The sequence below is a fragment of the Microbacterium sp. G2-16M genome (assembly GCF_055809115.1).
On record NZ_CM147897.1, the window covers coordinates 3008368 to 3064696 of the forward strand.

Annotated in this window: 55 protein-coding genes and 3 tRNA genes (2 of these 58 running past the window's edge); 42 read left to right on the forward strand and 16 right to left on the reverse strand. The window is 70.4% G+C overall.

Annotated elements, in window-relative coordinates; all coding sequences use genetic code 11:
- The 6 genes from menD to AC0L6F_RS14205 form a co-directional block, all read left to right on the forward strand.
- Positions 1–574: the final stretch of a 2-succinyl-5-enolpyruvyl-6-hydroxy-3-cyclohexene-1-carboxylic-acid synthase gene (gene menD, locus AC0L6F_RS14180; protein ID WP_473538380.1), read on the forward strand. 1283 nt of this gene lie to the left of the window's left edge; only the last 574 of its 1857 coding nucleotides appear in the window; the start codon falls outside the window, past its left edge; its stop codon occupies positions 572–574.
- A gap of 32 nt (positions 575–606) precedes the next feature.
- On the forward strand, positions 607–1470 hold the full coding sequence (locus AC0L6F_RS14185; protein ID WP_473538381.1) for a PPK2 family polyphosphate kinase: 864 nt from the start codon (positions 607–609) through the stop codon (positions 1468–1470).
- A 78-nt stretch (positions 1471–1548) separates the two neighbouring features.
- Entirely contained in the window at positions 1549–1917 is a 369-nt protein-coding gene (locus AC0L6F_RS14190; protein ID WP_259611354.1) for a PadR family transcriptional regulator, read from the forward strand.
- Positions 1914–2801 (forward strand): permease prefix domain 1-containing protein, encoded by an 888-nt coding sequence (locus AC0L6F_RS14195; RefSeq protein ID WP_259611355.1) that lies wholly within the window; start codon positions 1914–1916, stop codon positions 2799–2801. Before AC0L6F_RS14190 ends, AC0L6F_RS14195 begins: the two co-directional genes overlap by 4 nt.
- A gap of 66 nt (positions 2802–2867) precedes the next feature.
- Entirely contained in the window at positions 2868–3872 is a 1005-nt protein-coding gene (locus AC0L6F_RS14200; protein WP_274637228.1) for an ABC transporter ATP-binding protein, read from the forward strand.
- Positions 3869–4678 carry an ABC transporter permease gene (locus AC0L6F_RS14205; RefSeq protein WP_274637229.1) on the forward strand — a complete coding sequence of 270 codons (810 nt, stop codon included), beginning with the start codon at positions 3869–3871 and terminating at the stop codon, positions 4676–4678. Before AC0L6F_RS14200 ends, AC0L6F_RS14205 begins: the two co-directional genes overlap by 4 nt.
- A gap of 26 nt (positions 4679–4704) precedes the next feature.
- Here AC0L6F_RS14205 and AC0L6F_RS14210 read toward each other — a convergent pair whose 3' ends face one another.
- Positions 4705–5970, reverse strand: a complete 1266-nt coding sequence (locus tag AC0L6F_RS14210; protein ID WP_473538383.1) for an isochorismate synthase — start codon at positions 5968–5970, stop codon at positions 4705–4707.
- Between the two features lie 190 nt (positions 5971–6160).
- Here AC0L6F_RS14210 and AC0L6F_RS14215 point away from each other — a divergent pair, with 190 nt between their 5' ends.
- The 4 genes from AC0L6F_RS14215 to AC0L6F_RS14230 all read left to right on the forward strand — a co-directional run bounded on the left by AC0L6F_RS14215 (position 6161) and on the right by AC0L6F_RS14230 (position 9962).
- A complete protein-coding gene (locus AC0L6F_RS14215; protein ID WP_259611357.1) occupies positions 6161–6700 on the forward strand; it encodes a YgaC family protein in 540 nt (179 codons plus the stop codon).
- Positions 6701–6785: 85 nt separating this feature from the next.
- A complete protein-coding gene (locus AC0L6F_RS14220) occupies positions 6786–7475 on the forward strand; it encodes a class I SAM-dependent methyltransferase (protein WP_473540010.1) in 690 nt (229 codons plus the stop codon).
- Positions 7472–8533 (forward strand): polyprenyl synthetase family protein, encoded by a 1062-nt coding sequence (locus AC0L6F_RS14225; protein WP_274637232.1) that lies wholly within the window; start codon positions 7472–7474, stop codon positions 8531–8533. Before AC0L6F_RS14220 ends, AC0L6F_RS14225 begins: the two co-directional genes overlap by 4 nt.
- 55 nt (positions 8534–8588) lie before the next feature.
- Positions 8589–9962, forward strand: coding sequence for an FAD-dependent oxidoreductase (locus AC0L6F_RS14230; RefSeq protein ID WP_274637233.1), 1374 nt, complete (start codon positions 8589–8591; stop codon positions 9960–9962).
- A gap of 538 nt (positions 9963–10500) precedes the next feature.
- Here the strand turns inward: AC0L6F_RS14230 and AC0L6F_RS14235 are convergent.
- The gene (locus AC0L6F_RS14235; protein WP_259611362.1) at positions 10501–10989 is read right to left on the reverse strand and encodes a YajQ family cyclic di-GMP-binding protein; all 489 of its coding nucleotides are present in this window, start codon (positions 10987–10989) and stop codon (positions 10501–10503) included.
- A gap of 222 nt (positions 10990–11211) precedes the next feature.
- Between AC0L6F_RS14235 and AC0L6F_RS14240 the strand changes: the two genes are divergently transcribed.
- The 6 genes from AC0L6F_RS14240 (at position 11212) to AC0L6F_RS14265 (ending at position 18249) form a co-directional block, all read left to right on the forward strand.
- Positions 11212–12444 (forward strand): sugar ABC transporter substrate-binding protein, encoded by a 1233-nt coding sequence (locus AC0L6F_RS14240; protein WP_259611363.1) that lies wholly within the window; start codon positions 11212–11214, stop codon positions 12442–12444.
- A 78-nt stretch (positions 12445–12522) separates the two neighbouring features.
- Positions 12523–14127 carry an ABC transporter permease subunit gene (locus tag AC0L6F_RS14245; RefSeq protein ID WP_473538385.1) on the forward strand — a complete coding sequence of 535 codons (1605 nt, stop codon included), beginning with the start codon at positions 12523–12525 and terminating at the stop codon, positions 14125–14127.
- Position 14128: 1 nt separating this feature from the next.
- Positions 14129–15076 (forward strand): sugar ABC transporter permease, encoded by a 948-nt coding sequence (locus tag AC0L6F_RS14250; protein ID WP_473538386.1) that lies wholly within the window; start codon positions 14129–14131, stop codon positions 15074–15076.
- A gap of 21 nt (positions 15077–15097) precedes the next feature.
- Positions 15098–16951, forward strand: a complete 1854-nt coding sequence (locus AC0L6F_RS14255) for a glycoside hydrolase family 13 protein (protein ID WP_473538387.1) — start codon at positions 15098–15100, stop codon at positions 16949–16951.
- Positions 16952–17030: 79 nt separating this feature from the next.
- Positions 17031–17951, forward strand: coding sequence for a PfkB family carbohydrate kinase (locus AC0L6F_RS14260; RefSeq protein ID WP_473538388.1), 921 nt, complete (start codon positions 17031–17033; stop codon positions 17949–17951).
- A 216-nt stretch (positions 17952–18167) separates the two neighbouring features.
- A tRNA-Tyr gene (locus AC0L6F_RS14265) sits at positions 18168–18249 on the forward strand.
- 47 nt (positions 18250–18296) lie between these two features.
- Here the strand turns inward: AC0L6F_RS14265 and AC0L6F_RS14270 are convergent.
- Entirely contained in the window at positions 18297–18485 is a 189-nt protein-coding gene (locus AC0L6F_RS14270; protein WP_473538389.1) for a hypothetical protein, read from the reverse strand.
- Positions 18486–18658: 173 nt separating this feature from the next.
- On the opposite strand from AC0L6F_RS14270, the gene AC0L6F_RS14275 reads away from it, so the two are divergent.
- Positions 18659–19126, forward strand: a complete 468-nt coding sequence (locus AC0L6F_RS14275; protein WP_274637241.1) for a universal stress protein — start codon at positions 18659–18661, stop codon at positions 19124–19126.
- Here the strand turns inward: AC0L6F_RS14275 and AC0L6F_RS14280 are convergent.
- The gene (locus tag AC0L6F_RS14280) at positions 19068–20486 is read right to left on the reverse strand and encodes an HAD-IC family P-type ATPase (RefSeq protein WP_473538390.1); all 1419 of its coding nucleotides are present in this window, start codon (positions 20484–20486) and stop codon (positions 19068–19070) included. The two genes, AC0L6F_RS14275 and AC0L6F_RS14280, sit on opposite strands and share 59 nt — an antisense overlap.
- The gene (locus tag AC0L6F_RS14285) at positions 20474–21580 is read right to left on the reverse strand and encodes an HAD-IC family P-type ATPase (protein ID WP_473538392.1); all 1107 of its coding nucleotides are present in this window, start codon (positions 21578–21580) and stop codon (positions 20474–20476) included. Before AC0L6F_RS14285 ends, AC0L6F_RS14280 begins: the two co-directional genes overlap by 13 nt.
- Before the next feature lie 276 nt (positions 21581–21856).
- Here AC0L6F_RS14285 and AC0L6F_RS14290 point away from each other — a divergent pair, with 276 nt between their 5' ends.
- Entirely contained in the window at positions 21857–22333 is a 477-nt protein-coding gene (locus AC0L6F_RS14290) for a pyridoxamine 5'-phosphate oxidase family protein (protein ID WP_259611371.1), read from the forward strand.
- Here AC0L6F_RS14290 and AC0L6F_RS14295 read toward each other — a convergent pair.
- Together AC0L6F_RS14295 and AC0L6F_RS14300 are read right to left on the reverse strand one after the other, a co-directional pair.
- The gene (locus AC0L6F_RS14295) at positions 22310–24202 is read right to left on the reverse strand and encodes a heavy metal translocating P-type ATPase (RefSeq protein WP_473540011.1); all 1893 of its coding nucleotides are present in this window, start codon (positions 24200–24202) and stop codon (positions 22310–22312) included. The genes AC0L6F_RS14290 and AC0L6F_RS14295 overlap by 24 nt on opposite strands.
- Positions 24203–24261: 59 nt before the next feature.
- Positions 24262–24900 (reverse strand): response regulator, encoded by a 639-nt coding sequence (locus tag AC0L6F_RS14300; protein ID WP_259611372.1) that lies wholly within the window; start codon positions 24898–24900, stop codon positions 24262–24264.
- Positions 24901–24950: 50 nt separating this feature from the next.
- On the opposite strand from AC0L6F_RS14300, the gene AC0L6F_RS14305 reads away from it, so the two are divergent.
- Positions 24951–25817 (forward strand): SDR family NAD(P)-dependent oxidoreductase, encoded by an 867-nt coding sequence (locus tag AC0L6F_RS14305; protein ID WP_473538393.1) that lies wholly within the window; start codon positions 24951–24953, stop codon positions 25815–25817.
- Between the two features lie 68 nt (positions 25818–25885).
- Complete coding sequence (locus tag AC0L6F_RS14310; protein WP_473538394.1) at positions 25886–27586, forward strand: sensor histidine kinase; 1701 nt, start codon at positions 25886–25888, stop codon at positions 27584–27586.
- 23 nt (positions 27587–27609) lie between these two features.
- On the opposite strand, the gene AC0L6F_RS14315 is transcribed toward AC0L6F_RS14310, so the two are convergent.
- Positions 27610–28545, reverse strand: a complete 936-nt coding sequence (locus AC0L6F_RS14315) for a 1-phosphofructokinase family hexose kinase (protein WP_259611375.1) — start codon at positions 28543–28545, stop codon at positions 27610–27612.
- Positions 28546–28755: 210 nt separating this feature from the next.
- Between AC0L6F_RS14315 and AC0L6F_RS14320 the strand changes: the two genes are divergently transcribed.
- The 3 genes from AC0L6F_RS14320 to AC0L6F_RS14330 all read left to right on the forward strand — a co-directional run bounded on the left by AC0L6F_RS14320 (position 28756) and on the right by AC0L6F_RS14330 (position 31494).
- A complete protein-coding gene (locus tag AC0L6F_RS14320) occupies positions 28756–29787 on the forward strand; it encodes a zinc-dependent alcohol dehydrogenase (RefSeq protein ID WP_259611376.1) in 1032 nt (343 codons plus the stop codon).
- Between the two features lie 70 nt (positions 29788–29857).
- Entirely contained in the window at positions 29858–30538 is a 681-nt protein-coding gene (locus AC0L6F_RS14325) for a response regulator transcription factor (RefSeq protein ID WP_259611377.1), read from the forward strand.
- The gene (locus tag AC0L6F_RS14330) at positions 30535–31494 is read left to right on the forward strand and encodes a sensor histidine kinase (RefSeq protein WP_274637250.1); all 960 of its coding nucleotides are present in this window, start codon (positions 30535–30537) and stop codon (positions 31492–31494) included. Before AC0L6F_RS14325 ends, AC0L6F_RS14330 begins: the two co-directional genes overlap by 4 nt.
- Here the strand turns inward: AC0L6F_RS14330 and AC0L6F_RS14335 are convergent.
- From AC0L6F_RS14335 to AC0L6F_RS14345, 3 genes are read right to left on the reverse strand one after another with little or no spacing between them, the layout of a single operon-like run.
- A complete protein-coding gene (locus AC0L6F_RS14335; protein WP_259611378.1) occupies positions 31475–32239 on the reverse strand; it encodes an FAD:protein FMN transferase in 765 nt (254 codons plus the stop codon). The genes AC0L6F_RS14330 and AC0L6F_RS14335 overlap by 20 nt on opposite strands.
- 38 nt (positions 32240–32277) lie before the next feature.
- Positions 32278–32790 (reverse strand): FMN-binding protein, encoded by a 513-nt coding sequence (locus tag AC0L6F_RS14340; protein ID WP_274637251.1) that lies wholly within the window; start codon positions 32788–32790, stop codon positions 32278–32280.
- Between the two features lie 14 nt (positions 32791–32804).
- Complete coding sequence (locus AC0L6F_RS14345; protein WP_473538395.1) at positions 32805–34217, reverse strand: ferredoxin reductase family protein; 1413 nt, start codon at positions 34215–34217, stop codon at positions 32805–32807.
- 224 nt (positions 34218–34441) lie between these two features.
- On the opposite strand from AC0L6F_RS14345, the gene AC0L6F_RS14350 reads away from it, so the two are divergent.
- From AC0L6F_RS14350 to AC0L6F_RS14375, 6 genes are all read left to right on the forward strand, one after another.
- The gene (locus AC0L6F_RS14350) at positions 34442–35539 is read left to right on the forward strand and encodes a hypothetical protein (RefSeq protein ID WP_274637253.1); all 1098 of its coding nucleotides are present in this window, start codon (positions 34442–34444) and stop codon (positions 35537–35539) included.
- 2 nt (positions 35540–35541) lie between these two features.
- The gene (locus AC0L6F_RS14355; protein ID WP_259611381.1) at positions 35542–36375 is read left to right on the forward strand and encodes an inositol monophosphatase family protein; all 834 of its coding nucleotides are present in this window, start codon (positions 35542–35544) and stop codon (positions 36373–36375) included.
- A 171-nt stretch (positions 36376–36546) separates the two neighbouring features.
- Positions 36547–38136, forward strand: coding sequence for a M23 family metallopeptidase (locus AC0L6F_RS14360; protein ID WP_473538396.1), 1590 nt, complete (start codon positions 36547–36549; stop codon positions 38134–38136).
- Between the two features lie 88 nt (positions 38137–38224).
- Positions 38225–38296, forward strand: a tRNA-Thr gene (locus AC0L6F_RS14365).
- 34 nt (positions 38297–38330) lie between these two features.
- A tRNA-Met gene (locus tag AC0L6F_RS14370) sits at positions 38331–38404 on the forward strand.
- Between the two features lie 217 nt (positions 38405–38621).
- The gene (locus tag AC0L6F_RS14375; RefSeq protein ID WP_473538397.1) at positions 38622–39608 is read left to right on the forward strand and encodes an alpha/beta hydrolase; all 987 of its coding nucleotides are present in this window, start codon (positions 38622–38624) and stop codon (positions 39606–39608) included.
- A 15-nt stretch (positions 39609–39623) separates the two neighbouring features.
- Here AC0L6F_RS14375 and AC0L6F_RS14380 read toward each other — a convergent pair whose 3' ends face one another.
- Complete coding sequence (locus AC0L6F_RS14380) at positions 39624–40559, reverse strand: LysR family transcriptional regulator (RefSeq protein WP_473538398.1); 936 nt, start codon at positions 40557–40559, stop codon at positions 39624–39626.
- Between the two features lie 143 nt (positions 40560–40702).
- Here AC0L6F_RS14380 and AC0L6F_RS14385 point away from each other — a divergent pair, with 143 nt between their 5' ends.
- Positions 40703–42061 (forward strand): aminomethyl transferase family protein, encoded by a 1359-nt coding sequence (locus AC0L6F_RS14385; protein ID WP_473538400.1) that lies wholly within the window; start codon positions 40703–40705, stop codon positions 42059–42061.
- 89 nt (positions 42062–42150) lie between these two features.
- Here AC0L6F_RS14385 and AC0L6F_RS14390 read toward each other — a convergent pair whose 3' ends face one another.
- Both AC0L6F_RS14390 and AC0L6F_RS14395 read right to left on the reverse strand, forming a co-directional pair.
- Positions 42151–43152: a fatty acid desaturase family protein gene (locus tag AC0L6F_RS14390; RefSeq protein WP_473538401.1), complete on the reverse strand. Its 1002-nt coding sequence runs from the start codon at positions 43150–43152 to the stop codon at positions 42151–42153.
- A 294-nt stretch (positions 43153–43446) separates the two neighbouring features.
- The gene (locus AC0L6F_RS14395; protein WP_473538402.1) at positions 43447–44016 is read right to left on the reverse strand and encodes a cold-shock protein; all 570 of its coding nucleotides are present in this window, start codon (positions 44014–44016) and stop codon (positions 43447–43449) included.
- A gap of 196 nt (positions 44017–44212) precedes the next feature.
- On the opposite strand from AC0L6F_RS14395, the gene AC0L6F_RS14400 reads away from it, so the two are divergent.
- The 7 genes from AC0L6F_RS14400 to AC0L6F_RS14430 all read left to right on the forward strand — a co-directional run bounded on the left by AC0L6F_RS14400 (position 44213) and on the right by AC0L6F_RS14430 (position 51975).
- Positions 44213–45190, forward strand: coding sequence for an SGNH/GDSL hydrolase family protein (locus AC0L6F_RS14400; RefSeq protein WP_473538403.1), 978 nt, complete (start codon positions 44213–44215; stop codon positions 45188–45190).
- An 87-nt stretch (positions 45191–45277) separates the two neighbouring features.
- Positions 45278–46252, forward strand: a complete 975-nt coding sequence (gene mvk, locus AC0L6F_RS14405) for a mevalonate kinase (RefSeq protein WP_473538404.1) — start codon at positions 45278–45280, stop codon at positions 46250–46252.
- 241 nt (positions 46253–46493) lie between these two features.
- Positions 46494–47480, forward strand: coding sequence for a diphosphomevalonate decarboxylase (gene mvaD / locus AC0L6F_RS14410; RefSeq protein WP_473538405.1), 987 nt, complete (start codon positions 46494–46496; stop codon positions 47478–47480).
- On the forward strand, positions 47477–48586 hold the full coding sequence (locus tag AC0L6F_RS14415) for a phosphomevalonate kinase (RefSeq protein WP_473538407.1): 1110 nt from the start codon (positions 47477–47479) through the stop codon (positions 48584–48586). The genes mvaD and AC0L6F_RS14415 overlap by 4 nt, the downstream gene beginning before the upstream one ends.
- The gene (gene fni, locus AC0L6F_RS14420; protein WP_274637262.1) at positions 48555–49703 is read left to right on the forward strand and encodes a type 2 isopentenyl-diphosphate Delta-isomerase; all 1149 of its coding nucleotides are present in this window, start codon (positions 48555–48557) and stop codon (positions 49701–49703) included. Before AC0L6F_RS14415 ends, fni begins: the two co-directional genes overlap by 32 nt.
- Positions 49700–50749, forward strand: coding sequence for a hydroxymethylglutaryl-CoA reductase (locus AC0L6F_RS14425; protein WP_473538408.1), 1050 nt, complete (start codon positions 49700–49702; stop codon positions 50747–50749). Before fni ends, AC0L6F_RS14425 begins: the two co-directional genes overlap by 4 nt.
- Positions 50746–51975: a hydroxymethylglutaryl-CoA synthase gene (locus AC0L6F_RS14430; protein WP_259613341.1), complete on the forward strand. Its 1230-nt coding sequence runs from the start codon at positions 50746–50748 to the stop codon at positions 51973–51975. Before AC0L6F_RS14425 ends, AC0L6F_RS14430 begins: the two co-directional genes overlap by 4 nt.
- Before the next feature lie 8 nt (positions 51976–51983).
- Here the strand turns inward: AC0L6F_RS14430 and AC0L6F_RS14435 are convergent, their stop codons facing one another.
- Both AC0L6F_RS14435 and AC0L6F_RS14440 read right to left on the reverse strand, forming a co-directional pair.
- Positions 51984–52391 (reverse strand): SRPBCC family protein, encoded by a 408-nt coding sequence (locus AC0L6F_RS14435; protein ID WP_473538409.1) that lies wholly within the window; start codon positions 52389–52391, stop codon positions 51984–51986.
- Positions 52388–52672, reverse strand: coding sequence for an ArsR/SmtB family transcription factor (locus AC0L6F_RS14440; RefSeq protein ID WP_473538410.1), 285 nt, complete (start codon positions 52670–52672; stop codon positions 52388–52390). The genes AC0L6F_RS14435 and AC0L6F_RS14440 overlap by 4 nt, the downstream gene beginning before the upstream one ends.
- A 237-nt stretch (positions 52673–52909) precedes the next feature.
- On the opposite strand from AC0L6F_RS14440, the gene AC0L6F_RS14445 reads away from it, so the two are divergent.
- The 5 genes in view from AC0L6F_RS14445 to AC0L6F_RS14465 are tightly spaced (at most 12 nt apart) and all read left to right on the forward strand, a layout consistent with a single transcriptional unit that may run on beyond the window.
- A complete protein-coding gene (locus AC0L6F_RS14445) occupies positions 52910–54139 on the forward strand; it encodes an LCP family protein (RefSeq protein ID WP_473538411.1) in 1230 nt (409 codons plus the stop codon).
- Positions 54140–54151: 12 nt separating this feature from the next.
- A complete protein-coding gene (locus AC0L6F_RS14450) occupies positions 54152–54949 on the forward strand; it encodes a sulfite exporter TauE/SafE family protein (RefSeq protein ID WP_274637267.1) in 798 nt (265 codons plus the stop codon).
- Between the two features lie 9 nt (positions 54950–54958).
- Complete coding sequence (locus AC0L6F_RS14455; RefSeq protein WP_473538412.1) at positions 54959–55405, forward strand: FAS1-like dehydratase domain-containing protein; 447 nt, start codon at positions 54959–54961, stop codon at positions 55403–55405.
- Positions 55405–55809, forward strand: coding sequence for a MaoC/PaaZ C-terminal domain-containing protein (locus tag AC0L6F_RS14460; protein ID WP_259611397.1), 405 nt, complete (start codon positions 55405–55407; stop codon positions 55807–55809). The genes AC0L6F_RS14455 and AC0L6F_RS14460 overlap by 1 nt, the downstream gene beginning before the upstream one ends.
- A 1-nt stretch (position 55810) precedes the next feature.
- Positions 55811–56329, forward strand: partial view of a UDP-N-acetylmuramate dehydrogenase gene (locus AC0L6F_RS14465; protein WP_473538413.1) — the 5' portion only. Its footprint extends 618 nt past the window's final position; only the first 519 of its 1137 coding nucleotides appear in the window; the start codon lies at positions 55811–55813; the stop codon falls past the right edge of the window.

Consider the following 56329-nt stretch of genomic DNA (forward strand, 5'->3'; position numbering starts at 1 on the left):
CGCGATCTCGGCCGAGGTCGACATCCTGCGCACCCCGCTGTCGCGCGAACTGCTGGTGGATGCCGTGTGGCGCGCGACCTGGCCGCATGACCGGCTGATGTTCGGCTCGTCGCGTCTGGTGCGGGTGGCCGACGGCATCCTGCCGGGCAAGAAGGTGCCGGTGCACGCCAACCGGGGACTTGCCGGCATCGACGGCACCGTCTCGACCGCGATCGGAATCGCCGCGGCCCTCCGCGACGACGGGGGCGTCGGCGTCACCCGGGTGCTGCTGGGCGATCTGGCGCTGCTGCACGACGTGGGGGCCCTGCTCCTGCCCGAGCCCGAGCGCGACCTGCGCATCCAGGTCATCGTCGGCAACGACGGCGGGGGCACGATCTTCGACGGCCTCGAGGTCGCGGCGACCACGGACGCCGAGGCCATGGCCCGCGTGATGTACACGCCGCAGCAGGTCGACATCGCCGGGCTGGCGGCCGCGTACGGCTGGGAGCACGAGCGGGTCGCCACCCGCTCCGGGCTCGACCAGGCGCTGACCGCCGGCGGGCTCCGCATCATCGAGGTGCCGCTGCCGCGGTAGCGCCGCCGCCGGGCCGCGGCCATGATGGCCTCATGACCTCGAAGAGCCAGAAGCACTGGACCGGTGACGTCTCGACCCTCCTGCGCGTGGGGCGCGGATTCCGGCTGGACCGGGTGGATGCCGAGGCCACGCCCGGCTACGGCCGCCGCAAGCGCGACTCGATCGACGACCTCGTCGCCGGCGCGGACGAGATGAGCGAGCTGCAGGAGCGGTTGTTCGCCGAGAGCCGCGGCGGGGGGACGGATGCCTCGGTCCTGCTCGTGCTGCAGGCGATGGACACCGCGGGCAAGGGCGGCATCATCCGGCACGTGGTCGGGTCGGTCGACCCGCAGGGCGTGTCGCTGGCGGCGTTCAAGAAGCCGACCCCGGAGGAGCTGGCGCACGACTTCCTGTGGCGGGTGCGCTCCCGGCTGCCCGAGCCGGGCATGATCGGCGTGTTCGACCGCTCGCACTACGAGGACGTGCTGATCGGCAAGGTGCGCGAGCTCGCCGACCCCGCCGAGATCGAGCGGCGGTACGACGCCATCAACGCGTTCGAGGCCGAGTTGGCGGCATCCGGCACCCGCATCGTGAAGGTCATGCTGCACATCTCGTCGGGAGAGCAGCGCGACCGGCTGATGGAGCGGCTGGACCGCCCCGACAAGCACTGGAAGTACAACCCCGGCGATGTGGACGAGCGGATGCTGTGGCCCGCCTACATGAGCGCGTACCAGACGGTCTTCGACCGGACCTCGACCGACGCCGCACCCTGGTACGTCGTCCCGGCGAACCGCAAGTGGTACGCGCGGCTGGCGGTGCAGGGCCTCATGCTCGATGCGCTGGCCGACATCGGCCCGCACTGGCCGGCCGCGACCTATGACGTCGCCGCCGAGCGCGAGCGGCTGCGCGCGACCTGACTTCGACCGCGGCAGCGCTTCTCGCCGCCGGCAGTCTGTTCTTCCTCGTAGAGTAGTTGATGTGATACAGTACTTGACGTGAGTGAAGACAGCGCCTTCGCCGCCGACCTGATCCGCGGCCACACCGACACCATCGTGCTCGGCGTGCTCCGGCGCGGCGACAGCTACGGCTTCGAGATCTACAAGGCGATCCGCGAGGCCACCGGCGGCGACTACGAGATCAAAGAGGCCACCCTCTACGCCACGTATCGGCGCCTGGAGCGCGACGGCCTCGCCGAGTCGTACTGGGGCGACGAGACTCAGGGCGGCCGCCGCAAGTACTACCGCATCACCGACGCCGGCCGTGCGGTCTACACGTCCAACGTCGCCGCCTGGGTCGCGACCCGGCGCATCATCGACTCCCTCCTGACCCCCGGCGAGACCCCTCGGAAGGCCGCAGAGCAATGAACACCGACATCCATCGCCTCCTGGACGAGGCCTTCGCCGGTATCGAGATGACGCCGGACACGCAGGACCTGAAGGAGGAGGTCCGCGCCAACCTGATCGCACGGGTCGCCGAGCTCGAGGCATCCGGTGTGCCGGCGACGGATGCCGCATCCCGCGCCGTCACGGAGCTGGGCGATGTGCGCGAGCTGCTGGGCGAAGCGGTGACCCCGCGGGCGAAGCGCGACGGGTACGACGCCGCCGCCTACGCCGTGCACCGGGTGCGGCCCAAAGCCGGGTTCGTCGTGCGCACCGTCGCCTGGGCGCTCGCCGTCGTCGTGGGGCTGACCCTCGGCACGCTCGGGGCGACCGGAATCCTGCCGGTGCCGATCGGGCTGCTGTTCCTGCTGCTGGGCATCACCTCGACCGGGGCGTGGATGCTGGTGGGCGACGCACTCTCGCAGGAGACCACCACCAACCACCCGATGCCGCAGCCGCGCGCCGCCGGCTACGGGGTCGCGACGTTCCTCGGCGTCTTCGGCCTGGGCCTGGTCGGGCTCATCCTCACCCGGGCGCTGCCCGTCTGGACCGTCGTGTTCGCCGCCGTCGGCGTGATCGGCGCGATCATCCTGTACGCGTTCCTGGGCGCCACCCAGACCAACCGCCACAAAGCCTGGACCCGCCAGGCGCACGCCGACATGCCGCCGAACCGGTTCGAGACCGAGCCCGAGACCGCCGCCCGCTTCGGCATCTACAGCGCGGCGATCTGGCTGGTCACGTTCGGCCTGATCGTGCTGCTGGTGTTCACGGTCGGCTGGTGGTGGGCGCCGCTGGCCTTCCTCGGCGGCCTTGCCGCGATGATGCTCGTGCTGGCCCGGATGATGTTCGCCCCGCGCAAGGAGCGATGACCCGGCCCCCGCCGTCCCGCACCACCGTCTCCGTCACCCACCTCGATAAGGAAGGGATGCTTCGCCATGCCTGAAAACGCCATCTCGGCCGACGAGCTCGTCAAGGTCTACCCCGGCCGCGGCCGCCGTCCGGCGGTCCGGGCCCTGGACGGCCTCAGCCTGACCGTGCCCGCCGGCCGCGTGTTCGGCCTGCTCGGTCCGAACGGGGCCGGAAAGTCCACGACCACCAAGATCCTCACCACGCTGTCGCGCCCGACGAGCGGCACCGCCCGGGTCGCCGGGCACGACGTGGGCCGCGAGGCCGACGCCGTGCGCGCCGCGATCGGCTACGTCTCCCAGGGCGCGAGCACCGACCCGGTGCTGACGGCCGCCGAGAACCTCGAGATCGCCGCCCGGCTGCGCGGGGCGAGCACCGGCGATGCCCGCCGACGTGCGGCCCGGCTGCTCGACGAGTTCGGGCTGGGCGAGGCATCCCGCCGCCCGGTCTCGACGTTCTCCGGCGGCATGCGTCGCCGACTCGACGTGGCCGCGGCCCTCGTGCACCGGCCGCGGGTGCTGTTCCTCGACGAGCCCACGACCGGGCTGGACCCCGAGGCCCGCGCGACGATGTGGGCCGAGATCCGCCGGCTGTCCGCCCAGGAGGCGCTCACGGTCGTGCTGACCACGCACTACATGGAAGAGGCCGACCGCCTCGCCGACGAGCTGCTGGTCGTGAACCGCGGCCGCGCCGTCGTGGCGGGCACGCCCGATCAGCTCAAGGCCGCGCTGCACGGAGACTCGCTGCGCGTGAGCCTGGTCGAGCCCGATGCCGCGGCCGTCCGCACCGCGATCTCGGGGGTGCCGGGCCTGCGCGACGTGGTGGTCGAGGCATCCGGTGTCGGCGGCCTCCTGGCCGCCCGCACCGACGACGCCTCGGCCGCCGTCGGCGCCGTGATCGTGGCGCTGGATGCCGCGGGCATCCGATACGGCCAGGTCTCGGCATCCCACCCCACGCTGGACGACGTGTACCTGCACTTCGTCGGCCGCACCTTCGGCGAGCACGCCGACGTCCCGGAAGGAGTCGCGGCATGACCGCCCTCGCAATCCATGCCCCCGCGGTGTACCGCGCGGGTTGGTTCACGCAAACCGGCCAGGTGCTGCGCCGCTGGCTGATCTCCACGTTCCGGCAGGTATGGGGACCGGTGATGAGCCTGCTGCAGCCGGTGATCTGGATCGTGCTGTTCGGCCAGGTCTTCCGGTCGCTCGGGGTGCTGCCGCAGTTCGGGGGCAGCGGGTACATCGCCTATCTCGTGCCCGGCATCCTGATGATGACCGTCCTCTACTCGGGCGCCTGGGCCGGCACCGGCTACATCGACGACATCGGCTCGGGGGTGATGGATCAGTACCTCAGCTCACCGATCCGGCGTTCGGCCATCATCACCGGGCAGCTCGTGCAGCAGCTGATCATCAACCTCGCCCAGTCCCTGATCGTGCTCGGCATCGGCGCGCTCGCCGGCGCCCGCTACCCGGGCGGAATCGGCGGGATGCTGCTGGCCCTGGCCGTCGCGACGGTGCTGGCGACGATCTTCTGCTGCTGTTCGACGGCGGTCGCGCTGATCTCGCGCAGCCAGATCGCGCTCATCAGCCTCTCGCAGATGATCGTCCTGCCGGCCACGTTCCTGTCGACCACGATGATGCCGGCCGCACTCATGCCCTCCTGGGTGCAGGCCGTCTCGCGATGGAACCCGATGACCTGGGCCGTCGAGCTCGGTCGGGGCGGGCTGTCCGGGTCGCTTCCGGATGGCGCCTGGTGGCAGGCCGGAGGGCTCGTGCTGCTGGCGGCGCTGGCATTCTGGTGGGCGGTGCGCGCGCTGCGCAGCTACCAGCGCTCGATCTGAACGCGCGACTTCCGCGGCGGGATGTCTCAGGCCAGGGCGTCGACGATCGGGCGGAACTTCACCCGGGTCTCGAGCAGCTCGGTCTCGGGGTCGCTGCCGGCGACGATGCCGGCGCCGGCATGCGCGGTCACCGGGATCAGGCCGCCGACGGCCTGCGTGCCGAACTCCGCTCCGCGCAGCGCGATCGCCCACTCGCCGTCGCCGCGGGCGTCGATCCAGCCGACCGGGCCGGCGTACCGGCCGCGGTCGAACGGCTCGAGCCGGCGGATCACCTCGATCGCGGCATTCGTCGGCGTTCCGGCCACGGCCGCCGTGGGGTGCAGCGTGCGGATCAGGTCCAGTGAAGTCGCGCCGTCGGTCAGCGTGCCGGCGACGTCGGTGGCGAGGTGCCAGACGTTGGGCAGCTCGAGCGTGAACGGATGCTCGTCCGCGGTCAGGCCGGTGGTGTGCGGCGTGAGGGCGTCCAGCACGCTCTGCACGGCGTAGGCGTGCTCGTCGAGGTCCTTGGCGCTGGCCGCCAGAGCGACGGCGGCCGCGGCATCCTCCGGCGCATCCGCGCCGCGTGCCGAGGTGCCGGCCAGCACGCGGGCGGTCACCCGACCGCCGTTCACGGTGGCGAGGGTCTCGGGACTCGCCCCGATGATGCCGTCGACGGCATATGTCCAGGTGTCGGGGTATCCGGTGGCCAGTTCGTGCACCAGCCGGCGCAGGTCGGCCCCCGCCGGGACGGTGCCGACCAGGTCGCGGGCCAGCACCACCTTGCCGACCTCGCCCGCCGCGATCGTCGCCAGCGCCGCGGTGACGGCGGCCTGGTATCCGTCCGGGTCGAGCGCGCCCGGGCCCAGGGTCGCCGACCAATACGGGTCGTAGAGGATCGGCGCGGGGTCGGGTGCGGCATCCTGCCCGTCGTCGAGACGGATGCTGGTGACCCAGCCGCGTCCACCCCGCCGGCCGATGATCAGCTCGGGCACGACGATCGAGCTGGACGCGGCCGAGCGCTCGTCGAAGGTGAGGGCGCCGAAGCCGATCAGGCCGGTGCCGGGGATGCCGACCGTGTCGTCGATGACGGCGTGCGCGGCCAGACGCGTCCAGGCGCGGGAGAGCGCCTCGGCGCGGGGCTCGTGCGCGGTCGCGTCGACGTCGATGCGGGTGACGCTGCCGCGGGCGGCCATCCCATCGCCGCGGCGCAGCCAGACCAGGGGCGCCGCCGGGTCGGCGTACTCGATGAGATCGGCCGCCGGATCGACTTCGCGCGTGCGGACGTGCAGTCGCAGGGAGGGCGATCCGGTCACCCCTCCAGCCTACGGCGCCCTCGCCCCTCGCTCGTCCCGCCCCTCCTCGTCCCGCCCTGCCTGTGTCTCGAGATCGTACGATTCGGCCGAGTGCACATCAATTTCGGCCCAGGATGATGTTCACTCGGCCAAATCGTACGATCCCGGAAGGAGATCCCGGAAGGAGAGGGGAGGGCCGTAGACTCGGCGGGTGAGCGACGCAGACCGCCCGCGGCCCGGGACTCGGCTGACCTTCCGGTGGCGGAAATGGGACGGCTCGCCGCACTGGGAGCACGACTGCCTCTTCCTCGGCTCGGACGACTGGGGCGACTGGGTCGGGCAGCCGGCGGGATGGCGCAGCCACCGCCCGGGGCGCGAGATCACCGCGGCCGGGCCGAACGTCACGCTGATCCCGCCGAGCGGCGAATACGCGCTCACGTTCAACCAGGCGCCGCCCGCTGACTACCGCGTGTACATCGACCTCGCGTGGGATGTGCACTGGACCGGGACGGAGCCGGGCGGCATCGACATGGACCTCGACGTCATCCGCGACGTGCACGGCCGCATCTGGATCGACGACGAGGACGAATGGGACGAGCACCGCATCGCCCAGGGCTACCCGCTGGATGTCGTCGCCCGGCTCGAACAGCTCGCCACCGAGCTGAAGGGACGGGTCGAAGCATCCGCCCCGCCGTTCGACGACGCCACCGCCGCGCCCTGGTTCGACCGCCTCGCGGCACTCCGCCGCTGACCCGAGCCGCCCGGCCTAGACTCGACGGGTGAGTGCAGAGCCGAATCGCGCCGACCTCGGCAAGGACCCGGGCCGGGTCAGCGGCATGTTCGACCAGGTCGCGGCCGGCTACGACCGCACCAACACAGTGCTGAGCCTGGGCAACGACAAGCTGTGGCGCATCGCGGCCACGCGCGCGGTCGCGCCGCGTCCGGGCCGGCGCATCCTCGACCTGGCCGCCGGCACCGGGGCCAGCTCGGTCTCGCTCGCCCGCAGCGGCGCCGAGGTCGTGGCCGCCGACTTCTCGCCGGGGATGATCGCCGAAGGCCGCCGCCGGCACTCCGGCATCCCGAACCTCACGTTCGAGCAGGCGGATGCTGTGGCCCTGCCGTTCGACGACGACACGTTCGACACCGTCACGATCTCGTTCGGACTGCGCAACGTGAACGAGCCGCAGCGGGCGCTCGCCGAGATGCTGCGCGTGACCCGGCCCGGCGGACACCTGGTGATCTGCGAGTTCTCCCACCCCCAGTCGACGGCCTTCGCCGGGCTCTACGGCTTCTACAACAACCGGATCCTGCCGGTGGTCGCCAAGGCCGTCAGCACGAACGCCGAAGCCTACGAATACCTCAACGAGTCCATCCGCGAATGGCCCGACCAGCGCGCCCTGGCCGCCTGGATCCGCGCGGCGGGCTGGACCGATGTCGCCTACCGCAACCTCACATTCGGGATCGTCGCGCTGCACCGCGCCACGAAGCCGGACCTGCGAAACCAGCCGGGTAGGCTGGAGGGGTGACTCCGAGCCCTTCCGTGCCGGGCTCGCGCGTGGCGGGCCGGCTCGGCTTGACCGAACGGGTCTTCGCCGGCGCCAAGTCCCGCAAGCTGATGCGCACCGTCGAAGACGGCCTGACGCGCGTCGAGAGCGCCCTGGCCGACGAGCTGCGGATGACCGATCCGCTCGTGGATGCCACCACCCGGTACCTCTACGAGGCCGGCGGAAAGCGCATCCGGCCGATGCTGGTGCTGCTGACCTGCCAGCTCGGCGACGGCCTCACCGATGCCGTCATCGAGTCGGCCACGGCCCTGGAGCTGACCCATCTGGGCTCGCTGTACCACGACGACGTGATGGACGACGCGGACGTGCGCCGCGGCGTCCCGGCCGCGCACTCGGTGTGGGGCAACAGCATCGCCATCCTCACCGGGGACCTGCTGTTCTCCCGTGCCAGCCAGATCATGGCCCGCCATGGCGACCGCGCCATCCGGCTGCAGGCCGACACGTTCGAGCGCCTGGTGCTCGGCCAGATGCACGAGACGATCGGCGCCCAGCCCGGCGACGACCCGGTCGCGTTCTACCTGCAGGTGCTCTCGGACAAGACCGGGTCGCTGATCGCCGCGGCCGCCCAGTCCGGTGTCATCTTCAGCAACGGCCCGGACGAATACCGGCAGCCGCTGGTCACGTTCGGCGAGAAGGCCGGTGTCGCGTTCCAGCTGCTGGACGACGTCATCGACCTGTCCGGTGATCCGGACGAGACCGGCAAGGTGCCCGGCACCGATCTGCGCGCCGGCGTGCCGACGATGCCCTACCTGCTGCTCGGGCAGCGCACGGATGCCGCATCCGCCGCGCTGCACGCCCGCATCGACGCCGGCGTCGCCGAGATCGCCGACGGAGCCGACCCCGGCATCCTCGACGAGGCGCTGACGGCCCTGCGCGAGCACGACGCCACCGCCCAGACGCGGGAACTGGCCCGCCAGTGGTCGCTCGAGGCGATCGCGGCGATCGAACCGCTGCCCGACGGACCGGTCCGCGAGGCGCTCACCCGCTTCGCCGAGGCCGTCGCCGATCGCAGCAGCTGACCCTTCTGCACGGGCCGGGCCGAACGGCCGCGCCCGACCATTCCGAGAGGACTCCATGACCAAGCTCCGGCTGGCGATCATCGGCGCGGGCCCGGCGGGCATCTACGCCGCCGACAACCTGCTGAAGGCCGAGCGCAAGTTCGACGTCTCCATCGACCTGTTCGAGCGGCTGCCCGCGCCCTACGGGCTCGTCCGCTACGGCGTCGCCCCCGACCACCCGCGCATCAAGGGGATCATCACGGCCCTGCGCGACGTGCTCGACCGCGGCGACATCCGCATCTTCGGCAACGTCGAGTTCGGCACCGACCTGACCCTGGACGACTTGCGCGAGCACTACCACGCGGTGATCTTCGCCACCGGAGCGGTGCGCGACTCGCCGCTGCCGATCCCCGGCGCCGACGCGATCGGATCGTTCGGGGCCGGCGACTTCGTCAGCTGGTACGACGGTCACCCCGATGTGCCCCGCGAGTGGCCGCTGGAGGCGGCATCCGTCGCCGTTGTGGGCAACGGCAACGTGGCCCTGGACGTGTCGCGGATGCTGGCCAAGCACGTCGAGGACCTGCTGCCCACCGAGATCCCGCCGAACGTGCACGACGGACTGGCCGCCTCGAAGGTCACCGACGTGCACGTGTTCGGTCGGCGTGGCCCCGCGCAGGTGAAGTTCACCCCGCTCGAGCTGCGTGAGCTGGGCGAGCTGCGCGACGTCGACATGGTGCTGTACGACGAGGACTTCGACTACGACGAGGCCTCGAAGGAGGCGATCGCCACGAACAAGCAGGTGATGGTCATCGACCGCATCCTGCAGTCCTGGCGCCAGCGTCCGAGCGCGAACGGCGCCGGGGGCGAGGCATCCCGACGTCTGCACCTGCATTTCTATGCGAAACCCCTTCAGGTGCGCACGGATGCCGAGGGCCGGGCGATCGCCTTCGTGTACGAGCGCACCCGCCCCGACGGGCAGGGCGGGGTCGTCGGCACCGGAGAGGTGCGCGAGGTGCCGGTGCAGGCCGTCTACCGGGCGATCGGCTACTTCGGTTCGCCGCTGCCGGGCATCCCCTTCGACAAGCGGCATGGCGTCGTCCCCAACCGGGAGGGCCAGGTGCTGCGCAAGGAGTCGAACGAGCACGTGCCCGGTGTGTACGCCACCGGATGGGTCAAGCGCGGGCCGGTCGGCCTGATCGGCCACACCAAGTCGGACGCGATGGAGACCGTGCGGCACGTGATCAACGACCAGGCGTCGTGGTGGAACCCGGCTCATCCGGAGGAGGAGTCGATCCCGCAGCTGCTGGCCGAGCGCGGCGTCGCCTGGACCGACCTGGACGGCTGGCACCGCCTGGACGCGCACGAGATCGCCCTGGGCGCGCCGCACGAGCGCGCCCGGATCAAGGTCGTGCCCCGCGACGAGATGGTGCGCATCTCCCGCGGCGAGTGACGCGCGGCGCCACGTCCGTCCTACGCTGAGACCATCGCGCTCTGGCTGGCTCCGGCCCTGCGGGGGCGCGGCGGGTGAATCCGGCGCGCCGCCGGTCGGCTCGACATCGGTCGGGCCGACAAGTAGCGTGGAACCGGTTGGTCACGCGGGCGTCGCGTCGGGTCCCCAGCTCGATGAAGCGCCCGTTCCCCAGACGGGACCGTCGCCTGCGGTGACATAGCCATCGTGGGTGCCGCGAGTCTTCGATCCCCAAAGACGATCACTCGTGGCACCCACCCTCTTTCCGCGTTTGGGCGTCACCGTATGCCGTGACGTGCCGGTGTTCGACTCCCCAGTCGTCTGCCCGGCGTTCGTCACTCGGCGAAACCCGTCCCAGTGCGTCAAGTGATTTCAACCTACCCTCAGCCGATCCCGCGTGTCCACCGAATGGGGGACAAGACGACGGATCTTCAGCGAATCTTAAGCCTGCGTTCGCGGCGGGTGTGGATTCGCGTTTCGGCGAGGGCGATGAGGGTCTTGCGCGAGCGGTGTGTCGGCGTCAGCGGTAGTTGATGAACTGCAGGTCGACGTCCAGATCCGCGGCCTTCAGCAGCCGGATGACCTCCTGCAGATCGTCCCGGCTCTTGGACTGCACGCGCAGTTCGTCGCCCTGGATCTGCGACTTGACCCCGCGCGGGGCCTCGTCGCGGATGATCTTGCTGATCTTCTTCGCGTTCTCCTGCGCGATGCCGTCCTTCAGGCTGGACGTGATGCGGAACTCCTTGCCGCTGGCCTCGGGCTCGCCCGACTCGAGGCTCTTCAGCGAGATGCCGCGTTTGATCAGCTTGGACTGGAACACGTCCAGCACCGCCGCCGCGCGCTCCTCGGTGCTCGCCTTGATCAGGATCTGCTCGCCGCTCCACTCGATCGACGCACCGGTGCCCTTGAAGTCATACCGTTGCTCGACCTCTTTGCGGGCCTGGTTCAGGGCGTTGTCCGCCTCCTGATGATCGACCTTGGAGACGATGTCGAAGGATGAGTCAGCCATGACGACGAGTCTAACGAGCCCGCCCGCCGGCGGCGACGGCCGTACGCCTGACGCCATGGAAGCGCTTCCAATGGCGCCGACAAGATCACGAGATGGTATCGGCCATCCTGCGGGATTGTGGGAAGCAGCATCCTGGGTGACAATGTAAGCGCTTGCAATGCGAGCGCATCCTGGGCGGGGCCCTTCGAGGCCTGCCCACCGATTCCAGAGAGGCACACACCGATGAAGGTGAACAAGAAGGGCGCCATCGCCATTGCGGCGCTGATCGCCGGGAGCATGCTCGGCTTGGCCGGCTGCGCCGGACAGGCCGCGAACGAGCCCAAGAAGACGAGCGCCGGCACCCTGACCGTCTGGGTCGACGCCGACCGGGCCCGCGCCCTGAAGGACGTCGCCGCCGAGTTCCAGAAGGACAAGGGCATCAAGGTCGACCTGGTCGTCAAGGACTACGGCAAGATCCAGCAGGACTTCACCGCGCAGGTGCCCACCGGCAAGGGCCCCGACCTGACGATCGGCGGTCACGACTGGACCGGTGGTTTCGTGCAGGACGGCATCATCGCCCCGATCGAGCTCGGCGACAAGGCGTCCCAGTTCGAGAAGGTCGCGCTGCAGGCGGTCACCTACGACGGCAAGACCTACGGGCTGCCGTACGCCATCGAGAACATCGCGATCCTGCGCAACACCAAGCTGGTCGACTCCACCCCGGCCACGTTCGACGCGATGATCGCCGCCGGCAAGAAGGCCGGCACCAAGTACCCGTTCGTCGTGGGCCTGGACCCGCAGGCGGCCGATCCGTACCACCTGTACCCGTTCCAGACCTCGTTCGGCAACTCGGTGTTCGCCCAGAACGCAGACGGCTCGTACGACGCCTCGAAGCTCACGATCGGCGACTCGGCCGGCGACGCCTTCGCCGCCTGGCTCGGATCGCAGGGCGCCAAGGGCACCAAGGTGATCAACCTGAACCTCTCGCAGGACATCGCCAAGGAGGCCTTCCTGGCCGGCGACGCGCCGTACCTGCTGACCGGTCCCTGGAACGTGGCCGACGCGCAGGCCAAGGGCATCGACGTCTCGGTCGACCCGATCCCGTCGGCCGGCGGCAAGACCGCCGCGCCGTTCGCGGGCGTGCAGACGTTCTTCCTGAGCGCCAAGTCGAAGAACGCCCTGTCGGCGACCGACTTCCTGGTCAACTACATCGCCACCGACCCGGTGCAGACCGCGCTGTACAAGGCCGGCGGCCGTCCGCCGGCACTGACCACCGCGTACCAGGCCGCGCAGTCCGACCCGATCATCGCCGGCTTCGGCAAGGTCGGCGAGAACGCCGTGCCGATGCCGTCGATCCCGCAGATGGGTTCGGTGTGGGATGACTGGGGCAAGACCGAGGCCGCCATCATCAAGGGTGCCGACCCGACCTCGAGCTGGCAGAAGATGACCTCGAACATCGAGGCCAAGCTCAAGTAGCGCACCCGGTGGGGGCGGGGCCGGACCGGCTCCGCCCCCACCCGGTCGCTGACGCGCCCCGCACGACAGGAGTCGACGATGACAGGTCCCATCCTCCAGGACGAACGCGATAAGCCGGACGTCGCGACCGTCCGCCGCCGCACCCGCGCGGCCGCGCACGCCGAGGCGGCGAGCGCCGGCTGGAAGGTGTGGCTGACCAAGATCGTGCTGCTCGGTGTGATCGACGCCCTCGCCGTCTACGCGATGCTCGTGCTGATCGGGCAGGGCCAGTGGCTGATGCCGCTGGTCATCGCCGTGATCGCGGGCCTGGTCAACTTCGTCTATCTCAAGCCCGGGCTCCTGCCGGCCAAATACCTCACGCCGGGCCTGATCTTCCTGTTCATCTTCCAGATCTTCGTCGTCCTGTACACGATCTACATCGCGTTCACGAACTACGGATCCGGGCACGTCTCGACGAAGGACGACGCGGTGCACGCACTGCTGCAGCAGTCGCAGACCCGGGTCGAGGACTCGCCCACCTTCCCGGTGACCGTGCTCGAGCGGGACGGCTCGTTCTTCTTCCTGATCACCGACCCCGACACGGGGGCGTTCGAGGTGGGCGGCGCCGATCAGCCGCTCGAGCCGGTCGACGGCGCCACCGGCGCCCCCGGCTACACCACCCTGGACTTCGGTCAGATCGTGCAGCACCAGGACGCCATCGGCGCGCTGTCGGTCCAGCGCGACGCCGACCCGAACGACGGCTTCTTGAAGACCACCGACGGCTCCAACGCCTACCTGTTCACGTCGACGCTGACGTGGGATGCCGCAGCCGACACGATGACCGACACCAAGACCGGCACGGTCTACCGCGACACCGGTCACGGCGCGTTCACCGCGGACGACGGGACCCAGCTGCTGCCGGGCTGGCAGGTCTGGGTGGGTGCGGACAACTTCGTGCGGGCCTTCACCGATCAGTCCATCCGCGGCCCGTTCCTGCAGGTGCTGATCTGGACGTTCGTGTTCGCCGTCCTGTCGGTGGCCACCACCTTCGTCCTCGGACTGTTCCTGGCCATCGTGTTCAACGATCCGCGGATGCGCAGCAGGAAGCTCTACCGGGTGATCATGATCCTGCCGTACGCGTTCCCCGGCTTCCTGTCGGCGCTGGTGTGGGCGGGCATGTTCAACCAGGACTTCGGCTTCATCAACCAGGTGCTCTTCGGCGGGGCATCCATTCCGTGGCTGCAGGATCCGTGGCTGGCCAAGGCCGCGATCCTGATCGTGAACCTGTGGCTGGGCTTCCCCTACATGTTCCTGGTGTGCACCGGCGCCATCCAGTCGATCCCGGACGACATCCAAGAGGCCGGGCGGGTGGACGGCGCGAGCGTGTGGCAGGTCTTCCGCCATATCAAGTTCCCGCTGCTGCTGGTCTCGGTGGCGCCGCTGCTGATCTCGTCGTTCGCGTTCAACTTCAACAACTTCAACCTGATCTACATGCTCACCGGCGGCGGGCCGCGCATCGCCGACGCAAGCATCAACGTCGGCCAGACCGACATCCTCATCTCGATGGTCTACAAGGTCGCGTTCGTCGGCGCGAACCGCGACTATGGTCTGGCCAGTGCGTTCTCGATCATCATCTTCGTGCTGGTGGCGCTGATCTCGTACCTCAGCTTCCGGCAGACCAAGGTCCTCGAGGAGCTGAACTGACATGGCGATGAACTCCACTCCCGCGACGGCGACCGCCGCCGCCGTGCCCCCTCCCGCCGCCGCTCCCGCTCCCGCGGCCGCCCCGCAGCCGCGGCGGCCGTTCCCGCGCTGGTTCCGCGAGACCGGATGGCGGCACCTGGTCGGCATCGTCATGCTCGTGTTCGCGGCCTTCCCGCTGGTGTACGTGCTGTCGGCGTCGCTGAACCCGGGCGGCACGCTGCTGACCGCGAACGGACTGTTCCAGAACTTCGACCTGGGCAGCTACCTCGACCTGTTCGGCGATCCGACCCGCCCGTACGGGGCGTGGTTCCTGAACACGATCGTGATCGGCGTGGCCAGCTCGGTCGGCACCGTCATCCTGTGCGCACTGGCCGCCTACGCGTTCTCGCGGATGCGGTTCACGGGCCGCCGGTTCGGGCTGCTCACCCTGCTGCTGGTGCAGATGTTCCCGCAGCTGCTGGCATTCGTCGCGATCTTCCTGCTGATGTCGGCGATCGGCGACATCTTCCCGGTGCTCGGGCTGAACTCGCAGATCGGCCTGATCATGATCTACCTGGGCGGCGCGCTGGGGGTGAACACGTTCCTGATGTACGGGTTCTTCAACACCGTGCCCGCCTCGATCGACGAGGCCGCCAAGATCGACGGCGCCGGGCACGCACGCATCTTCTTCACCATCATCCTGCGGCTGGTCGCGCCGATCCTGGCGGTGATCGGGCTGCTGGCCTTCATCGGCACCACGAGCGACTTCGTGATCGCCTCGGTGGTGCTGGTCGATCCCGACAAGCAGACCCTCGCCGTCGGGCTGTACCAGTTCGTCTCGCAGGAGACCGCCCGCAACTGGAGCGTGTTCGCCGCCGGCGCGGTGCTTGCCGCGATCCTGCCGATGGCGCTGTTCCTGTCCCTGCAGCGCTACATCGTCAGCGGGCTGACCGCCGGCAGCGTGAAGTGATCTGCGCGGAGAATGGATGCCATGGACCTGACGCCGCACCACGACGGATCGCCGCTGCACGTCTCGGCCACCGACCCGGCCCTCGGCGACGAGGTCGTGGTCCGGCTGCGGGTGCCGGCCGGTGCCGCTCCGGTCGCGCGGGCGCTGGTGCGGTCCAACCCCGACCATGAGCCGGTCTGGGCCGAGGCATCCCACGACGGCGACGCCGATGGCTGGCAGTGGTGGTCGGCGCGGATCATCGTCGCCAACCCGCGGCACGGCTACCGGTGGGACCTCATCCACGCCGACGGGTCGACCTCCACGCTCAGCCAGGGCGGGCACAGCCGGCTCGAAGCCCTCGACGCGGTCGACTTCGCCCTGGTCGCCGGCAACCCGCCGCCGGAATGGCTGGGCGGGGCGGTGATGTACCAGATCTTCCCCGACCGGTTCGCGCGGTCGGCCGCGGCATCCGATCGCCGGTGGCCGGACTGGGCGATCCCCGCGGACTGGGACGCCCCGCTCGACCCGCTGCCGCCCGGGCGCAGCCACCAGCTCTACGGCGGAGACCTCGACGGGATCATCGACCACCTCGACCACATCGAGGGTCTCGGGGCGACGCTGGTCTACCACACGCCGATCTTCCCCGCCCGGTCGAACCACCGGTACGACGCGTCGAGCTTCGCGACCGTCGACCCGCTGCTCGGCGGCGATAAGGCGTACCTGCGGCTGATCGCGGCCGTGCACGGCCGCGGCATGCGCATCATGGGCGATCTCACCTCGAATCACTCCGGCGACGCGCACGAGTGGTTCCAGGCGGCGTACGGGCACCCCGGCTCGCCCGAGAGCGCCCTCTACTACTTCCGCGATGCCGCGCAGACCGAGTACGAGGCGTGGCTCGGCGTGCCGTCGCTGCCCAAGTTCAACTGGAACTCGGCCGAGCTGCGGCGCCGCTTCATCGAAGGACCCGACTCGGTCGTGGCCAAGTGGCTGGACGCGCCGTACCGCGTGGATGGCTGGCGGATCGACGTCGCGAACATGACCGGGCGGCTCGGCGCCGAAGACCTCAATGCCGAGGTCCGCGGCATCCTGCGCCGGACCATGGTGGAGACGAACCCCGACACGCTGCTGCTGGCCGAGTCGACCAACGACGCGGCGGGAGATCTGCAGGGGGATGCCTGGCACGGGGCGATGACCTACCCGGCGTTCACCCGCGGCGTGTGGGCGTGGCTGTCCGAGCCGACCGCGGACGCGTGGTTCTTCGGCATCCCGACCGGCCTGCCGCGCTACACCGCGCGTCAGTTCGTGGCCCAGCTGCAGCTGTTCACCGCGCAGATCCCGTGGCGGGTGCGGCTGGGCTGCATGCAGCCGCTGGACACGCACGACACCGCGCGGTTCGCCACGCACGCCGCCCCCGGCACGGTGCCGCTGGCGGTGGGACTGTCGATGACCCTGCCGGGTCTGCCGGTGGTGTTCGCCGGCGACGAGTTCGCACTGACCGGCGTGGACGGCGAGATGAGCCGGACCCCGATCCCCTGGGACCGGATCGACGAGCCGGAGGTGGCCGAGCGGATCGCGCTGTACCGCGACCTGATCGGGCTGCGGCACGCGCACGAGGCGCTGCGCACCGGCGGGCTGCGGTGGCTGCACGTGGACGATCAGACCGTGGTGTTCGTGCGCGAGGCCGCGTCGGGCAGCGTGCTGGTGCTGGCCGCGCGCAGGGACGTGGATGTCGTGCTCCCGGCGCCGCTGGTGATCGGGGCGGGCGCCGCCGAGGCGGCGTTCGGCGAGGCGACGCTCGGGGTGGCCGCGGACGGCTCGGTGCTGCTGTCGGCCGAGGGCCCGGTGTTCGCGGCATGGGCGCTGCCCGGGGTGGTGGCGCCGCCGGCGACGGCGTAGGGCGCGCGGCTCGGGCGCCGTGCGGCCGGGTGCCGTGCGGCTCGGGCGGCTGCGGCATCCGTCTGTCTACACTGACGGGATGGAACAGGTTGCCCCGGTTGCGGTGATCGGCGATGCGCTGATCGACGAGCTGCGCGACGGGACGTCGGTGACCGAGCTGGTCGGCGGGGCCGCGCTGAACGTCGCGGTCGGCCTGGTGCGTCTGGGCGTTCCGGCGACGCTGATCGCGATGGTCGGCGACGACGAGGCGGGCCAGCACATCCGCGCGTACCTGCACGACTACGGCGTGGGGCTGCTCGCGTCGCCGGCGCCGCGGGGGTCGTCCCGCGCGGTGTCGACCCGCACCGGCGGTGAGCCGGTGTACGAGTTCAATGCGGCCGCGCGCGGGCGCCGGGTCGAGTTCGGCGACGCGGAGCGGGCGGCGATCGCGGCGGCCCCGATCACGGCGGTCAGCTGCTTCCCGTTCGACGACGCCGAGCAGGTGCAGCAGCTGGCGGATGCCGTGGGGGAGCGTCCGTTGGCGATCGATCCGAATCCGCGGGCCGGGATGCTGCGCGATCGGGCCGAGTTCGTCCGCGGGTTCGAGTCGCTGGCCGGGCGCTCGCGCCTGGTGAAGGTGGGCGAAGAGGATGCCTCGCTGCTGTATGCGTCTGAGCTCGACATCCTGCGCACCCAGCTCTCTGAGGACGGAGCCGAGGTCGTGCTGGCCACGGCCGGTGCGGCCGGTGCGGTGCTGCAGACAGGTGGCACCGTGGTGAATGCGCCGATCGCGGCGGCGCCGGGTGGGGTCGTGGACACGATGGGCGCCGGTGACGCCGTGTTCGCGTCCGTGGTCGCCTCGATGGTCCGGGATGCTCCGGCCGACGCCCCGACATGGGAGGAGGCCCTCGAGCAGGCGATGGCGATCGCGGCGGCGACGGTCCGCTTCCACGGGGCGCTGCTGCGCCTGCCCGGCTCGGCCTCGGCCTCGGCGATGAACCTCGACCGCCTCGGCACCTGACCCCCCTCCCGCCGAGGTTGTGCTCCGTTCGCCGAGGTTGTCTTCGGTTCGTCGAGGTTGTGCACAATCTCGGCGCACGAACGACAATCTCGGCGGACAAACGACAATCTCGGCGAGTGGGAGGAGACGGTCGGGCTGTTCACGGAGGGGTGCGGGAGCAGGTAATATAGGTGATCGCGCCTCCGGTCGACTGTACAAGCTGGGCGGGTGCGCCTCGGCGAGTTACCCAAGCGGCCAAAGGGATCTGACTGTAAATCAGCCGGCGTAGCCTTCGGGGGTTCGAATCCCTCACTCGCCACCGAGTGATGAGTCGGGACATGGGTCTCTGGTGAGTCGCGACATATGTCACGGATGAGAGCCCGGCCATCGGCCGGGCTCTCGTTGTGTGTTGCGCCAGTATGTCCGGTCGGGGTCGATGGTGTTGGTGGCGATGATCTCGCCGGTGTTCAGGTGGACGATGGTGGTGGTGTTCTCGTCGGCGAGGATGAGGACGCGTGTGCCGCGGTGGGCGATACCGACGCCGAGGTGGTGCATGCGGCCGGCGCGGCGGAAGCTGATCTTCCCGTTGCTGCCGACGTGGTCGCAGCGCAGCCGGTAGTGCGCGGTGTCGCCGAGCTCTGCAGGGGCGGCTTTTCGGGGTGTGGGCAGGCGCTCAGATGTGACTTTCGTCCTGCTGGCGCGACCGCCCCGACATCAGAGTGGCGGGTATGGACGACAGCAGAGACAGGGACCGTGTGTTGGTCGGCGTGGATGGCTCGACTTCGTCGATCGAGGCGCTGCGCTATGCGGCTCGTATCGCGACGGCATTGGGGTCACCGCTCACCGTGGCCATCACCTGGACGTACCATCCATTCGTCTCGCCGTATCTTTCCGACTCCTGGTCGCCCGAGCGCGATGCGGAGATGGTCCTCGACACAGCCATCGAGAGCGCGTTCGCCGATGTGCCGCCGCCGTTGAATCGAGCGGTTCTCATCGGGCCGGCCGCATTGACGCTCATCGAAGAGAGCGCCTACAGTGCGATGCTCGTCCTCGGGAGCCGTGGCCACGGCGGATTCGCTGGACTGCTGCTCGGGTCCGTGAGCGCGGCGTGCGCCGAGCATGGACACTGTCCGGTCCTCATCGTTCATCCTCGCCGACAGCAAGAGGGGACGCGGGGCGGGCCTGACGAGTCCTGACCCCCGTCGCCACCGAGAACCGTGCAGCGCGGCGGGCGATGCGGTGTCGGTACGCGCGACGGCGGATCGCCGCATCTCGGGGCCGTTCGAGTCGGGAGTAGTAGAGCACCTTCGCGAGCTCGACCAGGACCAGGTAGGCGACCACCATCCCAACGAGCGCGAGAAAGAAGGGCGCGGGCAGCGGTGTGAATCCGAGGAAGCCGGCAGCCGGCGAATACGGCAACCATGTGCCGAGTGCGACGACGGCGAGGACGCCGAGCGTGAGCGGCAGCGCGGGGCGGCTTCGGAGGAAGGGCACACGACGCGTGCGCACCGCGAAGACGATGAGCGTCTGCGTGGCGATCGATTCGATGAACCATCCCGAGCGGAATTCCGGCGGCGCTGCATGGAATGCGACGAGCATCAGGCCGAACGTGGCGAAGTCGAACAGTGAGCTGATCGGGCCGAAGAGCAGCATGAACCGCCGGATAGCGGGGATGTCCCAGTGCGAGGGCGCCCGGAGTTGGCTCGCGTCGACGTTGTCCGTCGGAATCGCCAACTGGCTGGAGTCGTACAGGAGGTTGTTGAGGAGGATCTGCCCGGGCAGCATCGGCAGGAACGGCAGCAGGAGGGACGCGAGGGACGCACTGAACATGTTCCCGAAGTTGCTGGACGTGCCCATCAGCACATACTTGATCGTGTTGGCGAAGATCCGCCGACCCTCCGTCACACCGTCGGCCAGTACACCGAGATCCTTCTCGAGCAGGATCATGTCGGCCGCATCCTTTGCGACATCCACGGCAGAGTCGACGGAGATCCCGACATCGGCGCGATGAAGTGCGAGCGCATCGTTGACCCCGTCGCCGAGGAATCCGACCGCCCGCCCCTTCTGCCGCAGCGCCAGGATGACGCGCGCCTTCTGCTCCGGCGACACACGGGCGAAGACGGTGACGTCCGGTGCGGTGCGAGCCAGGTCTGCATCGTCCATCGCGTCGATCTGATCGCCGGTCACGGTGCCCTCCACCGGCATGCCGAGCTGTTCGCACACGTGGACCGCGACGGCTGCGCTGTCGCCGGTGGCGACCTTCACACGGACTTCCAGGGCCGTGAGCCGAGCCAGTGACTCCGCGGCATCGGCCTTGATCCCGTCGGTGAACACGAGGAAGCCGTTCAAGGTGAGGTCGTTCTCTTCCTCGCGCAGCACCGTTGCCGTCGGCGCGCGGCGGGAGGCCACAGCGACGACGCGCGCACCGGTCTGGTAGAGGGATGCCAGAGCTGACCGGTCGGCATCCGCGACGTCGGTGCACCTTGGCATCACCGACTCGGGCGCGCCCTTCGCGACCACGAGAGCCTCGCCGTCCGGACCAATCACGAGCGCCACAGCGCCGCATCGAGGGCGTTCAGGCCGATGGTGGAGTCAGAGAGGGGGTCCGCATCGGTGGCGAGCAGTCCGAGGAGAGAGAGACGCTCCGCGTCTTCGCCCTCGATGGGCAGGGCACGGTCGAAGCGGATGCTCCCGGTGGTCAGGGTCCCTGTCTTGTCGGTGACGAGCAGATCGAGGTCTCCGAGGTCCTCGATGCAGACCACGCGTTTGACCAGCACTTTCTGCCGTGCGAGTCGGCGCGAGCCGGCCGCCAGGCTCGCGCTCACGACCGCGGGCAGAAGCTGCGGGGTGATGCCCACGGCGATGGCGAGCGAGAACAGGAGCGAATCGATCAGGGGACGCCCGAGCAGGAGCGCCGCCACGAAGATCGACGAGGTCAGGATCACCGCGATGATGAGGAGGAAGGTCGAGAACTGCCCCAGACCGCGCTGGAACTCGGTGACCGGCTCCTGCACGTCCAACCCGAGTGCGATGCGGCCGAACTCGGTGTCGCCTCCGGTGGCGACCACCAGGCCCGTGCCGCTTCCGGCCTGCACCACCGTTCCCATCAAGGCGCAACAGGTGAGATCACCGAGGGCGGCAGCCCCGGCCACCGCATTCGTCGACTTCGCCACCGCAGACGACTCGCCCGTCACGATGCCTTCATCGCATTCCAGCCCGGTGGTCGCGATCAGCCGCAGATCCGCGGGAACGACCGCTCCCACGGACAGGATGACGACGTCGCCCGGCACGATGCCACTCACATCGATGCGACTCCGTGCCCCGTTCCTGAGTACCACGGCGGTGTGGCGCAGCCGCTCATGGAGTGCGACGGCGGATCGTTCCGCACGAAACTCGTTCACGAAGCCCAGCCCGACGCTGATGGTGACGATGACAGCGATCGTGAGTGCGCTGATTCCCTCGCCGACGAACGCCGACACCAGTGCCGTCCCGCACAACAGGAGGAGGATCGGGCTGCGCAGCTGCCGCCCGAGCACACGCAGGGGGCGAGCCCGGTGCTCGCGCAGCGCGTTCGGCCCGAAGCGCTCGCGACGTGCGGTGACGTCGATGTCGGAGAGCCCCGCGGGGGTTGACCCGACTGAGGCGAGCACGCCAGCGATATCCTCTCCGGCTGCCGCACGGACGAGGCTGACCGTCGCGGCCAGAGGCCGCGGGCCGGTCTTCGGAGATCTCACCGTTCTGATCCCGCTGGAACGGATGGTTCTTCCAAGAGACCGCTGGTCACACGCATGATCTCATCGTGGTCTGATCGGGTGGGCGCGCGCCAGTGACATTGGTCCCATTGCGAATCGCAGGGACCAACGACCCGCCGCGCAGATTGCGGGCAGCGGACGATCAGAGGAACATGATTCCCATAAGGAGTCCCGATGACTGAAGGTGAAGAGGTCTCGCGGGGCGCCTCCGGATCGAGCGCCGCCGTACGCATCGAGGAGGTGCCGTCGGACGAATGCTGGCGGCTGTTGGGGCACGCGTCCCTGGCGCGTCTGGCATTCGTCGATGCGGACGGCGATCCTGAGATCTATCCGGTGAACTTCCAGACCGACCGCGGAGTCATCCTCATCCGGTCGGCCGATGACGGCAAGGCCCGCTCGATCGCGGCTCATCCCCGGGTCGCCATGGAAGTGGACGGCGGCGCGTTGCGAGTGCGCTGGAGCGTCATCGTCCACGCGACCGCCGAAGTGAGCGCGACCGACGCCGCGGTCCAGCTGCCCACCCCGCCCGACGCGCTCTCGTGGTTCCCGGGCGAGAAGGCGCTCGTGATCAGGCTGATGGTGAGGTCGATCACCGGGAGGAGATTCCTCGTCCCGGCCGGTGTGCGGCTACCCGGCGCGTCCAGCGAATGAGCTGACCCGAACGCCACGTTCCGCGGGAGATTTCCCACGACCGAGGGCTCGCAGCGCGTAGAGGATGGTCGCCAGGTCGACGAGTTCCTGGACCAGCGCTCCTGTCACGGCGGGGATGACGCCGGTCATGGCGACGAGCATCAGCGCGATGCTGAGGGCGATCCCGATCCAGATCGAGGTCAATGCGACGCGGAGCGTGTGGCGCCCGATCGAGACCGCATCGACCACCGGGCGAAGCGAATCGACGAGTACGACGATGTCTGCGGCCTCGCCGGCCGCTGTCGCGCCCTTCGCGCCCATCGCGACACCGATGTCGGATGCTGCGAGCACGGGCGCATCGTTGATCCCGTCGCCGACCATCATGACCGGGCGAGGGCGCAGCTGTGCGGCGAAGTGCACCTTCTCGCCGGGGAGCAGCTCGGACTCCACTTCGGTGATCCCCACGTCCGCCGCGATCGACTCGGCCGTGGAGCGGGCGTCGCCGGTCAGCATCACGATGCGTTCGACTCCGTGCTCCCTGAGCCATCCGATGACCTCACCGGCTTCGGTGCGCGGGGCGTCGGCGAGCACGAGGCTGCCCGCGAACGCTGCGTCGATCGCCACGTAGGCCGCGGCCTGACCGGGTGCGAGGCTGGTGCGCTGGAGAGCGGGGACGAGTGAGGCGATGAAGGCGGGTTTGCCCACGGTGACGGTGCGCCCCTCGATCACCGCCGTGACCCCGTTGGTGGCGACCTCGCGGGCATCAGCGGAAGCGGCCAGCGGCATCCCCCGATCGATCGCGGCCTGACGAACCCCCGCGGCGAGGGCGTGCGAGGAATACTGCTCGGCCGACGCGGCCAGCCGAAGCACGTCATCGGCGCCGAATCCGTTCGCGGGCCGGACATCGACGAGCTCGGGGCGTCCCCGTGTGAGGGTGCCGGTCTTGTCGAATGCCGCCACCCGCACCCGGGCGAGCTGCTCGATGACCGCGCCGCTCTTCATGATCAGTCCGGTCTTCGCACCGCGCGACAGCCCGGCCAGGAACGCGACCGGGGCGGCGATCAGCAGCGGGCATGGCGTGGCCAGCACGAGCACCTCCGCGAAGCGGACAGGGTCGCCCGACAGGCCCCACGCGATCGCCGCAAGGATCAGCGAGACGGCCGTGAACGGCACCGCGAAACGATCCGCGATCCGGACCACGGGAGCGCGGGACTTCTCCGCCTCGTGCACGAGCGCCACGATCTGCTGGAATTGGCTGTCACCGCTGCGCCGAAGAGCCCGGATGCGCACGGCTCGCTCGCCGTTCACGGCTCCGGAGGGCACTTCATCCCCGATGTGGCGGGTCACTGGGAGGCTCTCACCGGTCAGCGAGGACTCGTCGAATGAGGACTCCTCGGCCAGCAGCGTCGCGTCAACGGGCACGACCTCGCCCGGCCGGACCAGGAGAAGGTCACCGACCTCGACATCCTCCACCGGAACATCGGCCACGGCCTCACCCGTCCCGTCGCGCCTGTCCGCGAGGACATGCGCATCTCGGGGCGAACGATCCAGGAGCGAGGTCAGATCCCGCTTCGCGCGTCGCGCGGCGACATCCTCGAGCGCCTCGCCGCCCGAGAGCATGAGCACGATGATCAGCGACGCGATGTACTCGTCCACAGCGAGGGTGGCCACCATCGCCACGACGGCGAGGATGTCGAGACCGACATGTCCTCGCATCACGTCTCGGACCATCCCGACCAGGGTGTAGACGACGACGAGGGCGACCCAGACGATCGCCAGCCATCGGCCCGCACGCTCGCCCCCGATGCCGGTGAGCACGAGGACCGCGGCGAGCACGAGCACCGTCACCACGATCACCGGGCGCGACCAGACCAGCCGCGCCAACCGGATCGCTGCGGTCTCCCGGCCAGCGGACTGTGGCGCCGGGCCCACGGATCTCTTCGGGGCGGCTATAGCGGGCCTCCCGTGCGCTCGATCTCGAACACGGCCGCTTGAGTGCGATGATCCAACCCCAGCTTGCTGAGCATCGTCGACACGTAATTCTTAACGGTCTTCTCCGCCAGTCCGAGACGTTCGCCGATCTGCCGGTTCGTGAGGGCATCCGCGATCAGGCTGAGGATCTGTCGTTCACGTAGGCTCAGCGATCCGAACCGAGGATCCTCGGCCGACGCGGTTCGCAGTACCCGCGTCGCCTGCATCCTCGCCGCCGGATGCAGCAGCTTGCCGCCGGTGACGACGGTGCGCACCGAGTTGACGAGATCGACGGTGCGCACCGACTTGAGCAGGTAGCCGGCGGCATCCGCCAAGACAGCGGCCATCACGGCGTCGTCGTCGTCGAACGCGGTCAGGATCAGGCAGCGCACGTCCGGATGCTCCTGCCGGACATGGCGGCAGAGGTCGATTCCGCTTCCATCCGGGAGTCGCACGTCCAGAATGGCGAGGTCGGGAAGGGTGGCGGCGATCCGTGCGGACGCGTCCCGAACCGTACCCGCCTCACCGACGATCGTGAAGTCGGGCTGGGTCTCCAAGACCCCGGCGATTCCGCGACGCACGACTTCGTGGTCGTCGACAAGGAAGATCGTGACCATGCCGCCACCCCCGATCGCATCACACCCGCGCAGTTCACCGGCAGGAGACCATGCGCCGAATCTATCCGACCGGGACAGAAGAGGAAGGGACTTTCGGCCCGGTCGCGGAGCATCGACCGCAGTTGGCTGACAGCATCCGACCGGGCACCGCAGCTATGAAGGGAATCAGCATGGCCGACAACCGCTTCCAGGATCACACCATCATCGTGACGGGTGCCGGTTCCGGCATCGGCCGCGCCACCGCCGTCCGACTCGCAGCCGAAGGAGCCCGCGTCATCGGCGTCGACATCTCCCGCGAGCGGCTCCGGGCGCTGGAGGCCGAACTCGGAGAGAGCGTCTCCACCATTGACGGGGACCTCGCCAGCCAGCTCACGGTCGACCGCGTGATGGCGCTGGCCCGCCCGCGTGTGGACGGCCTCGCGAACGTCGCCGGCATCATGGACGGATTCGAACCGACCGCCGAGATCGCGGACGAGACGTGGGAACGAGTCATCTCGGTGAACGTCACGGGGATGATGCGGATGACACGGGCCGTGCTCCTCCTGATGATCGAACACGGTCGGGGGTCGATCGTCAACGTCGGTTCCGAGGCCGGCCAGCGCGGGTCCGCCGCGGGCACCCCGTACACCGTCTCCAAGCATGCGGTGAACGGATTCACGCTGAGTACGGCGTTCTTCTACACGGCCAAGGGCATCCGCTGCAACGCAGTGGCGCCCGGCCCGGTGGCGACGAACATCGACGCGCCGTTCCGGTCGGCCTTCGCTCAGGAACGCCTCGGACCGATCTTCCAGACAACGGTGCCGCCCGTGGCACAGCCCGAGGCGATCGCGGCAGCCATCGCCTGGCTGCTCAGCGACGACGCTTCCGATGTCTCTGGTGCGATCCTCCCCGTCGACGGCGGCTGGGCGTCCCTCTGACGTCGTGGAATCGAGTGGATCATCCGCCCAGGAGAGATGCGAGGATGAGGGCATCGAAGGTGCATCTCATGGCTGAAGAGGGCCTGCCGACCCCCGACCTCCCCCGGGGTGAGCTCGAGACGACTATCCGGGAGCTGATCGCCCGTGCGCAGCGCGTCCTCGATACCCAGGGACGGCTGCGGCAGCTTCTCACGGCGACGCGCGTCGTGACCGAGCCTCTCGACATCGAGCAGGTGCTCATCCGCATCGTCAAGGCCGCAGTGGACCTGGCCCGGGCGCGATACGGGGCCATCGGCGTCAGGGACCAGGACGGCTCACTGGAACGCTTCATCCACGTCGGGATGGACGACGAGCAGGTGGCAGCGGTCGGCCATCTGCCGGAGTGGCGTGGGCTGCTGGGCATCGTCTTCCACGAAGGGCAGAACCTCCGACTGGCCCATATCGTCGACGACCCTCGATCCGTGGGGTTCCCGGAGGGCCATCCGCCGATGGATTCATTCCTCGCCGTCCCCGTCCGCGTGCGCGACACCGTGTTCGGCAACCTCTATCTCACCGACCAGGTGGACGGGGCGTTCTCCGACGAAGACGAGGCGCTCATCGAGTCTCTCGCCGCTGCGGCCGGGGTGGCCATCGAGAACGCGCGGCTGTATGAGGAGGCTCGGCGTCACGAGAGGCTGAGCAAGGCCCTGTCGGAGATCAGCGCGGCACTCCTGGATCCCGGCACCGAAGACGTTCTCGCACTGGTCACCGAGCGGCTCACCGGGGTGGTGGCCACCGAGTTGGTGACCATCGTGGTCCCTGTCGACGTCGATGACTGGCGTATCGCTTCGGCGCAGGGAGCCAGAGCGGCCGGGCTCACCGGCATCCTCATCCCCGCCGCCTCGGCTCTCGGCGCACGAGCGGTCGAGTCGGGTGAGGTCGTGACCGGGGCGTTCGCAGATCAGGACACGGAGCATCGGATACGCGGCGATCGAGGGGCCGTGCTCGGTCCGAGCGCTGCCGTTCCGCTCAATGCCGGCGGGCGTCCGATCGGTGCCCTGTGCGTCTCGCGCGACGATCCGGGCAGACCGTTCACACGTACCGAACTCGACACCATCGAGGAGTTCGCGAACCAAGCGGGAATCGCTCTCTCGCTTGCGTGGGCGCGCCGAGACCGACAGCAGCTCGAGGTCATCGACGAGCGCAGTCGCATCGCCCGGGACCTGCACGATCACGTCATCCAACGTCTGTTCGCCACAGGACTCGGCCTTCAAGCGCTGGCATCCGCCGAGCCCGCCGCCGCAGCACGGCTCGATGCGCACGTCGCCGAACTCGATGCGGCGATCGCTGAGATCCGAACGGCGATCTTCACCCTCCGCGCGAGACCCGCAGCCGGGGGAGCGGGCCTCACCCGCAATCGCATTCTCGATGTGATCGGTGAACTGACTCCTGCGCTCGGGGGGTCTCCGAGCGTCACCTTCACCGGCGCCATCGATCTGACGCTCACCGGGGCTGTCGCCGACGACGTGATCGCCGTCGTTCGCGAAGGACTGGCGAACATCGCGCGACACGCACGGGCGCAGAACACCGCAGTCGACGTGTCGGTGAGCGAGGTGGCCATCATCGTCACCATCGAAGACGACGGGGACGGTGTCGGATCGGACGCGACCCTGACCGGTGGCACCGCGAACCTGCGGGATCGTGCCGAGAGTCGGGGCGGCGAATTCTCGCTGCGTCCACGAGCCGCGGGCGGCACCCGCCTCGAGTGGAGGGCACCGCTGCCACGGTGATCCGGCGACGCCAGCCTGGGCGATCACGCGGTCAGGGAGCGCTCCAGCCGGGCGACATCGGCCGGCAGACACAGTCCGGTGCCCAGCATCGTTGCCGTGGCGCTTCCCGCGGCGACGGCTGTGCGGAACGCCTCGGCGGGCGGTCGCCCTTGCGAGATTCGAAGCACGAGGCCGGCCAGGAACGCATCGCCGGCACCGACCGTGCTTGTCACGGCGACCCTCGGAGTGGGAAGGCGGAGGACCCCCGTCACGGAGATGAGAAGCGCACCGGCAGCACCAAGCGTCAGGGCGATCATGTCGGCCCTGCCCGCGCGGATCAAGTCGGTCGCCGCATCGACCTGATCCGCGGTGGTCATGTCATGCCCGCCGCCGACCAACTGGGCGAACTCGTCCCGGCTGGGCTTGATGAGGAAGACTCCCTCCGCCAAAGCATGGACGAGGGGTGGACCGGACGCATCGACGACCAGCCGGACATCCTCGTCTGCTGCGTGGCGGGCGAGCATCCCGTAGAAGTCCTCGGGGACACCGGGCGGAAGACTGCCGCTGGCGACGACGAGCCCGCCGTGCGGCAGATGATCCACGGTGGCCGAAAGACAGTCCGACCACTCGGCTTCGCTCAGATGCGGCCCCGGCAGAACGAATCTGTACTCGCGACCCGTGGACACCTCGGCGACGGTGAAGCTCTCACGGGTGTCACCGGCGATCGGCACGACTTGTCCGGTCAGGCCCTCCGCCGATGCCAGCCGACGATAGTCCTCACCGGTGGCACCGCCGAGGGGGTAGATGGCGTACGAGCTTCCGCCCAGATTCCGGATCGCCCGCGAGATGTTCACACCGCCCCCGCCGGGGTCGGAGCGTGCGGAATCGCACCGGAGCTTGTGCTCAGGCACCACGCGTGGGACGGACGTCGATATGTCGAGCGCGGGGTTCATCGTCAGCGTGACGATACGCTCGGTCACTCCGCGCCGCCCGCGGCGGGTACCTCTTCAACTGCCATGGGATGACGTTGACGCAAGCACACGCGGGGGAGAGGGACGAAGGTCCCGCGCGGAGTGGTGCTCTCGATCGCGATGAGCCCGGGTCGACGCTCCGCAGTCCACGGGACCTTCGTCCTCGAGCCGACCGCCCCTCCGCCACAGAGTGGAAGACACCGAGACAAGGAGCCCGTCATGCATGCAGCCGTCGCCACCAGCTTCACCGAGCCGCTCACCATCGAAGAGCGTCAGATTCCGTCGCCTGGCCCGGGCCAGGTGCTCGTGCGTATCGAGGCGTGCGGACTGTGCCACACGGACATCCATGCTGTGCACGGCGACTGGCCGGTCAAGCCCGATCTGCCCTTCGTCCCCGGACACGAGGGCGTCGGGGTCGTCGAACGGCTCGGAGACGGTGTCACCTCGCGAACGATCGGTCAGCGCGTCGCCCTGCCGTGGCTCGGTCACGCCTGCGGCGAGTGCCGATACTGCATCGATGGTCGCGAGAACCTCTGCGAGCGGCAGTACAACACCGGCTACTCGGTCGACGGCGGCTACGCAGAGTACGCCCTCGCCGATGCGCGCTTCGCCACCCCCGTGCCGGACGGGATCCCTCCTCTGGATGCGGCGCCGCTCACGTGCGCTGGCGTCACGACCTACGCCGCGGTGAAAGCAGCGTGCGTGGTCCCCGCCGAACGGGTGGTGGTCTTCGGCGTCGGCGGCCTCGGACACCTGGCGGTGCAGTACGCACGACTCGTCGGGGCTCAGGTTCTGGCGGTCGATGTGACACAGGAGAAGCTCGACCTGGCCCTGGACCTTGGCGCGGACCACGCGATCAATGCATCCGAGGTCGATCCGGTCGACGCCATCCTGCAGCTCGGCGGTGCCGACGTGGCCATCGTCCTGGCCGTGGCCCCCACGGTCTTCGACCAGGCGTTCCGGTCGTTGAACCGAGGCGGTCGGTTGGTGCTCGTCTCACTCCCGGCCGCCGGCACCCTGACGATCCCGATCTTCGACACCGTGCTGAAGGGCATCTCGATCATCGGCTCGATCGTGGGCACCCGTCAGGATCTCGCCGAGGTGTTCGCCCTCCATGCGGCCGGTCGCACAAAGGTGATCGCCGCGGAGCGGAAACTGGGCGACGTGAACGAGGCCATGGCAGAGGTGCTGCACGGTACCGTCCCCGCCCGACTCGTGTTCACGTACGACGCGGGACCGCACGCGGGCTGAATGACGCTGGCCCTCACTCCCGCGGTCTGCTTGAATCGCGGAAGGCGAGACCGGTGGGAAGAGGGCGCGGGTGACACGGGGACACGACACCGCTCGGCCGCGGGTGCTGTATGTCGAGGACGACCGCACGATCGCCGACATGACCGTGGCCGTCCTGTCCGAGGTGTATGACGTCGAGCACGTCGGCGACGGCCGCGATGCGCTGCGCCAGGCGCTGAACGAACGGTTCGACGTGTTCGTGATCGACCGGCGGCTGCCCGGCATGAGCGGCACCGCGCTCGTGGATGCGATCCGGACGGCGAAGATCACGACTCCCGTGCTCATGCTGACGGCGCTCGGCGCCGTGGTCGACCGGGTCGACGGACTGGATGCCGGTGCCAACGACTATCTCGTGAAGCCGTTCGACTTCGACGAGTTGCTGGCGCGGCTGCGCGCGCTGATCCGAGGTCACCGCGCCGAGGGCCGTCGTCGTGCGATCGCCGAGTGGAACTTCGTGCCCGAGTCCTCTCTCGTCTACGGCCCGTTCGGCGAGAGGGTCGCCTTGACGACCACCGAGACGCGGATGCTGACGGTTCTGACCGAGAGCCCCGACCACGTCTTCTCTCGCGACGAGCTCATGCACACCGTGTTCGCATCCGATGACGCGTTGAGCTCGGTGGACACCTATGTGCACTACATCCGCCGCAAGACCGCTCCCGAGGTCATCGAGACGGTGCGCGGTCGCGGGTACCGAGCCGGTGCGCCGTCATGAGCCTGGAGGCCGACCGTCGGCGGGTTCAGCGTTCCGCGCTGCGGGTCGGGATGCTGGTGGGAGCGGCATCCGCCGTCGCGATCGCCGTGGGCGTGACGATCCTCGTGATCGTCATCGTGTCCACCGGGCGCCCGGAGCACCCGCACGGTGGCGCGCCGGCCGACAACGATCACGTCGTCGTGGATGTGGACAGGGTCCTGCCCTGGGTCGTCGCGCTCGGGATCGTCGGCATCCTCGTGCTGGGCGTCGTGGCCTGGCTCGCCGCACGGTGGGCGGTCGCGCCGCTGTCCCAGGCGCTCCGGCTGCAGCGCGGTTTCGTGTCGGATGCGAGCCACGAGCTGCGCACGCCGCTGACCGCCCTCACCGGGCGCATCCAGATCGTGCAGCGTCGGCTCGGCCGGGGGCAGCCGATCGAGGCCACTGTGACCGAACTGCGTCGCGACGCCGCCATGCTCGACGACGTGCTCACCGACATGCTACTGGCGGCCGAAGGGGGCACAGCCGCAGACGGGCGGGCGGATGTCGCGGCCTGCCTGCACGATACGACGCGGACGATGTCGCCCCTGGCCGAGGAGAACGGCGTCACCCTCCGCACCGATGCCGGCGCCGCTCTCGCGGTCCGGATGCCGGCGGTCACGCTGACGCGCCTGTGCGTGGCACTCGTCGACAACGCCATCGCGCACGCGCCGGGAGGGTCCGAGGTCACGCTGGCGGCGGCCGCGGCCGGCGACACGGTCCAGATCCGCGTCGCCGACGCCGGTCCGGGCATCGACCCACCGGACGCAGCCCGGATCTTCGAGCGATTCGCACGGTCGGCCGAGTCAGGCCGCCGTCGGGGCTTCGGCCTCGGTCTCGCCCTCGTGCGCGAGGCTGCGGCCCGCTACGGCGGAAGCATCCGGATCGAGGCGACGTCGCCGGCCGGAACGGTGTTCCTGCTCACGCTGCCGTCGGCATGAGTGGAGATCCTGCGACCACGGCTACCTCGACACCACCGACCCAGCGCCGGGTGGACCCGTCGCCCGCAACGAGCATCCCGGCCGTGGTCGGTGCCTGAGTGATCCACCGCAGATCGCCCGCCACCACCGCGGCGGTGGCCCACACATCCGCCGTCGTCAGATCGTCGGCCAGGACGGTCGCGCTGCGGACGGCGGTCGCCGGCTCACCGGAGCGCGGGTCGATGATGTGCGCCCCCCGCTCGGCGGTCCCGGATGTCGCGACCGCCCCGTCGCGCACCTCCACGGTCGCGAGCACGCCGCCCGGGTGATCGGGGTCGGCGATCCCGATCCGCCAGATCCAGTCGGCGCTCGGCGCGGTGAACAGGCGCAGGTCGCCGCCGGCCCCGATGCCGACCGCGTCGAGTTGGGGGTGCGCGGTCAGGGGTGCGAGGTGCCGCGCGGCGCCCACATCCACGGCCCATCCCTTCACGAAGCCGGTCGGGTCGAACCAGCCTCGCCACCAGGCGTCGAACAGGCCGCCGGTGTGCGCGGCGGCAGCGACGCAGCGCGCCTCCACATGTGCGACGCGCGGATCGGCGTTCTCGAGACGGAGCTCGCCCCGTCGGATGCGACTGATGTCGGAGTCGCGCCGGAACGGTGAGAACACGGACTCGATGTCGCGCAGCTCGGCGACGCATCCGGCCACCGCGGCCGCGGTCTCGTCGTCGGACTCGCCGATGACATGGATGCTGACCGCAGTGCCCATCAGCTGTTCGACCCAGGCCCTCCGCGGTTTGCACGCACTCATCGCGCCGCCTGGTCGAGCGCCGACTGCAGCGACTGCAGATAGCCGTCCGAGGTGAATGTCGCCCCCGAGATCATGTCGATCCGCGCGTTCTGCGCCGACAGCGTCTCGGAGACGAGCTGCGGCACCGCATAGCCGTTGATCTGCGCGTCGCGAGGGCTCTCGGTCGGAAATTCGGGCACGTCTACGGCGGTCAGCTTTCCGCCCGAGACGGTGACCTGCACCTGCACGGGACCGTACTGCGTCTGGGCGGCGTCGCCGGTGTAGCTGCCGTTCTTCAGCGTTCCGGATGCGGTCGAGCCAGTACCCGTGCTGCCGGGTGTGTCCGTTCCCGTGCTGCTGGAGCTGTCCGAGCCGCCGCTGCCTGCGCCGCCTGTGGTCGCGCCGCTCGTGGTCCCTGTCGTGCTCGCCGTGGGGACCGGAACCAGGTCCGCGCCCAGCGAGGTCCGATAGCTGAACAGGAGGACCAGTCCGCTGACCGTGGCGAGGGTTCCGTAGATGATCTTCTTCATGTCCACTCCTGTCATCACACCGAGAAGGCTTCGCTGTGGATGCGGTCATCCCGCACACCGGCCCGACGCAGGTCGTCGCGGACAGCCGACATCCAGCCGGCGGGGCCGCATACGAACACGTCGTACGCGTCGAGATCCGGCGCGATATGACGGATGAGGTCGCTCCCGGTCCAGGCCGCGTGGGTCGCCGGGAACCACGATGCGCTTTCGCCCCGCGAGCCGTTCAGACTCAGGTGCCGCACGCCGCGGCTGACCGCCAGATTGTCGATCTCCGTCGTCCGCATCCGATCCATGTCGTTCCGGTCGCGAGTCACGAGCACCGCATCGCCCGGCGCGTACGGCTCGGACTCGAGGAGCGCGACCAGGGGTGCGACGCCGGCCCCGGCGGCGAGCATCAGGAGCTTGCGTGCGGTCCGCTGCTGTCCCGTCATGTGCCCGTACGGGCCCTCGACCAGCACCCGCGTCCCCGGCCGCAGTTGGGTGAGGCGCTGCGACCCGTCGCCGGCCAGGCGTGCGGCGATGACGAGTTCGCTGCCGTCGGGCGCGGCCGCGAGCGAGAACGGGTGCCCGGCCGTCCAGCCGGGTCCGTCCAGGAAGCGCCAGACGAAGTACTGCCCGGCTTCGGCCCGCAGCCGGGCCAGGCCGCGTCCGCGCATCCGCACCACGACGCCGCGGCGGCCGTCCGGGGTGACGTCGACGACCCGGATGTCGTGGCGGTCCGAACGCCACATCGGCACGCCGATCCGGAAGACGAGGACGGATGCTGCAGCCAGGGCCCATAGCGTCCACCAGTAGACGGTCGCGCCGGGGTTCGCGGTGAAGTCGGCCCCGGTCCACAGCATGTGCGGGATCGCCAGGCCGACGCCGAGGTAGCCGTACAGGTGCAGCAGATGCCACGACTCGTACCGCAGCCGACGCCGGGACCGGCGGATCGAGGTCACCACGATCATGACCAGCAGCACGGTCCCGGCCGTCGCCAGCAGCATCCCCGGGTACGCCCAGACGAACTGCCACAGCTGCGCGAGCGGGTTCATGCCCGCGGCGACGGCATAGCCGGCGAGGACGAACACGATGTGCGCCACGAGCAGCCAGAACGACCAGAACCCGACCAGTCGGTGCAGGCGGATGATCGCGTCGCGCCCGAATCCCCTCTCGAAGAGCGGGACCCGTGCCATCAGCAGCACCTGATACAGCAGGAGGTTCGCCGAGATCAGGCCCGTCAGGCGGCCGATGGTGGTGAGCGTCTCGGCATCGAACGCCGACAGCGCCTGCACGCCCGAGCCCGCGACCCACAGGGCGACGACGAACAGGCTCGTGAGCCAGATCACGGCGACGGCGGCCGTGTGCCATCGCCGCAGATGCGATCGCCGGGGCGCGCCGTCGGATGTCGCGCGACCGGCCCTCGACGGACTCGCCAGGAATGTCATGTCCCCATGGTCGAGCCGGCATTCTGAGACCACGCCAAGATTGCGGCATCCTCGCCGTATCCATAGCCGACTCATCGCAAATGACGGCGACCCGATCGGGCCTCGACGCGCCGTGGTGCGGCCGGCCGCGCCATCCATCCACGGCCGCCGCTTCGCGCTCCCGCGAACAGGCGGTGCATGTCAGGATGGGGATGCGGGCGCCGCCCGCCGACGAGAGGACATCCATGACTGTGCCCGGTGCGACGCCTCAGCAAGCGGAAACGTCGAACTCCACGCTCCTGCGCGCGGCGATCTGGGTCGCGATCGGCGCCCTCATCGCCGCCGCCATCGTCTGCGTCGTCATGGTGCTGGTCGGCACGGCGGGCGGGATCGTGCCGCGTGCCTTCCTGACCATCCTGCTGATGGTGGCCTTCGCCGGCGTCGCTCTGATGGACACCTACCTCGCGCCGCGCCGCCCGGTCTGGTTCACGCTGACCAGCATGGCCGTGTGGATCGTGACGCTGCTGATCGGCGCGATCATGATCTGGCTGCCGTTCCGCGGCCTGCTCGAGGACTCGTTCGGCGGCGGTGCCGGACGCTTCATGTCCTTCCTGCTGATCGTGCTCATCCTGCAGCTGGCAGTGCTGCACGTGCGCCTGTTCGTGAAGGCATGGGATCGGCATCGCACGACGTTCACGACCATCGTCGCGTGGACCACGATCGTGCTGGTCGGGCTGCTGGCGATCATGCTGGTCGCCCCGCTCATGCTGAAGGAATGGGTGCACTTCCGCGACATCTACTGGCGGCTGGCGGTCGCGATCGCCATCCTCGCCGCGGTGGGGACGGCTCTGGTGCCGCTGGTGAATGCGCTGTTCGCCCCCCGGCGCACGCACGCCGGAGCGCCCGTCGGCTGGCCCACCTACGCCGACGGTCTGACGCCGCTGCCCGTCCTCGCCGACGGCCTGCCGGACTGGAACGCCTACTACACCGGGCACCCGAGCGTTCCCACGCCCGACGCGGCCTCGTCCGCCCTGACCGGACCGGCCTGGACGGCGCCGGAGCAGACCCCCGCGATCGCGCCGGAGCGGACGGGTGCGTGGCCCGAACCGGCCGCCTCGCCGGACTGGGCCGCATCGCCGGACTGGCCCGCCCCGACCGGCGCGCCGGCGACCGGGGTCGACCCGACCTGGCCCGCGCCGCAGCCGTCGCCGCAGCCCGGCACGCCATCGCCGCAGCCCGCTCCTCAACCCGGCACGCCGCAGCCCGGCACGCCGCAGGAGCCCGGTTATCAGGGGTTCCCGCCTCCGCCGCCGGTCCCGCCGCAGGCGCCGCGGCAGGACTGACCGTGACCGCACCGCTCTCCGACCCCGACGACCTCGTCCGGCTCGCCGCCGACATCGCCCGTGAGGCGGGCGCGCTCGCACGGCGCCGTCGGGCAGAGGGCGTCCAGATCGCCGCGACCAAGTCGGCGGTCGCCGACATCGTCACCGCGGCGGATCGCGAGGTCGAGGCGCTGATCCGGTCCCGGCTTGCGGCCGAACGACCCGCGGACGGCTTCCTCGGCGAGGAGTCCGGCGCCGAGCCGGGCAGCTCGGGCATCACCTGGGTGGTCGATCCGATCGACGGCACCGTCAACTACGCCTACGGCGTCCCGGCATACGCGGTGAGCATCGCCGCGATCGAAGGCGTCCCCGACCCGGCCACGTGGCAGGCGATCGCCGGTGCCGTGTTCGGGCCGCCCACCGGCGAGCTGTTCACCGCGGTCCGTGGCGGCGGAGCGTTCGTGCACGTGGGCGACCGCGACGATGACCGGACGGAGCCGCTCAGGGTGAACGAGCATCCTGGTGCCGCCGGTGCCCTCCTGGCCACCGGGTTCGGGTACGACCCGGCCACCCACGCCGGCGATCTCGCCCGACTGGCGCGCGTGATGCCGCTGGCCCGCGACATCCGTCGCATCGGCTCGGCGGCGCTCGACCTCGCCTACGTCGCGGCGGGCCGTCTGGACGGCTACTTCGAACGCGGCCTGAATCCGTGGGACCACGCCGCCGGCGCCCTGATCGTCGAAGAGGCCGGCGGACGAGTCGGCGGAGTGCCCGGCGGGCGCCCGGGCAAAGACCTCATCATCGCGGCCGGCCCCGACCTGTTCGCGGCCCTGCAGAATGCGATCGACGCGCGGTGATCGCATCCGCCGCGTGTACATGGCATTTCCAGCCGCCTCGGAGTAGTGTTTACCCATTCGTTACTTTCGCCGGCCCGAACGGCGCGAGTGATCAGACACCCGACGTCCGACCGTTGCCCCCTTCAGCGACCTGACCCGAGAGCTTCGCCCCCTTTGTCTCTTGATGCCCCGATGGCCGAGCCCGCGCGCACGCGGCGCTCAGCCCGCACCGCACCCACGCCTGTCCAGGCGACGGATGCCGCGGTCAGCTCACGAGCCGAGGCCAGGCGCCGGGCGGCACAGCAGGGGGCCGAGCGTCCCTCGATCGTCTGGGGGCGCGCGGCGATCGAGGCTCGCGCCGCCACCCAGGGGCCGGATGCCGCACCCGGGCCGGATGCCGCACGCTCAGCCGACTCCGAACTGACGGCCAGCGACGCCGCCGTATCGGTCGAGACCGAGCTCACGGCGACCGAGGCCGTCGTCCTGGACGAGACCGCACAGTCCACCGCCTTCGACGAGCCGGTCTCCGCCGTCGAGCACGCGACGATCCTGCCCGAGGCGCCCGTCGTGCTCGAGCCCATCGCATCCGCGAAGCCCGCGGCATCCGCCGAGCCCGCGCCACCAGCGCCGGCCGCGGCGCCGATGACGCGTCGCCGCGCGCGACGGAACTCTCAGCCGGAACCGGTCGAGGCGATCGCTCCTCCGGCGGCGTCCCGGGCCACGGACGCTGTCGATGCGATCGTCCCGACGACCACGGCGATGATCTCGACCGTCGCCGAGCCCGCCGCGCTGAGCGCGCCGACGCCGACGGTCACCGAGCCGGTGCGCACGGTTTCGAGCGACGAGCAGGCGCAGAGCCTCATCGACGAGTTCGAGTCCGCGGCGCGTCTGTTCGCGTTCACGGGCGAGACGCCGGTGCAGCCGGCCGCCGCCACGCCTGCGGAGGACGCCGACGTCGCCGACGAGCCCGCGCAGCCGGCGAAGAAGCACAAGACGCACAAGGCCCGTCGGGCACGCAAGGCGTCCCGTCGGCCGGGCTCACGGCGTCCCGCGGTCAAGCGCCTGGCGGCGGCATCCCTCTCGTTCAGCGCCATCGTCGCGATCGGCCTGCTGACCGTCGGATCCACGCTGCCGGCCGAGGCCGTCGCCTCGTCCAACACGACGCTCCTCGGCGCCGCTCCGGTGCAGCAGTCGGGGGATGTCGCGGCCAGCGCCGACGACGAGATCCAGGCGTACGTCGCACCCGCCGACGCGGCACCGGCGGCGACCGAGCTGGACCGCTCCGCGAACTACACCACCGCGACGCTGGTCGAGATGGCCGGCACCACCGGGATCTCGAACGTCTCCAGCAGCTACTACTCGAACAACACCGCGTGCAGCGTGCAGTGGCCGTTCGCGGTCGGCGTGCCGATCACGTACGGGTTCGGCTGGCGCCCGGGCGAGTTCCACACCGGAGCCGACTTCACCCCCGGCAACGGCGCGCACGTGCAGGCCGTCGCCGACGGCGTCGTGCGGGTCGCCCAGGAGGGCTACCAGGGCTACGGCGTCGCGGTGATCATCGACCACGAGATCGACGGCCAGCACTGGGCCAGCCTCTACGGACACATGCAGTACGGATCGCTTCAGGTGCACGCCGGCGAGAAGGTGCGGGTCGGCCAGTACATCGGCCGGACCGGCAACACCGGGTTCTCGTACGGCGCCCACACCCACGTGGAGATCCGCCAGAACGGCGTCACGCCGATCGACCCGATTCCGTGGCTGCGCGCGCACAACAAGTGCTGATCCGCCGAGCGTCGGCGGGCGCCGACGGGTTCGGCATTGCGGCGGCGCTCTGATATTCTTTTCTGGTTGCCCGGAATGTTCCGGGCGTGCCCCGATAGCTCAGTGGCAGAGCACTTCCATGGTAAGGAAGGGGTCGTCAGTTCAATCCTGACTCGGGGCTCGCAAGCACCTGGACAGCGGTCCGGATGCGTCGCGGCAGGGTAGCTCAGTTGGTGAGAGCGCACGACTCATAATCGTGAGGTCGAGAGTTCGAATCTCTCTCCTGCTACCGATCGAGACCCCCGGATTTCCCGGGGGTTTTGTCGTTTCGCGCGCGACGAGGTTCGTCTCGCTCCTTGTCTCGGCGACGCTCTCCGGCGGGGACTCCGGCGCGGCGCGACCGCTCGCCGCGGCGGGTCTGGCACGCTGGCAGCGGAACCATGACCTCGACTCAGCCGGCGGGCGACGCAGCACCGACGAGAAGACAACGGCGTCGGCGTGCGTGGATGATCACCGGCGCCGCGGTCCTCGGCGTGATCCTGGTCGGCGTGGTCGTCACCTCGGCGACGCCCTGGCCGTCGGCGATGGTGATCCGCGCCGTCTTCGAGAAGGGCGGCACGGCCACCGCCGCCGAGACGCAGGAATACGTGCCGGACACTCCGCTTCGCACGATGAGCGACATCGCCTACGCCGACGACAGTCCGGACACCACCCTGGACGTGTTCACGCCCGCCGCGGCGGGTGACCGGCTGCCGGCGATCGTATGGATCCACGGCGGCGCGTGGATCTCGGGGTCGGCCGACAACGTCGCCCCCTATCTGAAGATCCTCGCCGGCGGTGGCTACACCGCGATCGCAGTGAACTACAGCGTGGGGCCGGAGGAGGTGTATCCCACCGCCGTCCATCAGATCAACACGGCGCTGGACTACATCACGGCGCACGCCGACCAGCTCGGGGTCGACACCGACCGCATGGTGCTGGCCGGCGACTCCGCCGGCGCGCAGCTCGCGAGCCAGATCGCGACGATCGTCACCAACCCGGACTATGCCCACCTGCTCGGCATCCAACCCGCGCTGACGCCCACGCAGCTCGTCGGCGTGGTGCTCGACTGCGGTGTGTACGACCTGCGGGCGATGGCGGACCTGAACGGTCTGGTCGCCTGGGGGCTGAAGATCTCACTGTGGGCCTACACCGGCACGAAGGACTGGTCCGCCGAGTACTCGGGCGCCACGATGTCGACGATCGAGTTCGCCACCGCGGACTTCCCGCCGACGTTCATCAGCGGCGGCAACGGCGACGGACTGACCTGGCTGCAGGGCATCCCGATGGCGCAGCGGCTGAACGAGCTGGGCGTCGACGTCACCCCGCTCTTCTGGCCGGCCCAGCACGAGCCGGCGCTGCCGCACGAGTACCAGTTCCATCTGCACTATCCCGAGGCGCGCGAGGCCCTCGCCCAGACCCAGGCGTTCCTGGACCGCATCACCGCCGGGTGATGGCGTTGCGCCGGCTCAGCGCTCGGGCGCGACAGTGTCGCCGTGGATGACGTAGAACTGACCGGACGAGCCCTGGATCGCCGCCGCGACCGTGCGATACAGCCAGTCCAGCGCCGCGGCCTCCTGCGTCGTGGCGCGCCGATAGAGCCGCACGTCCACCGCCGGCATCTCGAACGGAATCGGCAGGACGACCAGCGGCCAGGTCAGCGCCCAGCCCTCGGCGATGGTGTCGGGCACGGTGGCGACGAGGTCGGGATTGCGTGCCAGCACCAGAGGGAGCGAGGTGACGTGGTTGACGATCACGTGCGGCTCGATCACCGTGTTCACCCGAGCCAGCGCCGCGGCGAGGTTGGCCGCGCCCGAATCGCTCGGAATGGCGACATGGGCGGCGGCGGCGTAGGCGTCGAGGGAGAGAGGGTCGTGCGCCAGGGGGTTCTCCGCCGACATCGCCACGCCGTACCGCTGCGATTTGAGCGCGACCCCGTCGAACGGGCCCGGCACGGGGGAGGGGGTCACGGCCAGATCGACGACGCCGCGTGCGAGCCAGTCCGGCAGGGCCGCGGCATCCATCGGCACCGCCTCGATGCGCATGCCCGGCGCCTGCGCCCGCACGGCCGCGAGGATCGCCGGCATCCAGCCGATCTCACCCAGCTCGGACAGCGCGATCCGGAACAGCTTCTGCGACTGCGCCGGCTCGAACCCGTGCACGGCGTCGAGCGTGCGGTCGATCCCGGCGATCGCCTCGCGGAAACCGGGGAACAGTCCGGCCGCCAGCGCGGTCGGCTCCATCTGCCGACCGTTCCGCTCGAACAGCGGATCGTCCAGTTCCCGCCGCAGTCGCCCGAGCGCCTGACTGACGGCGGGCTGGGTCACGAACAGCCGCCCCGCCGCCGTGGTCAGGCTGCGGGTCTCATAGATCGCGACGAACACGCGGACGAGGTTCAGGTCCACCGGGCGCCGTCCCGCGGTTCCGTTAGCGATCCTTCGGCGAGCATAAGCAAAGCTTATCGCCATCGCGAGACGCCATATGCGCTGCTGAGTAGCATGGGGACGGATGCCGCGGATGCCCGACCCCCGCGAACGAAGGAGTTCCCATGCCCGAGTCCCTGTCCGATGCGCTCGCCGAGGCGACGAGCCCGGTCGACCTGCTGCGCAACGCGCAGTCCCGCCCGACCATCTTCCCGGTGACCCCGGAGTTCACGAACTGGCGCTCCGAGCAGCTCGCCTGGCGCGACTCGGTGGCGCTGCTGGACCAGTCCCACCACATGACCGATCTGTTCATCTCCGGCCCCGATGCGCTGACGCTGCTGCGCGATGTCGGCGTCAACAGCTTCGCGAACTTCGGGGTGGACAAGGCCAAGCAGTTCGTCGCGGTCAACCACGAGGGCTACCTGATCGGCGACGCGATCCTGTTCCACCTCGAAGAGGACGTGTACGACCTGGTCGGCTGGTTCATGGTGCTGGACTGGGTGCAGTTCATCGGCGAGACCGGCGACTACGACGTGACGTTCGAGCGCGACGCGAACTCGCTGATGCGCGCGCCGGGCGCGAACCCGACGCTGTACCGCTACGAGGTGCAGGGCCCGCAGGCGCTCGCCCTGATGGAGAAGCTCACGTCCGGCCCGGTGCCGCCGACGAAGTTCTTCCACATGGCCACGTTCACCATCGACGGGCTGGCGGTGCGGTCGCTGCGCCACGGGATGGCCGGTCAGCCCGGGTTCGAGCTGTTCGGCCCGTGGGAAGAGGGCGAGGCGGTCCGCGACGCGATCATCCGCGACGGCGAGGAGTTCGGTCTCGTGCTGGTCGGATCCCGCGCCTACTCGTCGGCCAACCTCGAGTCGGCCTGGGTGCCGTCGCCGCTGCCGGCGATCTTCAGCGGCGAGCGGATGGCCGAATACCGCGAGTGGCTGCCCGCGAACCGCGCCGGCTCGCTGGCCGGAAGCTTCGCCTCGGACGACATCGAGGACTACTACCTCACCCCCTATGACCTCGGCTACGGTCGCAGCGTCGCGTTCGACCACGACTTCATCGGGCGCGCGGCGCTGGAGCGGCACGCCGCCGGTCCGGTCCGCACCAAGGTCACGCTGGTGTGGAACCCCGAGGATGTCGCCGCCATCCAGCGCTCCATGTACGAGCCGGGGCTGCCGGCGAAGTACCTGGAGTTCCCCAAGTCGCGCTACGGCGTGTACCAGGTCGACCGGGTGCTGGCGGACGGGACGGATGTCGGCGTCTCGCACGACGTCGGCTACATCACCGGCGAGCAGGTGTTCGTGTCGCTGGCGAGCGTGGATGCGGCGCATGCGCAGCCGGGCACCGAGGTCGTCGTGCTCTGGGGCGAGGAGCCCAACTCGCGCAAGCCGGCGGTGGAACGGCATCGGCAGGTCGAGGTGCGCGCCACCGTCGCGCCCGCCCCCTACTCGTCGTTCGCGCGGGAGAACTACCGCAAGGACTGAGCGCCACGTGGCGAAGCGGCTCGGGCGCATCGCCAGGGCCGCTTCGGCATGGATGTCGCGGTCTCAGACCGCTGGTGCAGAACGCTGGGTCAGACCCGGCGGTACTGGCCCACCATGGGGCAGTCGAACGGGTCGCGCGCGGACAGGCCGACGCGGTTCAGGTAGTCGATCACGATCCCGTAGGAGCGCCAGATGGTCGTCTCGGTGTAGGGCACGTCGTTCGCGTGGCAGAAGTCGCGGACGATCTCGCGGGTCTTGGCCAGATGCGGGCGCGACATGCTGGGGAAAAGGTGGTGCTCGACCTGGTAGTTCAGCCCGCCGAACAGCCAGGTGGCCCACCAGCCGCCGCTGACGTTGCGCGAGGTGCGCACCTGCTTGGTGAAGAAGTCGATGCGCGCGTCGGCGGCGATGATCGGCATCCCCTTGTGGTTCGGCGCGAACGAGGCGCCCATGTAGATGCCGAAGATGGCCAGCTGCACGCCCAGGAAGGCGAACGCCATGCCGACCGGAAGGAACAGGAACACCGGGACGGCGACCAGCGCGAGCCGCACGACGATCATCGCCAGCTCGTACCAGCGCCCCTTGATCTGGTCCTTCGAGAAGATCAGGTGCTTGATGCTCAGCGCGTGCAGGTTCAGGCCCTCGAACGCGAGCAGGGGGAAGAACAGCCAGCCCTGGTAGCGGGTGATCAGGCGCTGGATGCCGCGCGCCTTCGCCGCATCCTCGTCGAGGAACGAGATCGTGTCGATGGCGATGTCGGGATCCCGGTCGACGCGGTTGGGGTTGGCGTGGTGCCGCGAGTGCTTGGAGTCCCACCACGAGTAGCTCATGCCGACGATGCCGCCGCCGAGGAACCAGGCGAGCCGGTCGTTGCCCGGGCCCGTGCGCAGGATCTGCCGGTGGGCGGCCTCGTGCGAGAGGAACGCCACCTGCGTGAGCAGGATGCCGAGGGCGCCGGCGATCAGCAGCTGGAACCAGCTCTCGCCGAGCAGGATGAAGCCGGTGATGCAGCCGCCCAGCCCGAGGGCGATCGCCGCCCCGACCATGGCGTAGAACCAGGGGGTGCGGGCGAGCAGTCCGCTCTCCTTCACGGTCTGCGATACCTCGGTGTATGCGCGCCGGACGGGTGGGAAGGATGCTGCGGTCGAGTAGGTCTGTCGGACGGGTCCGAGCCGCGACTCGATGATTGCTGTGCTGATGATGGCTCCTTCGGGTCGGCAGCAGGACTCGGGAGCCGCACTGAGTCTGTCGAACGATCTCGCGATCGTAGGGCCGAGCCTACGCGGGGAAGGATGCCGCGGGCGGCATGCGGGGCGGATGCACAGGATCTCGGGTATGCGAAAAGGGCGGGCGCGAGGAACGCGCCCGCCCTTTTCAGGCAGGACTCAGACGACGCGGATGTGCGTGGCCTGCGGGCCCTTTGCGCCCGGCTCGACGTCGAACTCGACGCGCTGCGCCTCGTCCAGCGAACGGTAGCCGGATCCTTCGATAGCGGAGAAGTGAGCGAACACGTCCTGCGTGCCGTCCTCGGGCGCGATGAACCCGAAGCCCTTCTCGGAGTTGAACCATTTGACAGTGCCGAAGACCATGGGGTCCCTCTTTCTTGAAACAGGGCCGCTGGAGCGACCCGGTGATCCGCAGCCTCGACGGCGGTGCGGACGGTGGGCCACGACGTGTCGGCGCACAGGTGCGGACGCGTCGGGAGTGGGGGAGGCGAGGGCGCTCATGGCCTCGCCGAGCGTGGTGAACCGGCCGAGCGGCCGGGACAGCGCGTCGAACAGCGAGCAGCCGGGGCCGTCGATGGTGACGTAGCCGGCGAACTCGCCGGCGCGGGTGGCGGCGTGGACGTCGACGTCCGCCTGCCGCCAGGACAGAGTGCCGCAGCACGAGGTGCACGCGGTATGTGCGGGGGGAAGAGAGATGGTGTATCGATTCTGCTGTGCGGCAGGTCGCACGGACCGCGCGAGAGATGCTGCCGTATAAGTGGAGACCGGGAGCAGACGCCCCGCGATCGATCAGGGATGCGCGACGGGATAGTGCGGCATCCAGAGGGTGTCGGAGTCGACCGACGGGACCACTCTACCCTGTTCGGGCCGATTCTGCGCATCCCTTGGACTTCGCGGCGCCGTACCCTTGAATTCAAGGGTGAACATGGGCGCTCGCGAAACGGATCGCGCCCGACGGACGCTGCCGCCGCCGGGCCGTCGTGTCGTGCGCGCGCTGGGCATCGGGTTCGGTGCGATCGCGGGTTTCGCGGTCGGCCTGGCCGCATTGACCACCGCCGAGGGTCTGCTGGTGCGGGAACGGCTCGTGCCCACCCGCCTGGGCGCCCTCCTGGCCCGCAGCGGAACGTTCGGGGACGACCGCGACGGCCCGCCGATCAGCCTGGGGGTGGTGGGCGACTCGCTCGCCGTGGGCTACGGGACCGAAGACCTGGATTCCACCCCCGGTGTGCTGCTGGCGACCGGCCTGTCCGCGGCATCCGGTCGTCCGGTGCAGCTGACGAACGTCGCCGAGGTCGGCGCGATGTCGACCGCGCTGCGGGGCCAGATCGCGCGGCTGCGCACGATGACGACGCCGGATGTCGTGGTCATCATCATCGGGGCGAACGACGTGATGCGGCTGAAGCGGCTCTCCGACGCGCTCTGGCCGCTCACGGTCGCGGTGCACGACCTTCGGCGGGCGGGTGCCCGAGTGGTCGTCGCGACCTGTCCCGACCTGGGCACGGTGCAGCCGTTCACCCAGCCGCTGCGGTTCTTCGCACACTGGTCCAGCCGACTGATGGCCACCGGCCAGGCCATCGTGGTGCTGCGCGCCGGCGGGCGCACGGTGTCGCTCGCCGACACGCTGGGCCCGCTGTTCCGCAGCGAGCCCGCCGACATGTTCTCGGCCTGGGACCACCTGCACCCCTCGGCCCTGGGCTACCGGGCCGCGGCGGACGCCATCCTGCCCAGCGTATGTGCGGCTGCCGGATACCCCCGCCCCGAAGACCGCCATGTACCGCACCGGGTCTACCGGAAGGGCAGCCATCATCCGCTGGCATGGTGGGCGTTCCGCGCCTCGCGGCGGGTCGGCGCGCGGCTGACCGCCGCCGAGAGCGAGACGGCCCACGAGCGGGCCGCCGCGTGAGACGGAGCCGCAGGTGAGGAAGGCTGCGCGCCGGCGCACTCGGCCCGGTCCCAGCCCGCGGCGGCCCGCGCTCGATAACATCGGGGGATGAACGCGCCGCAGACCGCGCCCGTCACGGCGCCCGCCACGCCGCAGGCCGCGGCATCCGGCACGGCGCACGCCAAGGTGATCCTGCTCGGCGAGCACGCGGTGGTCCACGGCGCCCCGGCCATCGCCCTGCCGGTGCACAGCCTGACCCTGACGGCATCCGTCACCCGCACCGACCGGCCGCTGTGGATCGACTCGGTGCTGTACCGCGGACCGATCGCGGCGGCCCCCGAACTGCTGGCGGCCCCGGTCACCGCGATCGCCGAGACGCTGCGGTTCACGGGCGCCCCGGCCACCGGGCTGACGGTGCGGATCGACGGAGAGATCCCCGCCGAGCGGGGGCTGGGCTCCAGCGCCGCCGTCGCGGCCGCCATCAGCACCGCGGTCGCGCGAGCGGCCGGGGTCGAGCTCGGCGCGCGGGAGCGATTCGACCTGATCCAGGCCGCCGAGCGGGTCGCGCACGGCACCCCGAGCGGGCTGGACGCCCGCGCGGTCGTCTCGGACACCGCCGTGTGGTTCCAGCGCGGCGACGTGCGCGCCCTGCCGTCGGCGTTCACCGGCGTGTTCGTCATCGCCGACACCGGTCTGCACGGTCGCACCCGCGAGGCCGTCGGCGGCGTCGCCGCCCTCAAGGCGGCCGACCCGGCACGGGGGGAGCGGATCCTCGACCGCATCGCCGCGCTCACCGCGGCCGCCGCCGGCGACCTGGCCGCCGACGCACGCGCGGCGCTGGGCGGGCGGATGACCGAGACGCACCGGATGCTGGCCGAGCTGACCGTCTCCAGCCCGGAGCTGGACCGCCTGGTCGGCGCGGCGACGGCCGCCGGCGCCCTCGGCGCCAAGCTCACCGGCGGCGGACGCGGCGGCTGCGTGCTGGCACTGGCCGACACCCCCGCCGACGCCGCGCGCATCGCGGCGGGTCTGCGGGCGGCCGGGGCCGAGCGCACGTGGATGCTGCGGCCCGACCCGGCCTGACCCCCGGGCCGGGCACTCGGCGCGGTCCCAGCCATTCCCCGGTCTGCTCCGGATAAAATCGACAGATGGCGTGCGCGTGGGCGCACCCGCGAGGATGAGCGGCCGGATCCGCAGTGTGCGCCGCACGCTCGCGTCTGCGGCCCGGCATCCCGCGTTCCCGAGACACCAGGAGACACATGACCGGCGTGACAGGGCGTCCGGGGGCTGCGCGATCCGCAGCATCCGCGCCGTCGGGAACCGCATGAGCACCGCCGTCGCCCACCCGAACATCGCCCTCATCAAGTACTGGGGAAAGCGCGACGACGGCGCGATCCTGCCGCTGACCGGCAGTCTGTCGCTGACCCTGGACGTGTTCCCGACGACCACGACGGTGACCCTGGATGCCGCAGCCGACGGCGATGCGGTGGTCTTCGACGGCGTCGCGGCCACCGGGTCCGCCCCCGCCCGCATCACGGCCTTCCTGGAGATCGTGCGCGCCGCCGCCGGCGTCCGCACCCCGGCCCGGGTCGTCACCCGGAACTCGGTCCCCACCGGCGCCGGACTCGCCTCGTCGGCATCGGGATTCGCGGCGCTGGCCGTCGCCGCCGCCGACGCCTACGGGCTCGGCCTCGACGAGCGCGCGCTGAGCCGGCTCGCCCGCCGCGGATCCGGCTCGGCGTGCCGCTCGATCATCGGCGGCACCGCGATCTGGCATGCCGGCCACGACGACGCCACCTCGTTCGCCGAGGCGGTCCCCTCGCCGGCGCTGGGCATGGTCATCGCGGTGGTGGATGCCGGGGCCAAGGCCGTCTCGAGCCGTGAGGCGATGCAGCGCACGATGCGGACGTCCCCCTACGCCGAGGCCTGGGTGCGCGCGACGGCACAGGACCTGGACGCCATGGTGGACGCCCTCGCCCGCGACGATATGACCGCGATCGGCGAGCTGACCGAGTCGAACGCGCTGCGGATGCACGCCGCGATCATGGGCTCGCGGCCGCCGATCCGCTATCTCGCCCCGCAGAGCATCGCGCTGTTCGACGCCGCCGCGCAGCTGCGCGCCGAGGGGCTGGAGGCGTATGCGACCGCGGACGCCGGCCCGAACGTCGTGCTCGTCTGCCGCGACGCCGACGTCGACGACGTCCGGGATCGCCTGGCCGAACGGGCGCCGACCGTGCAGCTCCTGGCCGCCCACGCCGGTCCCGGGGCGCATCTCGTGCCGGACGCAGCCGGAGCGGAGGCGACGGCGTGATCCGCGCGCAGGCGCCCGGCAAGCTGTTCATCGCCGGGGAGTACGCGGTCGTCGAGCCGGGCGAGCCGGCCGTGCTGGTCGCCGTCGACCGGCACATCACGGTCGAGCTGGACGAGGCGGCCGAACGCGGCAGCATCTCGTCGGGGCAGTACGGTCGCGAGCCGGTCCTGTGGACCCGCGAGGGCGGGGTGGTCGTGCTCGACCAGGATCACCGCCCCTACGACTACGTGCTGTCGGCGATCGCCACGGTCGAGCAGCTGGCCGCCGAGCGGGGCATCGCGCCGCGCTTCTGCGACATCCGCATCTCCAGCCAGCTCGACGACGTGTCCGGGCGCAAGTTCGGGCTCGGCTCGTCCGCGGCCGTCACAGTCGCCACGGTGCGGGCGCTGGATGCCTTCCTCGACCTGCGGCTGACCCCGATGGAGCAGTTCAAGATCGCGCTGATCGCGACCGTGCGCGTCGCGCCCGCCGCCTCGGGCGGGGATGTCGCGGCCAGCGCGTTCGGCGGCTGGATCGCCTACAGCGCCCCCGACCGCGCCCGGGTGCGGGCCGAGGCGGCGGCCGAGGGCGTGCAGGCGCTGCTGGACCGCCCCTGGCCGGGGCTGCGCGTACGGCGCGTGCCCGCCCCGCAGGGGCTCCGGCTGCTGGTGGGCTGGACCGGGCAGCCGGCCTCGACCGAGCGACTCGTCGGCAGCGTGCAGCACCGCAAGGGCGTCGGCGAGAGCCGGTATCGCGAGTTCCTCGACGACAGCCGCAGCGCCGTCGACGAGCTGATCGGCGCCCTGGACGGGCAGGATGCCGCGGCCGCACTGGCAGCGATCGGCCACGCGCGCACCGCGCTGGGCGACCTCGCCCGGCACGCCGGCCTGCAGATCGAGACGCCGGCGCTGACCACGCTGTGCGACACCGCGACCGCGGCCGGGGCGGCCGCGAAGTCGTCCGGGGCCGGTGGCGGCGACTGCGGCATCGTGCTGGCCCCGGCCGGGGCCGACATCCACCGGATGCTGACAGAGTGGGAGCGCAACGACATCCGCCATCTCGATCTGACGGTGCAGCCGGCGTCAGGAGCCATCGATGAACGCGAGCGTGGCGAACAATGGGGATGACGACAGTGAGCAGGGGCGTGGCGAGATGAGCAGTCGGCGCAAGGATCAGCACGTCGACCTCGCCGACGCGCAGCAGGCCGACCGGCCGGCCCGGAACGATTTCGACGACGTCCGGTTCGTCCACCACGCGCTGGCCGGCATCGACCGCGATCGCGTGAGCCTGGCCACCACGTTCGCCGGGATCACCTGGCCGGTTCCGCTGTACGTCAACGGCATGACCGGCGGCAGCCAGCGTACGGCGCAGATCAACCGGTCGCTGGCGATCGCCGCGCGCGAGACCGGTGTGCCCATCGCCTCGGGGTCGATGAGCATCGCGCTGCGCGAGCCCGACACCGCCGACTCGTTCCGCGTGCTGCGCACCGAGAACCCGGACGGGTTCGTCATGGCCAACCTCAGCGCCGACGCGACGCCCGACGACGCGCAGCGCGCCGTCGACCTGCTCGGCGCGGACGCCCTCGAACTGCACGTGAACAGCGTGCAGGAGACCGTGATGCCCGAGGGCAGCCGGGACTTCTCCGCCTGGCCGGCCGCCATCGCCGCGATCGTGGACCGGGTGCCGGTGCCGGTCATCGTCAAGGAGGTCGGGTTCGGCCTGAGCCGGCCCACCCTCGAACGGCTCGCCGACCTGGGGGTGGCGATCGCCGACGTCAGCGGCTCGGGCGGCACCGACTTCGCCCGCATCGAGAACTCGCGTCGCCCCGCGGCCGACTACGCGTTCATGGCCGGATGGGGGCAGTCGGCCGTGTGCAGTCTGCTGGATGCCGCGGCATCCCGCCGCCCGCTGCCGGCGCTCCTGGCCTCGGGCGGGGTGCGCACGCCGCTGGACGTGATGCGGGCCCTCGCCCTCGGCGCCCGTGCCGTGGGCGTCTCGGGCGTGTTCCTGCACACGGTCCTGCACGGGGGAGAGGACGCCCTGATCGAGCTGATCCGGGCGTGGCGGGAGCAGCTCGGGCAGCTGCATGCGCTTCTGGGCGCCGACCGGCCCGCGGCCCTGCCCCGCGCCGACCTGCTCCTGGGCGGGGGCGTGCGGGAGTTCTGCGCGCTGCGCGGCATCGATCCGTCCGGGTACAGCAGACGCAGCGAGGCGCCGGATGCCGGCGGTGAGGAGCGAGCATGAGGGATCACACGGTGGGCAGCGCCCCGGTTCCGATGAAGTGGGTCGGACCGATCGCCGTCAGCGGGAACGTCATGACCGGCAGCCAGGAGGTGCCGCTGGCCACCTACGAGACGCCGCTGTGGCCGTCCGTGGGCCGCGGCGCGAAGATCTCCACCCTGACCGAGCGCGGCATCGTGGCGACGCTGATCGACGAGCGGATGGCGCGGTCCGTGCTGTTCGAGGCCGATGACGCCGGCGTCGCGCTCGCCGCGATGAACACCCTGAACGCGCAGCGCGGCCGGCTGCAGGAGGTCGTCGCCGGGGCCAGCAGGTTCGCCACGCTCATCGACATCCATCACCAGATCGTCGGGAACCTGCTGTTCGTGCGGTTCGAGCTGTCCACCGGGGACGCGTCCGGCCACAATATGGTGACGCTGGCCAGCGACCGGCTGATGGAGCACATCCTGTCCACCGTGCCGGGGCTGCGATACGGCTCGATCTCGGGGAATTACTGCTCGGACAAGAAGGCGACGGCCGTCAACGGCATCCTCGGCCGCGGCAAGAACGTGGTCACCGAACTGCTCATCCCGCGCGAGGTGGTCACCCGCCGACTGCACACCAGCCCCGAGGCGATCGCCGAGCTGAACGTGCGCAAGAACCTGATCGGCACGATCACCGCCGGCGGGCTGCGGTCGGCGAACGCGCACTACGCGAACATGCTGCTCGGCTTCTACCTGGCCACGGGGCAGGACGCCGCGAACATCGTCGAGGGCTCGCAGGGCATCACCCACGCCGAGACCCGCGACGGCGACCTGTACTTCTCGTGCACGCTGCCCAACCTCATCGTGGGAACAGTGGGCAACGGCAAGGACCTGCCGTTCGTGGCCGAGAACCTGGAGCGGCTGGGATGCGCCGAGGAGCGCGAGCCGGGCGAGAACGCGCGCCGCCTTGCCGTGCTGTGCGCGGCCACCGTCCTGTGCGGCGAGCTGTCGCTGATGGCGGCGCAGACCAACCCCGGCGAGCTGATGGCCGCCCACCTGACGATCGAGAGGAAGACGACGAGATGACCGCGACCGGCATGCGGGTCGGCATCCACGATCTCGCGTTCGCGACGACCCATCAGGTCCTGGACCTGCGCACGCTCGCCGAGCACCAGGGCATCGACGTGAACAAGTACTACATCGGCATCGGGCAGACCGAGATGAGCGTGCCCTGCGCCGACGAGGACATCGTCACCATGGGGGCCGAAGCCGCCGCACAGATCGTCGCCCGGCTTCGGGCCGAACAGCAGGCCGAGGACGGGCAGGCCTTCGACGGCATCCGCACCCTCCTGTTCGCCACCGAATCGGGCGTGGACCAGTCGAAGTCGGCCGGCGTGTTCGTGCACTCGCTGCTCGGGCTGGGGGAGCACTGCCGGGTGGTCGAGCTCAAGCAGGCCTGCTACTCGGCGACGGCCGCGCTGCAGTTCGCCCTGGGCATCGTCGCGCGCGATGAGAGCGAGAAGGTGCTCGTGATCGCCAGCGACGTGGCCCGCTACGCCCTGGATTCCAGCGGTGAGCCCACCCAGGGCGCTGCCGCCGTGGCGTTCCTGGTCACCGCCGACCCCGCTCTGATCGAGATCGAGCCGGTCAGCGGCCTGCACACCGACGACATCGACGACTTCTGGCGTCCGAACCACCTGTCCACGGCGTTGGTCGACGGCAAGTACTCGCTGGCCGCGTACCTGCGTGCACTCGAGGGCGCCTGGACCGAGTACCGGTCGCGCGGCGGGGTCGACTTCGAGGCGATCGACCGGTTCTGCTACCACCAGCCGTTCACGAAGATGGCCGTCAAGGCGCACGACAAGCTGAGCGCGCTGGTCGGCTCGCCGCTGGACAAGGACCAGCGGCGGGCGCAGGTGGCGGCCAGTCTGGAGCTGAACCGGCGTACCGGCAACAGCTACACCGCATCGATCTACGTCGGCCTGCTGTCGCTGCTGGAAAGGGATGACGCCGACCTCGCCGGCCGCCGCATCGGGTTCTTCAGCTACGGCTCGGGCAGCGTCTCGGAGTTCTTCACCGGCGTCGTCCGGCCCGGGTACCGCGACGTGCTCCGGACGGCGGCCGACGAGCGGGCCCTCGACGACCGCACCGCGATCGACCACGCCCGCTACCGGGCGCTGCACGAGGGCATCGACGCGGCACAGGGTTCGGACTACGAGACCGCCGCCGAGACACCCGGGCCATTCCGATTCGCGGGCGTCTCGGCCCAGGTGCGGCGCTACGCGCGCACCGCGGGGGGCTCCCCGGCGTGAGCCGCAGGTCAGCCCGCCACGGCGCCGGGCAGGCGATCCAGCACGTCGGTCCACCCCTGCTGAAAGCCATCGCCCACTGCGCGACCCGGCGAGACATGCACCATCGTCACCTCGGTGGTGGACGCATCGATCGCGGTGAACAGCACGGTGATGTGATCGATCTCGGGCTCTCCGTCCCACTGCCAGGTGAAGGCGAGCAGCGAGCCTGGACGGACCGCGGTGTACCGGCCTGACACCCCCACCCCGTCGTACGGCGTGCCGATCCGGTAATCGCCGCCCTCGGTGACGTCCAGCTGGTACGTGGTGTCGGGCCATTGCGGCCACCACCAGCTGCGGAAACGGTCCACCTCGGTCCACCAGGCGAATGCGGTGACGGCATCGCAGCCGACGACGTGGGAGAGCGTGAATGCGCTCATTGTTCCTCCTCCTTCGGTTGCGCGGTGCTCCCTGCGAGCATCGCGAAGCGATTCAGCTGAGCCGACCACATCAGCGTGGTCGACAGCGCCCAGTTCTGCAGCGGCTCCAGGCTTCCCGGAACCAGGGAGAACGTGACCGTGCGACCCTGCTTGCGGCGCGCGACGATGCCCGACTCTGTGAGCAGTGCCAGATGCTTCAGGGTCGCCGGCATGCTCGACCCGATGGTCTCCGCCAGCGCGCTCATCGTCGCCGGCCCCTCCGCGAGGCGGTCGATGAGCATCCGGCGCGGCCGGGATGCTATCGCCGCAGCGACCGCGTCCAGGCGGGCGTCGGCAGTCGGCGGCATTCTGAGACGCTAGCATCACTTAATAGAAAAGTTAAGTGACGTTCTCAAAGGTCGCTTGCAGGACGGGTCCCATAGAATTTCCGGTGCCGCACGGCTGTGCCGACGGCATCCAGCCCCTCCCGCACCCCGCAGCCGGCGTGCGGATGACCGACGGCCCGAGAGGACCCGTGCATGAGCCCGAAGACCCCGCGCGCACCGCTCGCGCGCCACGGGAACCTTCGCTCGCCGCGGCCGATCGCCCAGCTCGGGACGATCGCGGCCGCGGTCTTCGCCGTGCTGGTGCTGAGCCTGGCCGGCACGGCCGCGTTCGCGGGGTGGACCGCGGTGAGCACGATCCACGACAACGCGGTCGCGCTGGAATCCGCGCAGCCGCTGCCGCCGTCGATCGGGCAGATCGAGGGCGGGGTGAACCTGCTGATGGTGGGCACCGACTCGTGCGAGGGGCAGGACCTGAAGCTGTTCCCGCGCTGCGCGCACGACGACGGGGGCGAGCGCAACGACGTCACGATGCTCATCCACATCGGCGACAACCCGCGCCGGGTCACGGTCGTCTCGTTCCCGCGCGACATGATCGTGCCCATCCCGTCGTGCCCGTCCGCCAGCGGCGGCCGCTACTCGGCGATGAGCGCGCAGATGCTCAACGTGTCGTACTCGTACGGGGGGCTGGCCTGCACGGCCCTGACGATCCAGGAGCTGACCGGCGTCGACATCCAGTTCGCCGCCGCGATCCGCTGGACCGGCGTCATCCACATGTCCGACGCGATCGGCGGCGTGGACGTCTGCGTGGCCGGCGACATCAACGACAAGAACACCGGGCTGCACCTGAAGGCCGGCGAGCACACGCTGGTGGGAGCCGAGGCGCTGCAGTTCCTGCGGATCCGGCACGGCATCGGCGACGGTTCGGACCTCGGCCGCATCTCGAACCAGCAGCAGTTCATGTCGTCGCTGGTGCGCAAGCTGCAGTCCGGGGGCGTGTTCGGCGATCCGACCAAGCTGTTCTCGCTGGCCACGACCGCCATCCAGCAGGTGTCCGAGAAGCAGCTCGTGCTCGACCAGAACCTGGCCAATCCCACGCGCATGGTGCAGATCGCGATGGCGCTGAAGTCGGTGCCGTACAAGGACATCGTGTTCGTGCAGTACCCGACCGAGTACGACGCCGCCAACGACGACCGCGTGCTGCCGGTGACGGGGGCCGCCGACACCCTGTTCGCCGCGCTCAAGGCGAACAAGGCGCTGAACCTCACCGGCAAGGCCGGAGTGGGCGTGAACGCGGAAGGCGCCGCCCCGGGTGAGGCGACCCCCGCCCCGACCGACTCGCCGAACCCGGACTCCGTCGATCTGCCCGGCGTCATCACCGGGACCACGGCCGCACAGACGACCTGCACCCGACCGCAGCAGTAGGCTCGACTCTCGATGAGCACGAGCCGACACCGCCCCCGATCCCTCCTCCTGTTCGTCGCCATCGGGCTCGGGGCGGGGCTGCTGTCGGGACTGTTCGGAGTCGGGGGCGGCACGGTCATCGTCCCGCTGCTGACGATCTTCGCCCGATTCGAGCACCGGCTGGCCGCCGGCACCTCGCTGGCGGCGATCGTGCCGATCGCGACGGTCGGCGTCATCTCCTACGCCGTCCACGGCGCGGTCGCCTGGGTGCCGGCCCTGATCCTGGCCGCGGCCGCCGTCGTGGGGGCGCAGCTGGGCACCTGGCTGCTGGCCCGGCTGCCGGTCACGGCGCTGCGGTGGGCGTTCGTCGCGTTCCTCGGCGTGGTGATGGTCGGCCTGTTCCTGGTCGTCCCGTCCCGTGACGCGCAGCTCGAGCTGAGCCTGGGGAGCATCCTCGGACTGATCGGGACCGGCCTGGTGACCGGCGTCCTCTCCGGTGTGCTCGGAGTCGGCGGCGGCGTGATCATCGTCCCGGCGCTGATGCTCGGCTTCGGCGCCAGCGACCTGATCGCGAAGGGCACGTCCCTGGCGATGATGATCCCGACGGCCGTCTCGGGCACGATCGGCAACCTGCGCCGCGACAACGTCGACCTGGTCGCGGCGATCCTGCTCGGTGCCGCCGCGTGCACGACGACCGCGTTCGGCGCGTGGATCGCCACGCTCCTGGACCCCGTCTTGGCGAACGTCCTGTTCGCGGCGTTCGTCCTGTTCATCGCGGTGCAGATGGGGTACAAGGCCGTGACCGGGCGGGGGCGCAGCGCCGGTCGATAGACTGGCCCGGTGCCAGTGAACCCCGATCTCGTCGGCCGCGCCTTCGCTCCGACCGCGCCGTATCTGGTCGGACGCGAGAAGGTGCGCGAGTTCGCCCGCGCCGTGTTCGCCACCGACCCGCAGCACACCGACCCCGACGCCGCCCGCGCGCTCGGCTACCCGGATGTGGTGGCTCCGCCGACGTTCGCGATGGTGATCCAGGACCTCACGCTGCAGCAGCTGCTGGCCGAGCCCGACTCGGGGATCGCGCTGGAGCGCACGATCCACGCCGAGCAGCGCTTCCGCTACACCCGCCCGATCACCGCCGGCGACGAACTGGTCGGGCAGCTGTCGATCACCGGACTGCGCGCCATCGGCAAGGGGGCGATGGTCACCAGCGAGGCGGAGATCACGGATGCCGCAGGCCAGCACGTCGTGACCGCGACATCCGTCCTGCTGATCGGAGGAGACGAGTGATGACCGAGCTCGCCGTCGGCGATGTGGTCGCCGAGCGCACCGTCCACCTGGACCGGACCGCGCTCGTGCGCTATGCCGGGGCATCCGGGGACTTCAACCCGATCCACTACCGCGACGACGTCGCCGCGCGGGTCGGACTGCCCGGCGTGCTCGCGCACGGGATGCTGACCATGGGCCTGGCCGTCGAGACGATCGTGCCGTGGCTGGGCGATGCCGGCCGCATCCTCGAGTACGGCGTGCGGTTCACCCGCCCGGTCGTCGTCGACGCCGAGACCGGCGCCGACGTGACGGTCGTGGCGAAGATCGGCCTCGTGGATGCGGAGGGGCTGCGCGTCGATCTGACCGTCACGCATGCCGACACCACCGTCCTGGGCAAGGCCCAGGTGCGCGTGCGGCGGGACTGACGTGCCCGAGGTGCCTCCCGTGCCGCTGTCGCGGCTGACCACGCTGCGCACAGGCGGCACGCCTGCGCGCATGATCGACGCGCATACGACCGCCGAGCTCGTCGACGCGCTGCGCGAGACCTGGGCCGACGGCGACGACTGGTTCGTGCTCGGCGGCGGGTCGAACCTGTTCATCGGCGACGAGCCGTTCGACGGCACCGTGGTGCGGATCCTCACCTCCGGCATCGACCGCATCCCGTCGCCGCGGCCCGGCTTCGCCCGCCTCCGGGTGCAGGCGGGGCACGACTGGGACGAGGTCGTCGCGTCGGCGGTCGCCCAGGGGCTCGGCGGGATCGAGGCGCTGTCGGGGATCCCGGGGGCGGCCGGGGCCGCCCCGGTGCAGAACGTCGGCGCGTACGGTCAGGAGATCGTCCAGACCCTCGTGGAGGTCGAGCTGATCGACGAGGACACCGGCGAGGTCTCGGTGGTTCCGGCATCCGATCTGGGGCTGGGCTTTCGCACCTCGGTGCTGAAGCGGCAC

What these genes read in the sequence shown, in the direction of transcription:
- AC0L6F_RS14275 (WP_274637241.1), top strand. Translation starts at nt 18,659, where the DNA reads ATGGACGACAGCAGAGACAGGGACCGTGTGTTGGTCGGCGTGGATGGC.
- AC0L6F_RS14375 (WP_473538397.1), top strand. Translation starts at nt 38,622, where the DNA reads ATGATCACCGGCGCCGCGGTCCTCGGCGTGATCCTGGTCGGCGTGGTC.
- AC0L6F_RS14185 (WP_473538381.1), top strand. Translation starts at nt 607, where the DNA reads ATGACCTCGAAGAGCCAGAAGCACTGGACCGGTGACGTCTCGACCCTC.
- AC0L6F_RS14435 (WP_473538409.1), bottom strand. Translation starts at nt 52,391, where the DNA reads ATGAGCGCATTCACGCTCTCCCACGTCGTCGGCTGCGATGCCGTCACC.
- AC0L6F_RS14425 (WP_473538408.1), top strand. Translation starts at nt 49,700, where the DNA reads ATGAGGGATCACACGGTGGGCAGCGCCCCGGTTCCGATGAAGTGGGTC.
- AC0L6F_RS14205 (WP_274637229.1), top strand. Translation starts at nt 3,869, where the DNA reads ATGACCGCCCTCGCAATCCATGCCCCCGCGGTGTACCGCGCGGGTTGG.
- AC0L6F_RS14440 (WP_473538410.1), bottom strand. Translation starts at nt 52,672, where the DNA reads ATGCTCATCGACCGCCTCGCGGAGGGGCCGGCGACGATGAGCGCGCTG.
- mvk (WP_473538404.1), top strand. Translation starts at nt 45,278, where the DNA reads ATGAACGCGCCGCAGACCGCGCCCGTCACGGCGCCCGCCACGCCGCAG.
- AC0L6F_RS14400 (WP_473538403.1), top strand. Translation starts at nt 44,213, where the DNA reads ATGGGCGCTCGCGAAACGGATCGCGCCCGACGGACGCTGCCGCCGCCG.
- AC0L6F_RS14200 (WP_274637228.1), top strand. Translation starts at nt 2,868, where the DNA reads ATGCCTGAAAACGCCATCTCGGCCGACGAGCTCGTCAAGGTCTACCCC.
- AC0L6F_RS14230 (WP_274637233.1), top strand. Translation starts at nt 8,589, where the DNA reads ATGACCAAGCTCCGGCTGGCGATCATCGGCGCGGGCCCGGCGGGCATC.
- AC0L6F_RS14220 (WP_473540010.1), top strand. Translation starts at nt 6,786, where the DNA reads ATGTTCGACCAGGTCGCGGCCGGCTACGACCGCACCAACACAGTGCTG.
- AC0L6F_RS14360 (WP_473538396.1), top strand. Translation starts at nt 36,547, where the DNA reads ATGGCCGAGCCCGCGCGCACGCGGCGCTCAGCCCGCACCGCACCCACG.
- AC0L6F_RS14245 (WP_473538385.1), top strand. Translation starts at nt 12,523, where the DNA reads ATGACAGGTCCCATCCTCCAGGACGAACGCGATAAGCCGGACGTCGCG.
- AC0L6F_RS14195 (WP_259611355.1), top strand. Translation starts at nt 1,914, where the DNA reads ATGAACACCGACATCCATCGCCTCCTGGACGAGGCCTTCGCCGGTATC.
- AC0L6F_RS14335 (WP_259611378.1), bottom strand. Translation starts at nt 32,239, where the DNA reads ATGGGCACTGCGGTCAGCATCCATGTCATCGGCGAGTCCGACGACGAG.
- AC0L6F_RS14235 (WP_259611362.1), bottom strand. Translation starts at nt 10,989, where the DNA reads ATGGCTGACTCATCCTTCGACATCGTCTCCAAGGTCGATCATCAGGAG.
- AC0L6F_RS14310 (WP_473538394.1), top strand. Translation starts at nt 25,886, where the DNA reads ATGGCTGAAGAGGGCCTGCCGACCCCCGACCTCCCCCGGGGTGAGCTC.
- AC0L6F_RS14300 (WP_259611372.1), bottom strand. Translation starts at nt 24,900, where the DNA reads ATGGTCACGATCTTCCTTGTCGACGACCACGAAGTCGTGCGTCGCGGA.
- AC0L6F_RS14330 (WP_274637250.1), top strand. Translation starts at nt 30,535, where the DNA reads ATGAGCCTGGAGGCCGACCGTCGGCGGGTTCAGCGTTCCGCGCTGCGG.
- AC0L6F_RS14240 (WP_259611363.1), top strand. Translation starts at nt 11,212, where the DNA reads ATGAAGGTGAACAAGAAGGGCGCCATCGCCATTGCGGCGCTGATCGCC.
- AC0L6F_RS14270 (WP_473538389.1), bottom strand. Translation starts at nt 18,485, where the DNA reads ATGCACCACCTCGGCGTCGGTATCGCCCACCGCGGCACACGCGTCCTC.
- AC0L6F_RS14345 (WP_473538395.1), bottom strand. Translation starts at nt 34,217, where the DNA reads ATGACATTCCTGGCGAGTCCGTCGAGGGCCGGTCGCGCGACATCCGAC.
- AC0L6F_RS14445 (WP_473538411.1), top strand. Translation starts at nt 52,910, where the DNA reads ATGAGCCCGAAGACCCCGCGCGCACCGCTCGCGCGCCACGGGAACCTT.
- AC0L6F_RS14260 (WP_473538388.1), top strand. Translation starts at nt 17,031, where the DNA reads ATGGAACAGGTTGCCCCGGTTGCGGTGATCGGCGATGCGCTGATCGAC.
- mvaD (WP_473538405.1), top strand. Translation starts at nt 46,494, where the DNA reads ATGAGCACCGCCGTCGCCCACCCGAACATCGCCCTCATCAAGTACTGG.
- AC0L6F_RS14350 (WP_274637253.1), top strand. Translation starts at nt 34,442, where the DNA reads ATGACTGTGCCCGGTGCGACGCCTCAGCAAGCGGAAACGTCGAACTCC.
- fni (WP_274637262.1), top strand. Translation starts at nt 48,555, where the DNA reads ATGAACGCGAGCGTGGCGAACAATGGGGATGACGACAGTGAGCAGGGG.
- AC0L6F_RS14320 (WP_259611376.1), top strand. Translation starts at nt 28,756, where the DNA reads ATGCATGCAGCCGTCGCCACCAGCTTCACCGAGCCGCTCACCATCGAA.
- AC0L6F_RS14340 (WP_274637251.1), bottom strand. Translation starts at nt 32,790, where the DNA reads ATGAAGAAGATCATCTACGGAACCCTCGCCACGGTCAGCGGACTGGTC.
- AC0L6F_RS14290 (WP_259611371.1), top strand. Translation starts at nt 21,857, where the DNA reads ATGACTGAAGGTGAAGAGGTCTCGCGGGGCGCCTCCGGATCGAGCGCC.
- AC0L6F_RS14250 (WP_473538386.1), top strand. Translation starts at nt 14,129, where the DNA reads ATGGCGATGAACTCCACTCCCGCGACGGCGACCGCCGCCGCCGTGCCC.
- AC0L6F_RS14255 (WP_473538387.1), top strand. Translation starts at nt 15,098, where the DNA reads ATGGACCTGACGCCGCACCACGACGGATCGCCGCTGCACGTCTCGGCC.
- AC0L6F_RS14385 (WP_473538400.1), top strand. Translation starts at nt 40,703, where the DNA reads ATGCCCGAGTCCCTGTCCGATGCGCTCGCCGAGGCGACGAGCCCGGTC.
- AC0L6F_RS14430 (WP_259613341.1), top strand. Translation starts at nt 50,746, where the DNA reads ATGACCGCGACCGGCATGCGGGTCGGCATCCACGATCTCGCGTTCGCG.
- AC0L6F_RS14450 (WP_274637267.1), top strand. Translation starts at nt 54,152, where the DNA reads ATGAGCACGAGCCGACACCGCCCCCGATCCCTCCTCCTGTTCGTCGCC.
- AC0L6F_RS14460 (WP_259611397.1), top strand. Translation starts at nt 55,405, where the DNA reads ATGACCGAGCTCGCCGTCGGCGATGTGGTCGCCGAGCGCACCGTCCAC.
- AC0L6F_RS14305 (WP_473538393.1), top strand. Translation starts at nt 24,951, where the DNA reads ATGCGCCGAATCTATCCGACCGGGACAGAAGAGGAAGGGACTTTCGGC.